Here is a 53344-nt window from a genome sequence, read left to right as displayed (position 1 = left end):
CGCAGCGGCGGACGGGGCTGGCGCAGGGCCGGGGAGTGCAGAGGACGCCAGGCCGCTGACGGCGAACGGAACCGGCTCTCAACCCGGAACCGGTGCCAGCCTCCGTGGCGAACGGAACCAGCCCCGGTGCAGCAGCACGCGTCCAGGGCAAAGGCTGCCACCGCCGCTGACGGCGAACTTACCGCCTCGCCTGCATCTCTGGCGCAAGCTGCTATGCTTGAAGATGGCAAAACATGGCTGAACCGATTACGCCGCCTCTCTCTCCGCCACGCCATAATCAGAGAAAACGCATTTTAATCAGCGGGCGTCTGTAGCACTGTGTGGAACCACTATCCCCAGCAAAGGGCGCAGACAAGGCGACGGTTGCCCGGCATTCTTTTGCCCACAATATTGCTAATCAAGGAGTTAAGCGATGAACCAGCTAGACGCACTAAAACAGTTCACCACCGTGGTGGCGGACAGTGGCGATATCGAATCCATTCGCCATTACAATCCGGAAGATGCCACTACCAACCCTTCTCTGATCCTGAAAGCTGCCGGTCTTGACGCTTATAAACACCTGATTGATGACGCCATCGACTATGCGAAAAAGCAGGGTGGCAGTAAAGAGACGCAGATTATCAACGCCAGCGACAAAGTGGCTGTCAATCTCGGCATGGAAATCCTGAAAAGCGTGCCGGGCCGCGTTTCAACTGAAGTTGACGCCCGCCTCTCTTTCGATCGCGGTATGTGCGTGACCAAAGCAGAAAAGCTGGTACGCCTGTATGAAGAGCACGGTATCGACCGCTCACGTATTCTTATCAAGCTCGCCTCAACCTGGGAAGGGATCAAAGCGGCTGAAGAGCTGGAGAAAAACGGCATTAAGTGCAACCTGACGCTGCTGTTCTCCTTTGCGCAGGCGCGCGCCTGTGCAGAAGCGGGCGTCTATCTGATCTCACCTTTTGTGGGCCGCATTTATGACTGGTACAACACGCGTAAGCCAATGGACCCCTATGTTGTGGATGAAGATCCGGGCGTGAAATCTGTGCGTCGCATCTATGACTACTACAAAAAGCATCGCTACAGCACGGTGATCATGGGCGCCAGCTTCCGCAAAGTTGAGCAGATTCTGGCTCTGGCGGGCTGCGATCGTCTGACTCTCTCCCCTAACCTGCTGGAAGAGCTGGCGAACAGCGATGCGCCGGTTGAGCGCAAGCTGGAACCTTCTACCGAAGGTTTCCATCAGCCTTCCTCGCTGTCAGAAGCGGAGTTCCGCTGGGAGCACAACCAGGATCCGATGGCGGTTGAAAAACTCTCTGAAGGTATCCGCCAGTTCGCCGTTGACCAGCAGAAACTGGAAGATGTGCTGTCAGCACGCCTCTGATTGCACCACCGTTGAGTGCGGGCGAGCCGAGGCGAACCCGCTGATGCTTTACTACAAGGGAGAACCCTATGTCTTCACGCAGAGAGTTGGCTAACGCGATTCGCGCGTTGAGTATGGATGCGGTACAGAAAGCAAATTCCGGTCACCCAGGTATGCCGATGGGCATGGCCGATATCGCGGAAGTGTTATGGCGCGACTTCCTGAAACATAACCCCACTAACCCGGCATGGGCCGATCGTGACCGCTTTATCCTTTCTAACGGCCACGGCTCAATGCTGCTCTATAGCCTGCTGCATCTCAGCGGTTACGATCTGCCGATGGAAGAGCTGAAAAACTTCCGTCAGCTGCATTCAAAAACGCCGGGACATCCGGAAATTGGCTATACGCCAGGCGTTGAAACCACCACCGGCCCGCTCGGCCAGGGTCTGGCGAATGCGGTGGGTCTGGCGATTGCTGAGCGTACGCTGGCCGCGCAGTTCAACCAGCCAGGACATGATATTGTCGACCACTTCACCTATGTGTTCATGGGTGACGGCTGCCTGATGGAAGGCATCTCACACGAAGTCTGTTCGCTGGCGGGTACGCTGGGCCTCGGCAAGCTGATCGGCTTTTACGATCACAACGGCATTTCTATCGATGGTGAAACCGAAGGCTGGTTTACCGATGATACGCATAAACGCTTTGAGTCCTATAACTGGCACGTGATCGGCAGCACTGAAGGCATCGATGGTCACGACGCCGACGCCGTGGCCGCCGCGATTAAAGAGGCGCAGAGCGTAACCGATAAGCCGTCGCTGATTATCTGCCGCACTACCATCGGCTTTGGTTCGCCAAACAAGGCGGGCAAAGAGGAGTCACATGGTGCTGCGCTGGGCGACGAAGAGATTGCGCTGACGCGTAAGCAGCTCGGCTGGAACTACGCGCCGTTTGAAATCCCGCAGGATATCTACCAGCAGTGGGATGCAAAAGAAGCGGGTTCCGCGCACGAAAAAGCCTGGGATGAGAAGTTTGCCGCTTACCAGCAGGCGCATCCGCAGCTGGCGCAGGAGTTTAGCCGTCGTCTTAACGGTGAAATGCCGGCGGAGTGGGAAAGCCAAACCGCTGACTTTATCCGCGGCCTGCAGGCGAATCCGCAGAAAATCGCCAGCCGCAAGGCGTCACAAAATACGCTGGAAGCCTTTGGCAAACTGCTGCCGGAATTCCTGGGCGGATCGGCTGACCTGGCACCGAGTAACCTCACCATCTGGTCAGGCTCAAAATCGATCAAAGAGGATGCGGCCGGGAACTATATTCACTACGGCGTGCGTGAGTTCGGGATGACCGCGATTGCAAACGGCATCGCGCACCATGGCGGCTTTGTTCCTTATACCGCAACCTTCCTGATGTTTGTTGAGTACGCGCGTAACGCCGCCCGTATGGCTGCGCTGATGAAAGCACGCCAGATCATGGTCTACACCCATGACTCTATCGGCCTGGGCGAAGATGGCCCGACGCACCAGCCGGTCGAGCAGCTGGCAAGCCTGCGTCTGACGCCTAACTTCAGCACCTGGCGTCCGTGCGATCAGGTTGAAACCGCGGTGGCATGGAAAGCAGCCGTTGAGCGTCATCACGGCCCGACCGCGCTGATCCTCTCCCGTCAGAACCTGCTGCAGCCCGAGCGCAGCCAGGCGCAGGTCGAAAACATTGCGCGCGGCGGCTATATCCTGAAGGATTGCGACGGCACGCCGGATGTGATTCTGATCGCCACCGGTTCAGAAGTGGAGATCACGCTGGGAGCGGAAGCGAAACTCAGCGCGGATGGCCACAAGGTCCGGGTCGTGTCACTGCCCAGCACCGATGTGTTCGATAAGCAGGATAGCGCCTACCGTGAATCCGTGCTGCCCACTACCGTACGCGCCCGCGTCGCGGTTGAGGCAGGTATTGCAGACTACTGGTACAAATATGTCGGCATCGACGGCAAAATCGTCGGCATGACCACCTTTGGTGAATCCGCGCCGGCCGGCAAGCTGTTCCCGGCCTTCGGCTTTACCGTTGAAAACGTGGTAAGCCAGGCGGAATCGCTGCTGAAACCGGCATAAGCCCCGCGGCCCTCACCCGATAACGGTGAGGGCCGTTTTTTTTAGCACTTTCTATACAAAAAAAATCGCGTTTTCCCCTTCCCGCTCTGCGCAAACTGATTACTATAGGTTTTCTTCCGATTCTGATAGCGGACGCACTCCCGTTGAAAAAACCGACTTCATTTTTACTGGCCCTGATGGTCTCCGTGCTGCCTGTCAGCGGTATGGCACAGGTCTCACCTAATCCTCTGCTGGCATCGCAGATTGTTGATCGCTATGCCGAACATATTTTTTACGCCAGCGGTGCAACCGGCATGGCGCTGGTCGCCATCGACGGCAATCAGCGCGTCTTTACCAGCTTTGGTGAAACCCGCCCCGGTAATAATGTCCGGCCGCAGCAGGACTCCGTTATCCGCATCGCGTCACTCAGCAAGCTGATGACCAGCGAAGTGATGGTGAAAATGGCCGAGCGCGGGCAGATCCGCCTGGATGACCCGCTCAGCCGCTACGCCCCGCCGGGGGCGCGCGTTCCGGCCTATAACGGCCAGACGATCCGCCTGATCAACCTCGCCACCCACACCGGCTCGCTGCCGCGCGAACAGCCCGGCGGTAAACCGCACCGTCCGGTGTTTGTCTGGCCAACTAAAAGCGATCGCTGGCAGTGGCTGGGCAACGCCACGCTGAAAGCCGCGCCCGGCACTCAGGCGGCCTACTCCAACCTCGGGTTTGACCTGCTGGCTGACGCGCTGGCGAAAGCGGGCGGCACGCCCTATCCGGCGCTGCTGCAGCGGTTAGTCACGCGCCCGCTGGGGATGAAGGACACCACCTTTACACCCTCACCGGACCAGTGCCAGCGCCTGATGGTGCCGGAAAAGGGGGCCAGCCCCTGTAATAATACTCTGGCGGCGATCGGCAGCGGCGGCGTCTACTCCACCCCTGATGATATGGCGCGCTGGATGCAGCAGTTCCTCGACTCAGCGGTAAGCCACCGCACGCCGCAGATCGATCGCCTGCAGACGCTGATCTATCGGCGCGATCAGCTGACCAAAGTTGAAGGGATGGATGTACCCGGACGTGCCGATGCGCTGGGTATGGGCTGGGTCTATATGGCCCCCAAAGCGGGCCGGCCCGGTATCATTCAGAAAACCGGCGGTGCCGGCGGCTTCATTACTTATATGGCGATGATTCCGCAGCATAACCTTGGCGTGTTTGTGGTCGTCACCCGCTCACCGCTCAGCCGCTTTACGCCCATGAGCGACGGCGTGAATAATCTGCTGACAGAGCTGGCGGGCAATAAGACGGGTTCGCCGATGATGATCGGCGCGATCCCCTGACACCCGGAAAGTCGCTCAGCGCGCCGGCTGGCTTACCCACAGCGTGGGCCAGTCGTCGCTGCTGTGCCAGGCGTCGCAGATCTGCTCTTCCGCATATTCCGCCAGAACAAACGCGCTGCCATCAAACTGCCAGCGTGTTGCCGTACCGCAGTCACCCAGCCCGCGATTTTTACTGAAGGTATAGAGCAGGCCATTACTGGCATCAAACTCTGCGTTCACCAGCTCCAGCTGCGTGTCGCTGCGCGCCGGAGGAACAAAAGGCAGATTCAGCGTCAGCCCGCGTGATACGTAGGGCTGGCTGCGCGTCACTTCAAACGCCAGATCGATAACGTTGTAGGCACCGGTTTCACAGCTGACCAGCAGCAGCGCTTTGCTGTCGGTCAGCGGCGCGACGCTCACCTCGCGCCGCAGCGGATCCAGCGAGCAGCTATCGGTGGTGATGCGCCAGGTTCCATAGTCGATCAATCCGCTGGTCTCCTCCTGCGTCAGCGGCGCGGGCGGCGGTGCTGATGACGGCAGCGATGGCAGCGACGGCGGTGGCGGGAGATCCCACTGCGCCCCACGCCTGACCCATGCGCTGGTCCCGTTTACGCGCCCCTGCACATCATCCATCAGCAGCAGCGCAGCTTTCAGGCCACGCAGCGGAACCACCGCTTTGGCCTGGTACGTCAGCTGCAGCGTGCTCGCGTCCAGCGTCTGTCCCAGAAACTCATCAATCGCAACAGCGTTGCTGGTAGCAAGATGGTGCGGCTCAACCGTCCAGTGTTTAAGGTCGGGCTTCAGGCGACGCTGATCCAGCAGCAGATTATCTTTCAGCGGGCCACCCGGCAGCGCGCCGGTATAGGCGCTGCCGTAGTCGATACGCAGCAGCGGACGATCGTCGACGCCGGCGTGGCGCGACAGCGTCATCACCAGACCATTGTCGCCGGGAAAGCTGCGCGCCACGCAAAAAGCCGCATTGTTACAGGTGAGCTGCCAGTCAGAAAAAGACTTCTGCAGAGGTTCAGCCTGCACGCTGGCGCTGGCTGCCAGAGAGCTCAAGAGCAGTGACTTTATCCAATACGACATTAACAACCCGGTCCCCGAATTTCTGGAAAGAAAATCATAGCGCACTGCGTGCGTTATCAGCAGGCTGGAAGTGTGAAGCGGCCTGAAAAGCAGAATTAACTGCTTATTAAATCAGCGATTCATCATCGTACGGACAGGTTGTACGCTGCGGTCCCATCATCCACTGCGCCTGACGGCGGCTCAATCAGATTCCCCTGACTATCAGGGCGCAGTCTGAAACGGTCAATCCCGCATAAACGGTCATAAACAGTCATGCTATGGTAGCTATGGATTAATAAGCTGGCGATCGGATCTGTTTTAACTGTGACGCTTCAGGGGTTAATTATGTGAGCCACATCAACATTACGTGCAAATAAGCGTTAAGCATTACATTAATAACTGAACTTATATCACTCAATAACGGGCCTCTTTTTTTACCACCGTGGACTCCTGCCCAGTCCACATTTTCCCGTGCCCGCTTCCAGTAATTTATAGCCATCGGAGGATAAGTATGTTGCCGATTGAGAGACAGCAAAGAATTATTAACGAACTTAATATAAATGGCCGCGTAATTGTCTCAGAGCTGGTCACGCTATGTCAGGTTTCGCAGGAAACCATACGGCGTGATTTAAGCCAGCTGGAAAAAAGAGGATTATTACAGCGCAGTCATGGTGGTGCTGTTCCGGTAAAAAAACAGAACGCCGGCATTCAGGGAAATAACAGAGCTGTCAGAGAAAACGAATTATCTTTTCGGCAGCGTATTAATGAGCATGTCGATGCAAAAATGAGCATTGCCAAGCGCGCGCTCGATTTTATCACGCCGGGTGACTGTATTTTGCTCGATAGCAGTACCACCTGCTGGTATCTGGCGCGGCAGCTGCCCGATATCGAGTTAACCGTGCTAACCAATTCGCTACGCATCGTGCAGACGCTGGCGGCGCGCGGCAGCATTCGCACTATCTGCCTCGGCGGAGAATATTCTGACCGCGATGAGGATTTTCACGGCGTGGTGGCTGAGCAGCCGCTGCGTGAATTTCAGATTAATAAGATCTTTTTTTCCTGTAGCAGTTTAGGTAATGACGGATATTTACGTGAAGGCAATGAGAATAACGCGCATTTAAAACAACAAATGTTACTGGCCGCTGAAAGAAAACATCTGTTACTGGATGGCAGTAAATTTATGCGCCCCTCTTTTGCCCGTGTTTGTCACTACCGTGATGTCGATTTTCTGATAACTGATCAATTAAAAGATAAAGAGCTGGAGCAGGAACTGGCGTGGAATGGCGTTAACGTCATTGTCTGTTCTCAGCGTCATCAGTCCATGCAGCTAATTAAAAATTAACCAGGAGTCTGTATGAAAAAACATCTTATCGCCTGTTCTCTGCTTGCCCTGTTTACCGCTACCGGCGCGCAGGCCGCTGATAAATTACGCATGGGTATCGTCGTTAAAATCGGGGGTATTCCCTGGTTTAACGCCATGGAAGCGGGCATTAAAAGCGAGGCGGCGAAGCGCGGCATTGATGCATGGATGGTCGGCCCTACCGCAGCCGATCCGGCACTGCAGGTGCGCGCCATAGAAGATTTGATTGCGCAGAAAGTCGACATCATCGGCGTGGTACCCAACGATCCGAAAGTGCTGGAGCCGGTACTGAAACGGGCGCGGGACGCCGGTATCGAAGTGATTACGCATGAGTCACCCGGCCAGCAGGGTGCCAACTGGGATTTTGAGCTGGTTGACGCTGCAACCCACGGAATCAATCACATGAAAGCGCTGGCGAAGTGCATGCACGACGAGGGCAAATACGCCATGTACGTGGGCAGCCTCACCGTACCGCTGCATCAGCAGTGGACCGATGCCGCGCTCAATTATCAGAAAGAGCACTATCCCAACATGCAGCTGGTCACCGACAAATTTGGCGTCGGCGAATCGCTGGATGACTCCATCCGTACCACCAACGAGCTGATGTCTAAATATCCCGATCTGAAAGGCATTATGGCGTTTGGTTCACAGGGGCCGATTGGTGCCGGGCGCGCCGTCATGAACCGCAAAAAAATTGACCAGGTTTGCGTCATTGGCTCCTTCAGTCCGGGTCAGGGCGCCTCGCTGGTGCAGCGTAACGCCATCAAAGGCGGCTACATCTGGAATCCGGAAACCGCAGGTGAAGTCTTTGTGCGTATCGCCGACATGATGCAGAAGAAAGAGCCGATCACCGACGGTATGACGATTGAAGGACTGGGCAAAGTCAAAGTGGATGAAGCGACGCATACCATTCTCGGCAACAACACAGAGAGTCTGGATAAAGACAACCTGCCAAAACTGGTAAAAATGGGGCTCTGATATGCAAGAGGTCATTCCACAGACGCTAATTGCGCTCGAGAATCTGTCGAAAACATTTGGTGGCAACCGCGCGCTGAGCGATATCTCCCTGACCTTACTGGCAGGCGAAGTGCACTGTCTCGCTGGCACCAACGGCTGTGGCAAGAGCACCCTGATCAAAGTCATTTCCGGGGTGCACGCCCCGGACAGCGGCAGCCATATTACGCTGGGCGATGGCCCGGCACTGCCGCGCCTGACCACGCAACAGGCGCGTGATTTCGGTATTCAGGTCATCTATCAGGACCTCTCGCTGTTCCCCAACCTGAGCGTGGCGGAGAACATCGCGTTTGAGCATAACCTCAATGGCCTGTTGCGCTGGCACCGCAGCGCGCGCCTGCGTGAAAGCGCCCGCAGCATTATAACCGAGCTGAAATTTGACCTCGATCTGGATGCGAAAGTCGCGGCGCTTTCGATTGCCCAGCGCCAGCAGGTCGCGATCTGCCGCGCGCTGGTCGCCGATGCGCGCCTGGTGATCATGGATGAGCCAACCGCCTCGCTGACCCGTACCGAGGTCAATCAGCTGCTGCGCACCGTGCGCTATCTGAAAGATAAAAATATCTGCGTGGTCTTTGTCAGCCACCGGCTTGATGAGGTGCTGGAGATCTCCGACCGCGTCACGGTGATCCGCGACGGCCGCAAAATGGGCTGCTGGCCCGCCCGGGAGATGACGCCGCATCATCTGACCGAGCTGATGACCGGCCTGAAGCTCGACTACCAGCTGAAAGCGCCGACGCGTAATAGCGAGCGCGTGATCCTGGAGATAGATAATCTTACCCGTGCCGGTCAGTACCGTGACGTCAGCTTTAAACTTTATGAGGGCGAAGTACTGGGGCTGTGCGGTCTGCTTGGCTCCGGACGTACCGAGCTGGCGCTGTCGCTGTTTGGCATGACGCGTCCCGACAGCGGCAAAATCTGGCTCGACAGCAAACCGGTCCGCTTTCGCGGTCATGAAGATGCGATCAAAGCCGGCATTGGCTATGTGTCAGAAGATCGCCTGACGCTGGGGCTGGTGCAGCAGCAGTCGGTGGCCGACAACATGGTGCTGCCGATCCTCGACAAATTGCAGAACCGCTTTCACCTGATCGATGAGTACCGTAAAAATAAACTGATCCTGCAATGGATCCAGCAGCTCGGCGTGCGCGTTGCCGACCCGAATCTTGCCATCTCTACCCTCTCCGGCGGCAATCAGCAAAAAATTGTGCTGGCAAAGTGGGTTCTGACGCAGCCGCGTATTCTGATCCTCGACTCGCCTACCGTTGGCGTAGACGTCGGTGCCAAAGCCAGCATCTATCAGCTGATCCATGAGCTGGCGAAAGAGGGCCTGTCGATCATCCTGATCTCTGATGAGGTGCCGGAGGTCTGGTACAACTGCGACCGTATCCTGCACTTCCGCGATGGCACCATTCATGCCGAATATCAACCCGATAGCGTCGAGCAGCAGCAGCTGGCGGAGGTGATCAATGCCTGATTTTTCCCGTTTACGTCCGCACTCCAGCCAGGGCTGGCTCGCCTGGGTGCTGCTGGCGTTCATTCTGTTTTTCTCTGTGACCAGCGATCAGTTTCTTACCGTACAGAACCTGCTGGATCTGGCGGAGAGCTACGCGGTCACCGGCATCTTTGCGCTGGGCCTGTTTGTAGTGCTGGTGACCGGCGGGATCGATATCTCTTTTGCCGCCGTTGCCTCAGTGGTGCAGTACCTGCTTGCGTCCCTGTTTGTGCAGTTTCAGTTTGATAACGCGCTGCTCAGCATTGTGCTGGCGATCGTGTGCGGCACGCTGTTTGGCGTGATCAATGCGCTGCTGATCACCACGCTGCGGGTGGTCTCCATCATCATCACTATCAGCATGCAGTCGCTGCTGTTCGGCCTGCTGATGTGGGTGACCGGCGGCCGCAGCCTCTATTCGCTGCCGGAGTGGTGGATCACCCTGCGTAACGTACTGCCATTCAGCTGGCAGGGCGAGAGCTTTCAGGTCGGCTTGCCGCTGGCCACCATGCTGATCATTGCCGCGGCGACGGCACTGCTGCTGAATAAAACCAACCTCGGGCGCCAGCTTTATGCGGTGGGTGGCGACGCAGAGTCTGCGCGACGTATCGGCATCCGCGTCGGCCTGATCCACGTTTTTGCCTACGGCTGGCTGGGCGCAATGGCGGCGGTTGGCGGCCTGGTACAGGTCTATCGCATGGGCGAAGTGGTGCCTAATGCACTGGTCGGCGGCGAGCTTGATGTGCTGGCGGCAACGGTGCTGGGCGGCGCCAGTCTGATGGGCGGTAAAGGCACGGTCAGCGGCACGCTAATGGGGGTCTTTCTGATCGCCATCCTGAAGAACGGCCTTAACCTGGTAGGCGTGTCGAACTACTTCATGAACATCGTGGTAGGCGGCGTCATCATGATTGCGATCGCCGTAACGCACTACAAAAAACGCAAAGAAACTGATGTCAGTTTCGTGTGACTGAGGGCATTGATGATGAAATCACTGACTGCACTGCGCCCTGACGGCACCAACCTTGGTCTGATGCTGCTGATCGCGCTGGCGCTGGCGACCTTTACGCTGATGCTGCCGGGTCGCTTCCTGACCGACTCCACCTTTATGAGCATGGCGTTTCAGCTGCCGGAACTGGGATTACTGACTCTGGCGATGTTTATCGCCATTCTCAGCGGCGGCCTGAATCTCGCCATTATTGCCACCGCCAACCTGACCGCGCTGTTTATCGCCTGGACGCTGATGAGCGCCCTGCCCGCCGGTGCCGGGATGGCGCTGCAGCTGCTGTGGCTGGTTATCGCCATTATCGGCGCCATGCTGATTGCCGCCGCCATCGGCGTCATCACCGGCCTGATGGTCACGCGCATCGGCGCGCATCCGATTCTGGTGACGCTGGCTACGATGATGACGCTGAACGGGATCGGTATCTGGCTGACCAAAGGCGCAGCCGTCAGCGGCATGCCGCCGGTGGTGCAGGCGCTGGGCGCTGATACGCTGCTGGGGATGCCGCTGCCGCTCTGGGTGTTCCTCATTGCCGCCGCGCTGCTGGCGCTGTTTCTCGGTAAAACCCGGGCCGGCAAATGTATCTATATGGGCGGCAGCAACATCAACGCAACCTGGTTTAGCGGCATTAACACCCACCGCATGGTGATGCTGGTTTACGTGATCTCCAGCCTGCTCTGCGTGCTCGCGGGCCTGATTATGATGGCGCGCTTTAACTCCGCGCGCATGGGCTACGGCGACGCCTACCTGCTGCTGACGGTACTGGCGATTATCCTCGGCGGCACCGATCCCAACGGCGGCTTTGGTCGCGTCACCGGCGTCGTGCTGGCGCTGATTGCGCTGCAGGTGCTCTCAACCGGCTTCAACCTGATGAATATCAGCCAGCACGTCAGTCTGGCGATGTGGGGCGCGGTGCTGATTGTGGTACTCGCCTTTAAACAACTCAAAACCCGACTCAACGAACACCGTGCGGTAAAGCTCAGCAAGCTGGCCGCGGTGCTTAATCCTCTGACTGAAAAGAAGGAAGTATGATGCGTATTCAAATCTCCCCGTCACTGATGTGTATGAACCTGATGGAGATCAAGCACCAGCTGCAGGTTCTCGATTCGCGCGCTGACTTTCTTCACGTGGATATCATGGATGGTCACTACGTTAAAAACATCACGCTCTCCCCTTTCTTTATTGAACAGATCCGGCCCTATACCCGCGTGGCCATTGATGTACATCTGATGGTGGAAGAGCCGACTGACTTTATCGAGGCGGTCGCCAGAGCGGGCGCTGATTACATCTGCCCGCATGCAGAAACCATTAACCGCGACGCCTTCCGCGTGATCAATCTGATCCGCAGCTTTGGTAAAAAAGTGGGTGTTGTGCTGAATCCCGCCACGCCGGTCTCCTTTATCCAGCACTATATTCACCTGCTGGATAAAATCACCGTGATGACGGTGGACCCTGGCTACGCCGGTCAGCCCTTTATTCCGGAGATGGTGGAGAAAGTGCGCGAGCTGAAAACGCTTAAACAGCAGCACGGTTATCATTATCTGGTTGAGATAGACGGCTCCTGCAACACCCGCACCTATAACCAGCTGATTGGGGCCGGTGCAGAAGTGCTGATTGTCGGCACATCCGGCCTGTTCAATATTCATGATGATTTGGCGACCGCGTGGGAGATGATGCGCGACAGCATTGATGAAGCCCAGGGGCTGACGCAGGTGTCCGCATGAAACCACGCTGGCTCGGTATCGACATCGGCGGCACCGGTACGCGGCTGCAGCTGATGGAAGAGGATGGCGTCTGGAGCAGCTTTCGCAAAGTCGCCACCGCCAGCTGGGCGCAGCAGCCCGACGCGCTGCTGGCGCTTGCTCAGCTCATCCGCGACACGCTGGAGCAGCAGCCGGTAAGCGGCATTATGCTGGGTCTGCCGGGTATTCTCAGCCGCGACCGGCAGCTGGTGATTTCGCTGCCCTTTATTCAGGCGCTGGATGGCCAGCCGGTCGCGTCGCGCCTCACCGCGCTGCTTGGCGTGCCGGTGGCGATGGACAAAGATGTGAACCATCTGATGCTGTGGGATCTGCTGCAGCTGGAGCAGCTGCCGGACAACGCCGTGGGTCTCTATCCCGGCACCGGCATGGGCAACAGCCTGTGGCTCAACGGTGGCTTTTATCACGGCGAGCATGGTGGTGCCGGCGAGCTGGGGCATATTCCGGTGGCGGGCAACACCCTGCCCTGCCCGTGCGGTAACCACGGCTGTGCAGAAACGCTGACGTCGGGCCACTGGCTGAGCCGCTGGGCCGCACAAAACGCCGCCGATACGCCGATGCCGGCGCTGTTTACCCGCCACGGCGAACAGCCGGAACTGCAGGCGTTTGTCCGGCGGCTGGCTGAACTTATCGCGACCGAAATGAATATTCTCGATCCGGAGTACCTGATCCTCGGGGGCGGCGTACTGGCGATGGCTGATTTTCCGCTGGCGCAGCTGCGCAGCCAGATCCAGCAGCATCTGCGGCCGCCGGTTACCCGTGAAAATCTGAAGATTATCTTCAGCCACTCAACCGACTACACGGGCTGCCGCGGTGCCTGTCTGGCCGCCGAACGCCTGTTCAGGAGCGCATGATGAAAGGAAAGGTGTGTGTTTTTGGTTCCTTTAATCTCGACATCGTGGCGGTGATGCGCCGCTTTCCGCTGCCGGGTGAGTCGCTGACGGCGCATCACAGTATGATGGGTGCAGGCGGCAAAGGGGCTAATCAGGCCACGGCGGCGCTGCGCGCAGGTGCGCGGGTGCACTACATCGGCAAAGTAGGCAATGACGATTTTGGCCTGTTTGCCCGCCGTCATCTGGAAAAAACCGGGTTCGATGCCATTACGCTGTTTACCTGTAAAGAGAAGCCAACCGGCAATGCGCTGATTTACGTCGCGGGCGACGACGCGGAGAATATGATTTCAGTCTATCCGGGCGCTAATACCACTGTGACCGCAGCCGAGGTGACGCGCTGCCAGCCTACGGTCGCCGCAGCCGACATTCTGCTGGTGCAGCTGGAGAATAATCTCAGCGCTATCCAGCGTATGATCGACAACGCCCGTGCCAGCGGCACCTTTGTCATCCTTAACCCGGCGCCGTGGCAGAAGATCGGCGATGCGCTGCTGGCAAAGGTCGATCTGCTGACGCCGAACAGCACCGAAGCGACCCAGCTCAGCGGCGTAACGGTAACCGATTTCGCCAGCGCGCGCCGTGCCGCCGGGGTGCTGCATCGTAAGGGCGCGCGCCAGGTCATTATTACGCTGGGCATGGCGGGAGCCCTGCTCTCCACGCCTGACCGGCAGCAGCGTATTCCGCTCTTTCCGGCGCAGCCGCGCGATACCACCGGCGCGGGTGACGCATTTAACGGTGCGCTTGCCGCGCGTCTCGCCTCAGGCGACGATCTGCCGCAGGCGGCGCGGTTTGCCGCAGCGTTTGCCTCGCTCTGCGTTGAGCGCGCTGGCGCAGCCGACTCAATGCCCTCCTATGCCGAGGCGCTGGCGCGACTGCAGGCGCATCCGGAGTGCGTGGTCGGGGAGATAGAGAACGCGGTGGCGTAACTGAGCTTCAGGCACAGATATTCAGCCATGCAGGCCCGCCGCGGGGGCGCATCACTGCGCCCCGGTTACGGCTTCAGCCATCCGGCAAGCTGCGCATGCTGCAGCAGCATAATGGTTTTACCGTCACAGATGCCCCCATCTTTTACCCTCGCCAGCGCCTGCGGGAACGACAGCTCCAGCACGGTTATCGCTTCATCTTCAACGCCACCGCCGCTGCTGGCACGCATCGCTTCACTATATTCTGCAGCAAAGAAGTGGATCAGTTCCGTAACGCCGCCGGGTGACATGTAGGCAGCAAAGAGTTTCTCAACCTTCCCTACCTGATAGCCCGTCTCCTCAATCGCCTCTTTACGGATGCAATCTTCGGGCGTGTCGTCGTCCAGCAGCCCGGCGCAGGCTTCAATCAGCTCACCGCTTTCGTTGCCGTTAACGTAAGTGGCGATGCGAAACTGCCGGGTCAGCACCACGCTGTTTTTTTCACGATTGTAGAGCAGGATGGTTGCGCCGTTACCGCGATCGTAGACTTCACGTTTGTGCCGCACCACCTCGCCATTGCTGCGCGTCAGCTCGTAGGTGTAATTGCGCAGCACAAACCAGTTTTCAGACAGGATCTTATTTTTAATGACGTTGATAGTGAATGCCATGAGCGCTCCGCTGCTTTGCTGAGAGAGGCTGAAATGATAGGCGGCAGCGGCGGGGAAAACTATCTGAATTACCTGCGCAGCGGCGGGTAAAAAAAACGGGAGCCAGGCTCCCGTTACGCTACAGAGAAAGGTTTAGCGTCCGCTTTCGTCCGCCAGCTGCGGTGACGCATCGCTGCTCTCATCCGCGTGCACCTCATGCTCTTTCATTGCCTCTGCCTGGACGCGCTTGCGTACGCCAAACCAGCCAAGCACCAGCAGTACGGCGATCAGAGGAATGGAAGCGATGGTATAGGTGCCGTTAGGGTAGTCGAACGCCATCAGCACCAGCACGCTGAGCAGGAACAGCAGCGTCAGCCAGGAGGTGAACGGCGCCCACGGCAGCTTAAAGCTGACATCCTCAGCCTTGCCCTCTTTGATCGCTTTGCGCAGACGCATCTGGCAGACCACGATAAAGCCCCAGGAAGAGATGATCCCCAGCGAGGCAACGTTCAGGACAATCTCAAACACCTGCGACGGCACGTAGTAGTTCAGCACCACGCCAACGATGTAAACCGCAACCGTGACCAGGATACCGGCATACGGCACCTGCTGCTTGCTCATCTTCGACATAAACTGCGGCGCTGAGCCGCCCATCGACATGGATCGCAGAATACGGCCGGTTGAATAGAGACCGGAGTTAAGGCTGGAGAGCGCCGCGCTCAGTACCACAATGTTCATAATACTGCCGACATAGGGAACGCCCAGCTTTGAGAAGAAAGTCACAAACGGACTCTGTCCCGCCTGGTAGGCGTTCCACGGCAGCAGCAGCACCAGCAGCACCACGGAACCCACATAGAACAGGCCAATACGCCAGATCACGCTGTTGATCGCTTTGGGCAGCATGGTTTTAGGATCTTTGCACTCGCCGGCCGCGGTTCCTACCAGCTCAATCGAGGCAAAGGCAAATACCACTCCCTGCACCAGCACCAGCGCGGCCATCAGGCCATGCGGGAAGAGACCGCCGTTATCGGTGATCAGATGGAAGCCGGTCGCGTTGCCGTCGAGCGGTTTGCCGGTACCGAGAAACACCACGCCAACAATCAGGAAGATCACAATTGCCAGCACTTTGACCAGCGCAAACCAGAACTCCATTTCGGCGAACCACTTAACGCCAATCATGTTCATGGTGCCGACAATGGCCAGCGCGCCGAGCGCAAATACCCACTGCGGTACGTCGCCAAACGCGCCCCAGTAATGCATATAAAGCGCCACGGCGGTGATATCGACAATCCCGGTCATCGCCCAGTTAACGAAATACATCCAGCCCGCTACATAAGACGCTTTTTCCCCGAGGAATTCACGCGCATAGGAGACAAAGCTGCCGCTTGAGGGGCGATGCAGTACCAGCTCGCCCAGCGCACGGAGAATAAAGAAAGAGAAGATGCCGCACACCAGATAGACCAGTGCCAGCGCCGGACCTGCCAGCTGCAGGCGTGCGCCTGCGCCGAGGAACAGACCAGTGCCGATAGCACCGCCAATGGCGATCATTTGTACCTGTCGGTTACCCATCGCTTTGTGGTAACCGGTATCGTGAGAGTTCAGCCAGCGCCTTCTCGCAGCACGCTGTTCGTCGGGCGTTTTTTTAGTATGTTTCATAGCTTTCCTGTTTGTCCTGACCATCAATCACCGGCTGACCAATCGTTTGCGCCTGCGGTGCGAAATGGAGTAAAAACCGGTGCCGGAGCAGTGGAACGATGCGCGTGGCGACCCGGGAAATTACGGCGATGAATCCTACCCGTTCTGCATGAACGAAGCAAAATATACTGGCTGGACGCACGATCTGATTTGTAAGAATCGGTCGTGACGCACAAAAAAAACCGGTCAGCAGCGTGACCGGTCAGGATGGCGTCAGAAAAGCAGAAAATCGGGCCGGGAAATGCCCGGTTGCGCAGCTCCCGGGTAACGCATCAGCGATAGATTTCAGCGCTGCCGTTCCAGAGGCTGGAGTCGCCAGGATTCTGCGCGCCAATGACGCGAAAGTGTGTGGCGCCCATCTCTTCCGCTTTTTGCGACAGCTGGCGGGTGGCGTCATCCAGCGTGCCGCGCACGCCGCTGACCGATATGGTGCCTGCAGGCTGCATGTTTTGGGCATCTGCCTCGCTCAGCGGCGTAGCAGCCAGCGTGGAAAAACTTGCGGTGGCAAGCAGGGCCGCACCAAAGAGGGTAGTAGCTCGTTTCATAAGGATCTCCTGAGTGGCAGAAAATAGCGGGTGACAGGAGAAGTATTGGCAAGCCTGTGCAAACCAGGCCAGGCGGTCGGTAAATCTGTTTAATGTTTAGCCAGATTAATGTCTGTATTGCCGGGAAAGGTAAAGCAGTACGGCACCGGTTGAGCCGTCCGGCCACGCAACATTTACATTTCTTCCATAATTACTCCACGTTTCTCTGATTTACACCGCGTAAAGTAAAGCGGGCAGGCGCCTGCAGAGTGTGCCCGCCTCGCCTGCCAGCGCGCCAGCCGTGCGCTGCTCATATAATAATGACAAGCTGCCGCTGAGGAGTAACAGAGTTATGTCGGACTTTTTTATCGACCGCCCGGTATTTGCCTGGGTTCTGGCGATTTTACTCTGTCTGTGCGGCACGCTGGCTATCACCTCGCTTCCGGTTGAACAGTATCCGGATCTTGCTCCGCCCAATGTCCGCATCACGGCCAATTATCCCGGCGCCTCTGCCCAGACGCTGGAGAATACCGTTACGCAGGTTATCGAACAGAATATGACCGGCATCGATAACCTGATGTATATGTCCTCCAACAGCAGCAATACCGGCCAGGTGCAGATTACGCTGACCTTTCTCGCCGGTACCGATCCCGATGAGGCGCGTCAGCAGGTGCAGAACCAGCTGCAGAGCGCACTGCGCAAACTTCCGGCCGCCGTTCAGGCGCAGGGGGTTAACGTTAATAAAACCGGCGACAGCAACATTCTGATGATTGCGTTTGTCTCCACCGATGGCAGCATGGATAAGCAGGATATTGCTGATTACGTTGCCAGTAACATCCAGGATCCGCTCAGCCGCATCGATGGCGTCGGTCAGGTGGATGCCTATGGGTCACAGTACGCTATGCGCATCTGGCTCGATCCCGTCAAACTGACGCGCTATGCGCTCACGACCGCCGATATCATTCAGGCGATTGAGTCACAAAATACCCAGGTCGCCGTCGGCCAGGTCGGCGGATTGCCGTCGGTAGAGAAGCAGGCGCTGAATGCCACGGTCAACGCGCAGTCCATGCTGCAGACGCCGGAGCAGTTTCGCGCCATTACCTTAAAAAGCAGCGGCAGCGGTGCAGTTGTCACGCTCGGTGATGTTGCCAGTATCGCCATGGGCGCAGAGAAATATGACTACCTGAGTCGCTATAACGGTCAGTCCGCATCAGGCCTGGGGGTTAAGCTGGCTTCCGGCGCGAATGAGATGAATACTGACCGGCTGGTTCGCGCCCGCGTCGCGGAGCTGGCACACTATTTTCCCCCCGGCCTTGAAGCGAAAATCGCATTTGAAACCACGCCTTTTGTTAAGGCCTCCATAAAAGATGTCGTCAAAACGCTGCTGGAAGCGATCCTGCTGGTGTTTCTGGTGATGTATCTCTTTCTGCAGAATTTTCGCGCCACGCTGATCCCCACTATCGCGGTGCCGGTGGTGCTGCTGGGTACGTTTACCGTGCTCTATATCTGCGGCTTCAGTATTAATACCCTGACCATGTTTGCCGTCGTGCTGGCCATTGGCCTGCTGGTTGATGATGCGATCGTGGTCGTGGAAAACGTTGAGCGCATCATGAGCGAGGAAGGGTTATCGCCACGGGCCGCCACGCGCAAATCGATGGGGCAGATACAGGGCGCGCTGGTGGGCATTGCGCTGGTTCTCTCCGCGGTCTTTGTCCCGATGGCCTTTTTTGGTGGCACGGTGGGTGCCATTTATCGCCAGTTCTCCATTACGATTGTCTCCGCTATGGTGCTGTCAGTACTGGTGGCGATGATCCTGACGCCCGCCCTCTGCGCCACGCTGCTTAAGCCGCTGAAACAGGGTGAACATCACGGTCAGCGCGGATTTTTCGGCTGGTTTAACCACGCGTTTAACGCCAGCACTCAGCGCTACGAACGGGGCGTTGCGCGACTGCTGCGCCAGAGTGGCCGCTGGATGCTGCTCTATGCCGCGCTGATCGGCCTGATGGCTTTTCTGTTTTTGCGTCTGCCGACCTCTTTTCTGCCGCTGGAAGATCGCGGCGTATTTATGACGCAGATTCAGCTGCCGCCGGGTTCAACGCTGCAGCAGACCTCCCGCGTGGTTGAGAAAGTTGAACGTTACTACCTTACGGCGGAAAAAGAGAACGTCACGTCCGTGTTTGCCACCATTGGATCCGGGCCTGGCGGCAACGGTCAGAACGTGGCGCGGCTGTTTGTCCGCCTCACGCCCTGGGATCAACGTCCCGGTGACGACCGCACCTCTTTTGCCATTATTGAGCGCGCTACCCGCGCATTTGCCGCGATTGCTGAAGCACGCGTGGTCGCCAGCAGCCCCCCGGCCATCAGCGGCATGGGCAGCTCCTCGGGCTTTGATCTGCAGCTGCAGGATCACAGCGGTATCGGGCACACGCAGATGATGGCGATGCGCGATAAGCTGCTGGCGCTGGCGTCAGCCGATCCGGCGCTGTCGCGCGTGCGGCATAATGGCCTGGACGATACGCCGCAGCTGCAGATCGATATCGACCAGCGCAAAGCGCAGGCGCTCGGCGTCTCGCTGGACACCATCAACCAGACCCTCTCTACCGCCTGGGGATCGACCTATGTGAATGATTTTCTCGATCGCGGCCGGGTTAAAAAGGTCTATGTGCAGTCGGCACCGGAGTTTCGTATGCTGCCCGGCGATATCAATAAATGGTACGTGCGCAACAGCAGCGGCGGCATGGTGCCCTTCTCTGCGTTTGCCACCAGCCGCTGGGAAACCGGCTCACCGCGCCTGGAGCGCTATAACGGCTACGCCTCGCTGGAAATTGTTGGCGAAGCGGCCAGCGGCGTCAGCAGCGGAACCGCCATGGATGAGATGGAGAAGCTGGTGGCGCAGCTGCCGCTCGGGGTAGGCTTCCAGTGGACCGGCGCATCTTATCAGGAACGATTATCCGGCGCGCAGGCCCCGGCGCTCTATGCTATTTCGCTGCTGGTGGTGTTTTTGTGTCTCGCTGCGCTCTATGAAAGCTGGTCTATTCCCTTTTCGGTGATGCTGGTTGTGCCGCTGGGTGTTGTCGGTGCTCTGCTGGCAACATGGCTGCGCGGACTGGAAAACGATGTCTATTTTCAGGTCGGGCTGCTGACGGTGATCGGGCTTTCGGCGAAAAACGCGATTCTGATCGTGGAGTTTGCGAATGAGATCAACAGCAAAGGCCGTGAGTTAAAGGAGGCCACTCTGGAAGCCTCGCGTCAGCGCCTGCGTCCGATATTAATGACTTCACTTGCCTTTATGTTTGGCGTCCTGCCAATGGCGATCAGCAGCGGCGCGGGTTCAGGCAGTCAGCACGCGGTAGGGACCGGCGTTCTGGGCGGTATGCTGACAGCCACGCTGCTGGCTATTTTCTTTGTACCCCTGTTCTTTGTGCTGGTCCGGCGTCGCTTTCCGCTGCGTGAGAAACCGCACGATTAGCCGGCATGAAAAAAGCCGCCGGGAGAAGCTCCCGGCGGCTCTATTGATGTGTGTGGTCAGAATTACAGCAAGGGGGGAAACGCCCTGCTTTCCTCGTCACGCGTTACTTACGTAACATCGCTTCGATAAATTCTTTCCAGTTCCCCAGTTCATGTTCAACCATAACAACCTCTCTTATTGTGATGGCAATTGTACGCCGCTTTTTTCTGCAGGTGAATACGTTTCCACCTCTTATCACTATCGGCAGAAGCGGGGAAAAGCTGCAGTTTTTCTTTTTTGTGCCGTAACGCACATTTCTGCAAGCTTCTGTTCAGAATGAAAAATAATGTTTTTTTCATTCTGTAGCACAATTCCGTGATTAAGATAATCCTTACCGGCCTGATAATAAGACAGCGGGCAGTTTGCGCTCAGAATGAAAGCGCTTACTGGTCCTGATTAGCGTTTTCGATTAAAGGCCGCAGATGATGAAAAATGCAGGCAATATCCACTGACGCTCACCGCGCGCACCCCGCTGTGGTAAACTCGCGCGCAGATTTTTTTGCAGAACGGGAAACAGCTATGACAGCGCAGTGGGTGATGTACGGAATCAAAAATTGCGACACCGTAAAAAAAGCGCGCAATGCACTAACCGCGTCCGGCATCGACTACCGGTTTCACGATTATCGCGCGGATGGACTGGATGCCGCGCTGCTGCAGCACTTTATCGATCGGCTTGGCTATGAAGCCCTGCTGAATACGCGCGGTACCACCTGGCGCAGGCTGCCGGAAGCAGAACGTGCCGCGATTAAGGATGCCGCCAGCGCCAGCGCCGTGATGCTGGCACAGCCTGCCATCATTAAACGTCCGCTGCTTGCCGCCCCCGATGGCAGCCTGCTGCCGGGCTACAGCGCCGATCTTTACCACGCTTTTATTCAGGAGAAGTCATAACATGTTCTGTCCGGTTATTGAGCTGGCTCAGCAGCTCATCCGTCGCCCTTCGCTAAGTCCGGATGATGCGGGCTGTCAGGCCTTGCTGATCGCCCGCCTGGAGGCGATCGGTTTTCAGATTGAGCAGATGCATATTAATGACACGCTGAACGTCTGGGCCACGCGCGGTCACGGTGAAACCTTAGCGTTTGCCGGACACACTGATGTCGTACCGCCCGGTGATGCAAACCGCTGGATCAACCCGCCGTTTGAGCCCACTATCCGCGACGGCATGCTGTTTGGGCGCGGTGCCGCCGATATGAAGGGCTCGCTGGCAGCGATGGTGGTCGCCGCTGAACGTTTTGTCGCTGCGCATCCGCAGCACAAGGGCCGCCTGGCGTTTCTGATCACCTCCGATGAAGAGGCCAGCGCGGTCAACGGCACGGTCAAAGTGGTGGAGCGCCTGATGGCGCGTCATGAACGGCTGGATTACTGCCTGGTGGGTGAGCCCTCCAGTACAGAGATCGTCGGGGATGTGGTGAAAAACGGCCGGCGCGGTTCAATGACCGCAAACCTGACGCTGCACGGCGTGCAGGGACATGTCGCCTACCCGCACCTGGCGGATAATCCGGTACACCGTGCCATGCCGGCGCTGAATGAGCTGGTGGCCACCGAGTGGGATCAGGGCAACGCATTCTTTCCGCCAACCAGCATGCAGATTGCGAATGTGCAGGCGGGTACCGGCAGCAATAACGTTATTCCCGGCGAATTTTTTGTGCAGTTTAACTTTCGCTTCAGCACCGAGCTGACCGATCAGATGATTAAAGATCGCGTGACGGAACTGCTGGACCGCCATCAGCTGCGCTATACGCTGGAGTGGACCGTTTCCGGACAGCCTTTCCTGACGTCACGCGGCAGGCTGGTTGACGCCGTGGTAAACGCCGTAACGCACTATAATGAAATTAAGCCGCAGCTGTTGACCACGGGCGGCACTTCCGACGGACGCTTTATTGCCCGTATGGGAGCGCAGGTGGTGGAGCTTGGCCCGGTTAACGCCACAATTCATAAAATCAATGAGTGCGTCAAAGCGTCAGATCTGCAGCTGCTGAGCCGCATGTATCAGCGCATTATGGAGCAGCTGATTGCCTGACCGCATAAACAAGGAGACGGGGCATGGAGTGGTTAAAAGAGTACTGGTGGATCCTGGTGATTGTGCTGATGGTGGGCGTACTGATGAACGTCTATAAAGATCTCAAGCGCATCGATCATAAGAAATATATGGATAACCGGCCGGATTTACCTCCGCATCGTGATTTCAACGATAAGTGGGATGATGAAGATGACTGGCCAAAGAAAAAATAGGCCAGGGGCGCGTAAATACGCCAGGGCGGCATTCATGCCGCCCTGGCCGCAAATGGGCGATGGACGCGTAAATACCCAGGAGCGCATGAATGCGCCCCCTACCGGCAATTGTAGGGGCGGCATTCATGCCGCCCGTCCCGGCGGATTGGTTGCAGGGGCGGCATTTATGCCGCCCGCCCCTACAGAAACATCACAACATCGTCGTCGTTTGGTTTGGCGCCGCTCAATGCTTCATCAAAATAGCGGCGCGGTATGGTATAGCGCAGATGATGCAGCGCCCGCGCCATGCTGCGTTCATCTATCGCATGCGGCAGATCGTTCACCACATCCAGCGTCACATCGCCGCCCAGCTCGGTCAGACGCTGGTTCGCCGCTTCAGCATGCTGTAGCGGTACCTGTTCGTCATCGTCGCCGTGAATGAGATGAATGGTATTACGCCTGCTGGCGCGTTCCGGCAGCGTGGTATAGCGCCCGCTAAACGCCACCACCCGTCCCGCCAGCTCCGGCTGCGCTTTTACGCCCTCCAGAACCATGGTGCTGCCCTGCGAGAACCCGACCAGCGCCGTCGCTTCGGGCCGGACGCCAGCAGTACGCTGCCAGTGCCGGACAGACTCGATAAATAGCGGCATGACCGCATCGACACACTGCTGCGGCGAGCGATCCTGAGCGGGATAGTCCATAAACCACTGGCGGCCCTGCGGCACACTACCGGTATAAGGCGCACCTACTGACACCACCTGCGCGTCCGGAAACGCCTCAGCAAACCAGGTGCCAATTTGTGCCATCGCATCAGGGTTATCATCAGCGCCGTGGTAAAGCAAAAAAAGCTGAGCAGCCTGCACCGGCTGTTGAACAACAACATATCGTAAAGCCATACTGACCTCCTGTATTCACTATACGCCGCAGCCAGCAGAGTGATACCGGGAAAATTTGAACAAGAGCGCTGATTTATTGCAACAACGTCAGCCGCTGTTGCCAGGCCTGCGCTGCCTGCGGATCGAGCCGTTCAAGCGCCTCAGCCGTCTCCTGACGCAGCCGCTGTACCACCGCCCTGCGGCCGCTGAGACCGGCGCTGCTGCCCGCCTCGCTCAGCGTCTGTTTCTGAAGCAGTATGGCCTGCATTAACGGCTGTGGCTGTATGCGTACCAGCCGCTGCAGCACCGCATAGCTCGCCTCGAACGGGCGCTGTGCCCAGGCAAAACCTGCCAGCAGCACCACATCCTCTTCATTAATATCCTGCGACAGCCCCGCTTCCTCTGGCAATGGCAAATCGATGAGATCGTTCAGCCAGACGGCATCGCGCGCCAGACGCTGCGCCGCCTGCGTCTGCAGCAGTTTCCCGGCCGGCGTCAGTGCGCAGATGGCCATTGCGGCGTAGCAGCCGCTGCTCGCTTCACGCTGCGATCCGACCCGCACCAGCGTAAAGCCGCAGGCGTGCCAGAAGCGCCACAGCGCCGCCGTGTAACCAAAGCTCACCGAGAGAAAATCACAGCCGGCGGCCTGCTGACGCGCCTGTGAAACCAGCGCCCGGCCAATGCCCTGCTGACGGCGGGCGGCCGTCACCGCAACGCGGCTGATACGCAGAGAGCGCAGCGTAGCCGCCGCGCTGAAACCGGCGTGTGCCGCCAGTGACTGCGCGACCAGATTACCGCGCGGGCGACGCGTGCCGGCCCAGACAGCCTGCGCCAGTTCTGCATCCAGTCCGCCCTCTTCAACCAGCCACAGGGCACCGGCCACGCTCTCTGCTGCGCCAGCCAGCCAGAGCTGCATCCCCGGCGCGTCCAGCAGGCGGCGCAGGTCGAGGGGCGAAGTGCGATAGTGCGCGCTCGCCAGCAGACGATAGCCCGCCTCCAGCGCAGCGGGGTGCGCATCCGGCGTCGCTCGGTATAACGTGATTTCAGATGCGGGTGCGGCGCGATCCGCTTCTTCAAACAGCAGCGCGCGGTTGAGCCACTGCTCCAGCGGATCCTGTGCGCACCAGCGCAGGGGTTCATCCAGCGTGAAATAGCGGACGTCAGGCAGGGTGGCGCAGAAGCGCAGCAGAAAGCCGCGTCCGGTGCCCTCGTACCCCTGCACCGTTGTGGTCAGCAGCACACGCGGAAAGCGTGCAACCAGCTGCTGCAGCAGCGGCGCCGGGATCGCGGCTGCCTCATCAACGATCAGCCATGCAGGCAGCGGATCGATCGGCTGCTGCAGGATCGCATCAGGGGCCATAAAGGAAAACTGCTCGCCGGCAAACTGCGCCAGCACCTCTGTTGACACCTTCGCCGGAGCGGTGACCAGCGCGTGCGTTGTATTACGTGCCAGCATGCCGGCCAGCGCCGACTTGCCGCGCCCGCGCGGTGCGGTAACCACCGCCACCCCGGAAGCGATCGCCTGCAGCTGAGCAAGAATAGCCGCCTGCTGCTGTGGCGCCTGGCATTGCCAGCGCGGCCAGACACCTGCGGCCGGCTGACGTACCGGCAGATGCTGGCGCTGCAGCAGCACCTCGTCATCTTTCAGCATCAGCTGCTGCAGGCGGCGTATAAAACGGGGCGTGGCGATGGGCTCTGCGACATCGGCCCAGCGCAGGCTGTCCGCATCGGCAGCTGTCGCCCAGCTCTCCCACGGCGGCGTCAGCAGCAGCAGCCAGCTGCCGGCGCGCAGCGTACCGGCCAGCGCGGCAAAAGCCTCAGCGTGAAAGCCGTGCCGCGCATCGAACAGCGCATGGGTAAATTCACGTCCCAGCAGCGTTCGCAGCGCTGTCGGGGCAACGTGCGGCGTCAGGTCGCAGGCGCTGCTGAGCGTGATCCAGTCACCCGGCAGCGCCTGCTGCCATAGACCGGCCTGCTCGCGCGCCCACTCTGCATCACCTGCTATAACCGCTAAGCGGCGGATGCCTGCCTGCTGCATCGCCGCCGTGATAACCGCACAGGACATCAGTTAGTGGCGAAGGTGTTGCACTGGCCCGGATCGCCGCCGTCATAACCACGTTTAAACCAGGTATAGCGCTGTTCAGATGTGCCGTGCGTAAAGCTGTCCGGCACTACGCGCCCCTGGCTCTGCTGCTGCAGGCGGTCGTCACCAATCGCTTCGGCCGCGTTAAGCGCTTCCTGCAGATCGCCCACTTCCAGAATGTTCTGCTGCTGCATATAGTGGCCCCAGACGCCGGCAAAGCAGTCCGCCTGCAGCTCCATTTTCACCGACAGCTGATTCACCTGTTTCTCACTGGCGCCCTGCTGCATTTCACGTACTTTCGGCTCAATACCCAGCAACTTCTGCACATGGTGACCCACCTCATGCGCAATGACGTAGCCCTGCGCAAAGTCGCCGCCTGCGCCCAGTTTGGTTTTCATCTCATCATAGAAAGAGAGGTCGATATAGACGCTCTGGTCAGCCGGACAGTAAAACGGCCCCATCGCCGCCTGGCCGGTTCCGCAGTGGGTGCGCGTCACGCCGCGATACATCACCAGTTTTGGTGGCACATACTGTTTGTTCATCTGCTTAAACAGCTTGTCCCAGGTATCTTCGGTTGTCGCGAGGATCACCGAGGTAAATTTCGCCGCCTCGTTATCCTGCGCGGAGTCCACCTGGCGCTGCTGCACCGGTGCGCTGCCACCGCCGCCCAGCAGTCCGGTAAGGTCATAGCCGTAATATCCGGCCACCGCCACAACGACCAGCAGGATAATGCCGCCTTTCCCGCGCGGCAGCCGGATCTGTCGCCCGCCACCGCCAAAACCTGATGATTCGCCGCGACGATCTTCCACATTGTCGCTTTCACGACGCCCTTGCCAGCGCATGGCCTGCTCCTGTTTATTTATCTTCAGATAGGCATGATTTTAGATGGCGCCAGGCATAATCACCAGCGTTGCAGGCAGGCAGATGACGGATATAAAAAAGGGCCGTCTGCAGAGACGACCCGATAGCACCTGCCGCGTAATGCGGTTTAGTCGAGTTTGACCCCGAGGCGGTGTGCTACAGCTTCATACGCTTCCACGACGCCGCCGAGGCTCTGACGGAAACGGTCTTTATCCATTTTGTCCATGGTCTCTTTGTCCCACAAACGCGCGCCATCGGGTGAGAACTCGTCGCCCAGCGTGACTTCGCCGTTAAACAGACCAAACTCCAGCTTGAAATCGACCAGGATAAGACCGGCATCATCAAACAGTTTGCTCAGCACCTCGTTGGCTTTATACGTCAGCTCCTGCATACGCGCCAGGTTCGCTTTACTGACCCAGCCAAAGGTTTCGCAGTAAGACTCGTTGACCATGGGATCATGTTTGGCGTCATCTTTCAGGAAGAGATCAAACAGCGGCGGACTGAGCAGCATGCCCTCTTCCACCCCAAGGCGTTTGACCAGCGATCCGGCCGCGCGGTTGCGGATCACGCACTCTACCGGCACCATCTCCAGCTTTTTCACCAGCGCTTCGTTATCAGACAGCAGCGCTTCCATCTGAGTAGGAATGCCCGCTTCCTGCAGTCTGGTCATAATAAAGTGGTTAAACTTGTTGTTCACCATGCCTTTACGATCAAACTGTTCGATTCGTGCCCCGTCTCCTGCTGATGTATCGTTGCGGAACTCAAGTACCAGCAAATCCGGATTGTCGGTACTGTATACGGTTTTCGCTTTACCGCGATACAACTCAGCTCGCTTTTGCATCTTGTTAACTCCAGACATGAAATAACCCGTGTTCAGCGGTGTTCCACCGCGCGACGACTGCGTGACGCAATCGTTTACCTCGCCGGGCGCCATTATGCCAAAATCAAAACAAAAAGGCCGGAGAATCTCCGGCCTTTACACAATTATTTATTCAGTGCGCCCTGCATGACGGCCACCAGCGCATCGTTCTGCGCCTGGGTCAGCACGTGACCCTTAGGATCGATAAACTGCAGACTACTGCGGTTATCAAGGTCGCCGACCTGCAGCTTATAGTCACCGTTTGGCAACTCCGGATCTTTGGCGCCAATCGCGTCAAACGCGCTGCTGCCCGGCTGCTTATAGGTCACTTTCAGACTGCCCTGCGAACGGTTGTCATCCGTCACTTCCATGCCAGCACGCTGCAGCGCCGCCGGCAGTCGCTGCCAGGTGACGTTAAACGGCGAGCGCAGGATCAGCAGCGGCAGGCCGGTTTCATCTGCACCGCTCTGGACGTCGATCTGTCCGGTCGCACGTCCGGCGGCAGCATCCTGACTGGCAGTATCGATCTTATCCAGACCGGTACTGAGATCGTTGAGCATCTGGCCGGTATAGCGCTGAACCTGTGCCGGTGACGTCACCGTCTCACCCTGCTGCTGCAGCTCAAGCAGACGCACCGTCAGGACCTGCTGATACCCCTGATTCTGCACGCTGATCTGATAGCGGCCGCGATACTGATTATCTTCATCTGCGCGGTTCCACTGCACCCAGTCGGTGGTGAGCTGCTGCCCGGCATCGTTACGCTGGGCAATCGGGAACTTGTAGGATTGCACCACGTTGACCACCTGTGACCAGATAGAACCGCGACTGCTTTCCAGCGCCAGTACGCCGGTATTACCGGTGAACTGCGCGCGCGTACCGTTCATCAGCGCCAGCGGCTGCGCCGGCGGACGAATATCGAGTGCTTTACCCAGCGCGCCATTAGCTACGCGATGCGGAACCTCATAGTCGCCGTTCTGTATCGGCAGTATTGCCCCTGCCGGCGCGTTCAGATCGCGCAGTTCAGGCGTCTGAAGATAGGACTCATCGCCGCTTACCTGGCGCTTGTAACGCTGATCGCTGGAACAGGCTGTCAGCAGCATCAGAGTGGAGAGACCTGCTACCGTTACCAGCGTCGAGCGCTTAACTGAAAAACTCATTGATTCTCCCTAAATTAACGCAGACCCGCTTTAATAAGTGCCTGCGCCGTTTTTTCCTGGCCCGCGCTGGTCAGCGGCGTCATTGGCAGGCGCAGCGTGTCATCCGCGATCAATCCCAGCTGTTTTGCGGCCCATTTTACCGGAATAGGATTGGGCTCACAGAAAAGCGTCTGGTGCAGATGCATCAGACGCTGATTCAGGTTACGCGCTTCGGCAAATTTGCCTTCCTGCGCCAGCGCACAGAGTTCAGCCATTTCACGCGCCGCAATGTTAGCGGTGACAGAAATGACGCCTTTGCCGCCCAGCTGCATGGAATCCAGCGCAGTGGCATCATCGCCGCTGACAATAATGAACTCGTCACCAACCAGCTGTTGGATCTGTGAAACCCGCGATAAGTTCCCGGTCGCTTCTTTAATACCGATAATATTTTTAATTTCAGCCAGGCGCGCCACGGTCTCCGGCAGCATATCGCAGCCGGTACGCGACGGAACGTTATAGAGCATCTGCGGCAGATCGGTGCTTTCCGCAATCGCTTTGAAGTGCTGGTAAAGCCCTTCCTGAGTCGGACGATTGTAATAAGGCGTCACGGTCAGGCAGCCGACCACGCCGGTGCCGGTAAAGCGTTTTGTCAGAGAGATCCCTTCGGCAGTGGCGTTAGCGCCCGTTCCGGCGATAACCGGAATACGGCCATCGGCCAGCTCCAGGGTTTGCATCACCACGTCACCATGCTCTTCATGGCTGAGCGTTGCAGATTCGCCGGTGGTGCCAACAGAAACGATCGCTGCGGTTCCGCTGGCGACATGATAATCAATCAGTTTTTTCAGACTCGGGCGGCAAACCTGGCCCTGGTCATTCATAGGCGTAATGAGTGCAACAATACTTCCGGTGAACATGGGCTATCCCCTCGACAAACAAGTGCCTCATGTTACGTTTTACCTTTAAAGAAAAGCAAGCGAGCCAGCCCATTCCCGCGCTTGTCAGCAGTTTTTTTTATGTTTACCTTATAGTTATTAGCGAACGTACAGGAAAACTCATTTTGTCGCAGCCACAGCCGCATCATCTGGTCATCACTGCTCTTGGCGTCGATCGTCCGGGTATCGTTAACGCCATCACCCGCCACGTCAGCAGTTGCGGCTGCAATATAGAAGATAGCCGTCTGGCGATGCTCGGCGATGAGTTCACCTTTATTATGCTGCTTTCCGGCAGCTGGAACGCCATTACGCTGATTGAATCCACGCTGCCGATGAAAGGCGCTGAGCTGGAGCTGCTGATCGTAATGAAGCGCACGAACGCGCGCGCGACGCCACCGATGCCGGTGACGGTCCGGATTCAGGTAGAAGTGCCGGATTCGCCACGCATTATTGAGCGCTTTACCGATCTGCTTGATAAACATCAGCTGAACATCGCTGAGCTGGTGTCGCGTATTAACCCGGCTCAGGACAATGAACAGCCGGTACTCTATATTCAGATGACAGCACACAGTCCGGCGAACCGGGTAAGCGCACCGATAGAGCAGGCGTTTAATCAGCTGTGTGAAGAACTGCATGCACAAGGCTCAATTCGCCTCTATAGTGTCACCGACGACAGCAGCAATGTCCTGTAATCAGGCTCCGGGTTATTTCGCCACACACTCTGTTGCAGCAGCATAACGTGTTGTGAAATAACCCTGAGGTAAACGTCCGGCCAGCCAGCAGGCACTGCCGGGTGTCATACCCGCAGCATGAACAAAAAACGGAGAGTTGTGATGAATCCACTGAAAGCCGGTGATACCGCACCGAAATTTAGCTTGCCCGATCAGGATGGCGAACAAGTAAATTTGGCCGACTTCCAGGGACAGCGTGTTCTGGTCTATTTCTACCCGAAAGCGATGACGCCAGGCTGTACTACTCAGGCCTGCGGCCTGCGTGACAACATGGACGAGCTGAAAAAAGCGGGCGTAGAGGTACTGGGTATCAGCACCGACAAGCCGGAAAAACTGTCCCGTTTTGTTGAGAAAGAGCTGCTGAATTTCACGCTGCTTTCTGATGAAGATCACCAGGTGTGCGAGCAGTTTGGCGTCTGGGGTGAGAAGTCATTTATGGGCAAAAGCTACGACGGCATCCACCGCATCAGTTTCCTGATTGGTCAGGATGGTAAAGTGGAAAAAGTGTTCGACAGCTTTAAAACCGCAGACCATCACGATATCGTGCTTGATTACGTGAAGTCTGCCTGATCAAAAGCGGTGCGCCTTTGCTGCGCACCGCTTCCCGCTATTTCTTACTCTGCGATCTGCCGTTCCGGCGTGGTTTCCGGCCAGGCGCGTACAACCGCTTTTACCAGCGTGGCCAGCGGAATAGCAAAAAATACGCCCCAGAAGCCCCACAGTCCGCCAAAAATGACCACGGAGAGAATAATCACCAGCGGATGCAGATTTACCGCTTCTGAAAACAGCACCGGCACCAGTACGTTGCCATCCAGCGCCTGGATCACCAGATACACCACCATCAGCGTCCAGAAATCGCTGCTAAGCCCCCACTGAAACAGCCCGACGCCAATGACCGGCAGCGTAACGGCCAGCGCGCCCACGTAAGGGATCAGCACCGAAACGCCCACCAGCACCGCCAGCAGCAGCGCGTAATTGAGCCCCAGCACTAAAAAGGCGATCCAGCTGACGACGCCTGTCACCGCCATCTCCAGCACTTTGCCGCGAATATAGTTGGTGATTTGCTGATTCATCTCTTTCCATACCGTGCCCGCCAGCCCGCGATTACGCGGCAGCACGCGCCGCACCGCATTCAGCATCTGCTCTTTATCTTTCAGCAGGAAAAACACCATCAGCGGGACCAGCACCAGATAGATCATCAGCGTCATCAGACCGACCAGCGAGGCCAGTGAATAGCGCACCAGGGATTCACCCAGGCCGGTCAGGCGGCTGCGCAGATTCTCTACGATGATATCGATAATGCCTGCATCTACCAGTGCCGGAAAACGCTGTGGCAGTGCAGCCGCTGAGACATAGAGTTTATTGAGCATGTTGGGCAGATCGCGCGTCAGGTTAATGCCCTGCTGCCAGGCAACCGGCGCCACTATCAGTACCATAACCAGCAGAATGCCGGCGAAGAGTATCAACACGATGCTGGTTGCCCAGCTGCGGCTGCAGCCGATACGCTGCAGCCGCACTACGGGCCACTCCAGCAGATAAGCCAGCACCAGCGCCACCAGCAGCGGCGCCAGCAGCCCGCTAAAGAAAAACAGAATGCAGAACGCCGCCAGCAGGATCACCAGCAGGCCAATCGCCTGCGGATCGCTGAAGCGACGCTTGTACCAATGAAACAACAGAGACAACATCAACCTTATCCTTTTACTGCCCCGGCACGGCACGCTGCCGCCCGCTTATCGATCCGCATATCAGCGTATAATGCTGCTGACCAGTGCGTTATGGCCGGCAATCATCACACAGTTTCGTCCGGCGTGCTTGGCCTGATAGAGCGCCGCATCCGCCTGCCGGAGACTCTCCTCCTGCGTGCCCTGCTGCGGCTGCCAGCAGGCGATGCCCACCGAGAGCGTGATATGGCCGGGCGGATCGATCCAGCTCTCCGCAATGCTGACGCGCACCCGCTCGGCGATAACCCGCGCCTCTTCGACCGTGGTAGCCGGCAGCAGCATCAGAAACTCTTCGCCGCCGTTACGGCAGACTACATCCGTCTGACGGGCGTTGCTGCGCAGCGTCTGCGCGACCTGCTTAATGACGTTATCACCCGCGCCGTGGCCAAAATTATCATTTACCCGTTTAAAGTGGTCGATATCCAGCGCCAGCACGGCAAATGGCTGCTGCATCGCCTCAAAATAGTCGAGCACGGCGTGCAATCCTCGCCGGTTGAGCAGCTGCGTCAGAGGATCGCTTTGTACTTCTGAGTTAAGCCGGCCGATTTTATCCTGTACCAGTCCGATACCGGTCAGCAGCGCCCGCTTTACCTGCGCCGCCTCAAAGTACCACGCACGGATGCCGCCGATCTCTGCCGACACCCCCTGCGTATCCATCTGGCTGGCTTTCCGCGACAGCTGCCAGAGCGGCAGCGCGATCAGCCGCGCCAGCACGATCGCTACCAGCAGCGTCAGCAGCGCAAACGGCACCGAGTTTTTCAGCACGTTCAGCAGCAGACCGGAAAGCGGCGCCAGCGTGAGTGCCGCAGGCTTAAGCGCCACGACCATCCAGCCGGTACCGGGCACCACAGCGTAGCCAATCAGCTTATTGCTGCTGTTCTCTGTGATCTGCGCGGTACCGCTGCTGCGCTCCGCCCGCTCGCGTTCGCTGATAATCGCCGGCACGCTTTTACCCACCAGCTGGCTGTTCTGGTGATAAAGCACCTGATTATTGCGGTCCAGAACAAAGACCTGCGTCCCGTCGCGATAATATTGCTCGCCCAGCAGCGCATTCAGGATGCTTTTTTTCTTCAGATAGAGCGTGCCGCCCACGTACCCCAGATAGCGCCCTTCGCTGTTCCAGATCGGCCATGAAACAAACACGATCAGGTTGTTTGCGGCTGAAATCACTGCCCGGCTGACCAGCGGCTGCCGCTGCAACAGCGCTTCCCGTGACGCCTGACTGGTGAGCTGCATGCCTTTCAGCGTCAGGGATTCCGGTGAAATCGCTTTAACGATGCCATTACTGTCCACCACCGCAACGGAGTTAAAACTGCTGGTCTGCTCGCGCAGGCGATTCACTTCCTGCTGCGCAAGTGCTTCATCATCAAACGCCTGACCCAGCAGATTAGCGCTGAAGTGCAGCTGCGACTGTGCCTGCTGAAAGAAAAGTTCCGTGGTGGTCGCCAGCTTGGTCGCATAGGCGCGATTGGCTTCCAGCGTGGTTTCAATCAGCACCATACGCTGCACGCGCCAGGTCGCATAAAGCGTGTTCGCCAGCGTAATGACAATACTGATTATTGCCAGCAGCGCGATCAGCGTTCGCAGGTCAGTTTTGGGCCGGATTCGCATCAGCATAACGCTGCCGCGCGGATAGGTTGCTTCATAAATTTCGTGCCTGACGCTGTGGTGATTGAGGGGGTCACTTGTTGTTATAAAAGAGAAGCAAGTGTACACCGCTCAGGTCGTTTCAGCACGGATCATCCTGCTGCTCTGGCAACAGAACTCTGTTTTACGCTGGATCGGTTTACGGAGGGAGGCAGAGAAGTGACAGCGGCCTGCACCGCTGTCAGCGCATGTTACAGCATCAAAAAGGCGTATCCTTCATTCTGCAGCGTAGCAACCGTCGTGCCGCTGGAGAGCGTATGGGTCACGCGGGTATCGATCCAGTCACGCTGCAGCTGGTGAAACGCCACGGACTGGTCGCAGATAGTGACTTTAACGCCCGCTTTTTTCAGCTCATCGATCAGTTTCAGGTTCGGGTTATCAAAACCGTACGCCTTATGAAACTGCTCGTTGTTCAGCGCAGCCGGTACGGCATCGCTGTTGATAGAGACCACAAAGTTTAGCTGATTAAGCGGCACGCCCGCAGCATAATAGAGGTTGGTCACGCGTGCCACGCGCTCCAGGCCCAGGTTAGCCTGGTGAATATCGCCTTCGCTGCGGTTGATCTGAAACACAATTTTATTGCTCAGCCCCGGCGTCGTTGCCGGGTTGTAGTCAGGCGTATTCACGAAGTGAATTTTGCCATAGCCGGCGATTGCCGGCGTGCTCCAGAAGTCAGCAGGCTCCGCTTTTTTATCGGCGAATTTACCGCTGACCTTATCCACCAGCTCAGGAAGCTGTAACACATTGCCGCCGACAAATCCTGCCAGCGCGGCGATAACAATATAAGACGCTACACGCATTCTGTTTCTCCTTAACCGAAACGATTACATCTGCAAAAGGGCATAGCCCTGATTTTCCAGCGTGGAGACCGTAGTCGGGCTGGAGAGCGCATGGATCACGGAACGATCGATCCAGGCGTTGGGATAGTGGTGAAAGGCAACAGACTGATCGCATACGGACACTTTTACGCCCAGCTTATTCAGCGCATTGATCAGCGGCAGATTAGGGTTATCGACGCCATAAAACTGTCTGAAGTGGCTGTCATCCAGCGTGGCAGGCGTCGCATCACCGGTCATGGAGACAACAAATTCCAGCTGATCAACAGGAACGCCGGAGGCAACGTAGAGGTTAACCACGCGCGCAACCCGCTCCAGCCCGAGGTTAGGACGTTTGATGTCACCCTCATTTTTGGTGAGCTGGAAAACCACCTTATTGCTCAGGCCGGCCGCCGGCTTAAATGCGGCATCCGCTTCATAATGAATTTTGCCATAGCCTTCAATGGCGGGCGTGCTCCAGAATCCTTCGGGATCGGCAGGCTCAGCGGTAAAATGTTTCGCTACACGCTGATAGAGGTCGTCTCCTTTAATTATTCCTGCTCCGACCACGCCTCCCAGAACAGCAATCAGGGCATAGCTTACTGCTGAACGCATACATACTCTCCGGCATACACGGCACGTGTATTAACAGTTCATAGGGAAAAAAAGTGCCTTATCTATACCACAGCGCATGCGGAACGGCGTGACTGACCGGCGCCGTGTAACCACGCTTTAGTTGCGCGCAACATAATTAGCGGTGCTGATTAAACAGGGAATTCGATGGTCATCGCGGCAGCGCTGCAGAATAAGATGGCCGGGAAATCGGTTTACTTATGCTTACTGCACGGGTTGACGAACGGATCAATCCTGACCATTAATTTCTGTTAAGGTCCGTTTTTATCCCGCGCTGATGATAAAAAAAGCTGATGGAACAAAGTGATAGTTAAGGCCGGGCCAGCCCTGTTTTTCAGAGAATACCTGGAAAAATCCATGCCAGATTCAATATTTTTGAGCAACTTTACGTAACTTTGAATTCATTGCAGCATAACCTTATATCTGTCGCTGCATTACTGTTCAGTTTTTTGCGGCAAATCAGCGACTCATCGCTCTGCACGCTCTGTTTTGCGCTTCTGCGACCGCTCTCTTTGCAACCCGGCGGCCTGCGGTTAAGATAGCGACAGAGCAGAAAACCCGATTCACATCGAACATTTACCCTCTCTTCTGTCCGGCGACAGATGAGCATCATCAGGATCGAGGCATGTTAAACCGACTGCGTATCTCCGTACTGGCCACCCTCATTCCTGCGCTGCTGCTGACGCCCGCCTTCAGCGCACGCGCCGACCTCAGTGATAATCTGCCCGACATCGGCACGACGGCGGGTTCCACGCTATCGATTAATCAGGAACTGCAGATGGGCGATTTTTACGTGCGCCAGCTGCGGGCCAGCGCGCCACTGATTCAGGATCCGCTGCTGAACCAGTACATTAATGAGCTGGGGCAGCGTCTGGTCGCGCACGCCGGTTCAGTGCGCACGCCGTTTCACTTTTTCCTGATCCAGAATGACGAGCTCAACGCCTTTGCCTTTTTTGGCGGCAACGTGGTGCTGCACGCCTCACTGTTCCGCTATACCGATAATGAGAGCCAGCTCGCCTCGGTGATGGCGCATGAGATTTCACACGTGACGCAGCGCCATCTGGCGCGCGCCATGGAGGAGCAGAAACGCAGTGCGCCGCTGACCTGGGTTGGCGCGCTGGGTTCTATTCTGCTGGCGATGGCAAATCCGCAGGCGGGAATGGCGGCGCTGACCGGTACGCTGGCAGGCACCCAGCAGGGCATCATCAGCTTCACGCAGGGCAATGAGCAGGAGGCGGATCGCATCGGTATTCAGGTGCTGCAGCGTGCCGGTTTTGATCCGCAGGCGATGCCCGCTTTCCTGGAAAAGCTTGCCGACCAGACGCGCTTCTCCTCCCGCCCGCCGGAAATTTTGCTGACGCACCCGCTGCCTGACAGCCGTCTCTCTGACGCGCGCAACCGCGCAAACCAGATGCGTCCGGTGGTGGTACAGTCGTCGCAGGATTTCTATATGGCGAAGGTGCGTGTGCTTGGCATGTATCCTACCGGCCGCAATCAGCTCACCGACGATCTGCTGAATGAGTATGCGAAAGGCAATCTGCGTGAACAGCAGGCCGCGCAGTATGGCAAAGCGGTGCAGTTTCTGCAGGCCAAAGATTTTGCGAATGCTAAACGTACGCTGGCGCCGCTGCTGGCAAAACAGCCGGACAACGTCTGGTTTCTTGATTTGATGACCGATATCGATTTGGGGCTCAACCAGCCGCAGCAGGCGATCGCCATGCTGAGCAGCGCCCGCGGCGGCGGCACTAATCCGGTGCTGCAGCTCAACCTGGCTAACGCTTATGTGGAAGCGAAACAGCCCGCCAGCGCCAGCCGCATTCTTAACCGCTATACCTTTGCCCATCCGGACGATCTTAACGCCTGGGATCTGCTGGCGCAGGCGTCGGCGGCACAGGGATTACGCGATGAAGAGCTGTCAGCGCGGGCGGAGAGCCTGGCGCTCAGCGGCCAGCTCGATCAAGCCATTACCGCACTGGGCAGCGCCAGCGCACAGGTGCCGCTTGGCAGCCTGAAGCAGGCGCGTTATGACGCCCGTATCGATCAGCTGCGTGAGCTGCAGCGGCGTTTCCGGCAGTATCAGAAAGGATAACGTCAGAGTCCGAGCGTCTCTTTAACAAACGGGATCGTCAGTTTGCGCTGGGCACTGATAGAGGCGCGATCGAGACGATCCAGCGTTTCAAACAGCGTGCGCATTTCACGATCGAGACGCTTCAGCAGAAAACGCCCGACATCTTCCGGCAGTTCAAAACCGCGCAGCCCGGCACGCAGCTGCAGCGCCTGTAATTTATCCTCATCTGAGAGCGGCTGCAGACGATAGATTTGTCCCCAGTCGAGACGGGAGGCCAGATCGGGCAGGCCAAGACTGAGCTGGCGCGGCGGCCGATCGCCGGTGATCAGCAGGCGGGTTTTACCGGTTTCAAGAATGCGGTTATAAAGGTCAAATATCGCCATTTCCCACTCCGCTTCCCCGGCAATACACTCAATATTGTCGATGCAGACCAGCGCCAGATTCTCCATGCCTTCCAGCACCTCCGGCACAAACCAGGTCCGCTTATCCAGCGGCACATAGCCTACCGCTTCATCGCGGGCAGACATTTCGGCGCACGCCGCGTGCAGCAGGTGACTGCGTCCACCGCCTTCGCGCGACCAGAAGTAGAGATAGCTGCCGTGTTGCTGCGCCAGTGCGCCGCGCAGTGCGGCAAGCAGCGACGGATTGTCCCCTGGCCAGAAGCTGGCAAAGGTTTCATCATCAGGTAAGTAGAGTGGCAGTGAGAGCTGTGCCGGCGTGTTCAGAAGTACCTCAGCAAGTGAGCGGGCAGAAAACGGCGCAAGTTTATCACGATCCTCTGCAGAGATGAACCAGGCGTCCCTGCCCGGCGGCCGCGCTTAGCGATCCTGCTGCTCCTGCGCCTCCAGCACCACCTCTTCCGGACGTAAAATATTGATAACCCGGAAAATCAGCGCCAGCGCAACGCCGACCAGCGTGGCCAGCGCCATGCCTTTCAGCTCTGCCGCACCGATATGGACTTTGGCACCGCTCACGCCGATGATCAGGATCACCGAGGTCAGGATCAGGTTCTGCGCTTTGTTGTAGTCCACTTTTGATTCAATCAGCACGCGAATACCGGAGGCGCCGATCACGCCATACAGCAGCAGCGATACGCCGCCCATCACCGGCACCGGGATCGCCTGAATCGCTGCCGCCAGCTTGCCCACGCAGGAGAGCAGAATGGCAAAAATCGCCGCCCCGCCAATAACCCAGGTGCTGTAAACGCGGGTGATCGCCATGACGCCGATGTTTTCGCCATAGGTGGTATTGGGCGTTGATCCAAAAAAGCCGGAGAACATGGTCGAGAGGCCGTTGGCGAACATAGAGCGGTGCAGCCCCGGATCGCGGATCAGATCTTTTTTCACAATATTTGCCGTCACGACCAGATGCCCGACGTGCTCGGCAATCACCACCAGCGCGGCAGGCAGAATGGTCAGCATGGCCGCCCACTCAAAGCGCGGCGTGTAGAAGGTTGGCAGCGCAAACCAGGGCGCGTTTTCCACGCTGCGCCAGTCAACAATGCCCAGCATTGAGGAGAGCGCATAGCCCACCAGCACACCAATCAGAATCGGGATGATGGCAAGAAAACCGCGAAACAGCACGGAGCCAAACACCGTAACCGCCAGCGTCACCATGGAGATCAGTACGGTGGTGCTGTCCGGTGCCGTACCTTCCGCCGGTAGCAGGCCCGCCATATTGGCCGCCACGCCTGCCAGCTCCAGCCCGATCACGGCGACAATAGCGCCCATCGCGGCGGGTGGAAACATCACGTCCAGCCAGCCGGTGCCCGCTTTTTTCACAATCAGCGCCACAATGCAGAACAGCAGACCGCAGAGGATAAAGCCGCCCAGCGCCACTTCGTAACCCAGCGGCAGCAGCAGCAGTACCGGTGAAATAAAGGCGAAGCTGGAGCCGAGATAGGCAGGAATTTTACCTTTGCAGATAAACAGATAGAGCAGCGTACCAGCGCCGTTGAACAGCAGCACGGTCGCCGGGTTAATATGAAACAGGATCGGCACCAGCACCGTGGCACCAAACATCGCAAACAGATGCTGCAGGCTGAGTGGAATGGTTTGCAGCAGCGGCGGGCGTTCGCTCACCCCAATGGCACGTCTCGTCATCGTATCCCCTTCCCTTCCTGTATGACAGGCGGTTAATTACTGTTTTTTTGTTAAAAAAAAGCCGACTCTCTGGTCGGCTGCTCAAATACTATGTCTTAAAAATGCTAATGCATATTCTGCCTGCAGCTGCAGGCCGGGCGTTGCCGGCGGCATTGGGCTCACGGCCAGCGCGGAGCGTACCAGCGCAGGCAGCGGTTTCGGGCACTGCCCGAAGGCAACGCGACCAGCAACATAGCCCGGAGTAAACATTATTTCGTTCCGAAGATCTTATCGCCGGCATCGCCGAGACCTGGAATGATATAGCCTTTCTCATTCAGCCCCTGATCGACTGACGCGGTATACAGCTCAACGTCCGGATGCGCTTTCTCCAGCGCGGCAATGCCTTCCGGTGCCGCCACCAGTACCAGCACCTTGATGCTGCTGCAGCCCGCTTTTTTCAGCAGGTCAATGGTGGCAATCATTGAGCCACCGGTCGCCAGCATCGGATCGACGACCAGCGCCATGCGCTCTTCGATGTTAGAGACCAGCTTCTGGAAATAGGGCACCGGCTCCAGCGTCTCTTCATCGCGGTAGACACCCACCACGCTGATACGCGCGCTCGGAACGTGCTCCAGTACCCCTTCCATCATGCCGAGACCGGCACGCAGAATAGGAACGACGGTAATTTTTTTACCTTTGATTTGATCAACATCAACCGGGCCGTTCCAGCCTTCAATCGTTACGCGTTCAGTTTCAAGATCGGCGGTGGCTTCATAGGTCAGCAGGCTGCCCACTTCCGAGGCCAGCTCGCGAAAGCGTTTGGTGCTGATATCATGCTCACGCATCAGGCCCAGTTTGTGTTTAACCAGCGGGTGTCTGACTTCCACGATTTTCATGATTATTCTCCCGGAATTGAGTTGAGCTAAAAAAAAATCGCCGGATTATACCGCCTTTTTGCTTTTGCGCCACAGCGGATTGCGCAGGGGGATGGCTGCCTGTCCTGAGAATAGCGGAATCGCGAAAATCTGACATAACGAATATCGGGCGTGAGATCAGACTCGCAAACGTTTGCCTGCGCTGTTAGAATTGCCGCGCTTAATTTTTGCCACCAATCGCAATCGCGTGGGGATTCCGCAGTGACCGACAAAACCTCTCTCAGCTACAAAGACGCCGGTGTTGATATTGATGCTGGTAACGATCTGGTTGACCGTATTAAAGGCGTAGTAAAGAAAACCCGCCGCCCGGAAGTGATGGGTGGACTGGGCGGCTTTGGCGCGCTGTGTGCGCTGCCGCAGAAATATCGCGAGCCGGTGCTGGTTTCGGGAACGGATGGCGTCGGTACTAAACTGCGCCTGGCGATGGATCTTAAGCGTCACGACAGCATCGGCATCGATCTGGTTGCGATGTGTGTGAACGATCTGGTGGTACAGGGCGCCGAGCCGCTGTTCTTCCTCGACTACTACGCTACCGGCAAACTGGACGTTGATACCGCCTCTGCGGTGATCACCGGTATTGCCGAAGGCTGCCTGCAGTCAGGCTGTGCGCTGGTAGGCGGAGAGACGGCGGAAATGCCGGGCATGTATCACGGCGAAGATTATGATGTCGCTGGCTTCTGTGTCGGCGTGGTGGAGAAATCGGAGATCATCGACGGCAGTAAAGTTCAGGATGGTGACGTCCTGATTGCCCTCGGGGCAAGCGGCCCGCACTCCAACGGCTATTCGCTGGTACGCAAGATTCTGGAAGTCAGCGCCACCGATCCGGAACGCGAGCAGCTGGAAGGTAAATCGCTGGCCGATCACCTGCTGGCCCCGACCCGCATCTATGTAAAAAATATCCTGAGCCTGATTGAGCAGGTTGATGTGCACGCCATTGCCCACCTTACCGGCGGCGGCTTCTGGGAAAACATCCCACGCGTGCTGCCTGACAATACGCAGGCGGTACTGGATGAGCAGAGCTGGCAGTGGCCGGCGGTGTTCAGCTGGCTGCAGCAGGCGGGGAACGTCAGCCGCCATGAGATGTATCGCACCTTTAACTGCGGCGTCGGCATGGTGATTGCCCTCAGCCCGGATGAAGCAGACAAAGCGGTACAGCTGATGCAGGATGCCGGTGAGCAGGCGTGGAAAATCGGCGTTATTAAGGCGTCTGATTCCGCAGAGCGTGTGGTTATCAATTCATGAAAAAACTGGTTGTACTGATCTCCGGCAACGGCAGCAATCTTCAGTCCATCCTTGACGCCTGCGCCAGCGGGCGGATCAACGGCAGCGTTGCTGCCGTTTTCAGTAATAAAGAGAGCGCTTACGGCCTGACGCGCGCGCAGCAGGCGAGCGTGCCGGGCCTGGCGTTGTCGCCCGGCGACTTCCCCGATCGCGAAGCTTTTGATCGCCAGCTGATGCAGGAGATAGACGCCTTTGAGCCCGATCTGGTGGTGCTGGCAGGGTATATGCGCATCCTCAGCAGCGCCTTTGTTGCGCACTATCACGATCGCCTGCTGAATATCCACCCTTCCCTGCTGCCAAAGTATCCTGGCCTGCATACCCATCGCCAGGCGCTGGAGAACGGTGATAAAGAGCACGGCACGTCGGTGCATTTTGTCACCGATGAGCTGGATGGTGGCCCGGTCGTTCTGCAGGCGCGGGTACCGATTTTTCCCGGTGATGATGAAGCAGAAATAACGGCACGCGTGCAGCATCAGGAGCATGCCATCTATCCGCTGGCCATTAGCTGGTTTATGGATGGCCGGCTGGTGATGCGCGAAGGCAAAGCATGGCTGGATGGTCAGCCTCTGCCCGCAGAAGGGTACGCCCCGTAGGTATGTCAGGGGCGCATGAATGCGCCCATCCCCTGGCCCCCGTAGGGGGCGCATTTATGCGCCCCTGGGTTAGAACGCAATAACGCCCCGGTAACCGGCGTTAACCAAACCGGCCGGTGATGTACTCTTCGGTGCGGCGCACGCCGGGTGCGGTGAAAATCCGATCGGTTTCGCCGAACTCAATCAGCTGTCCCTGATGCATAAACGCGGTGTAATCAGACACGCGGGCCGCCTGCTGCATATTATGCGTCACCAGTACCAGCGTGAAATGCGCCTTCAGCGTGGTCATCAGCTCCTCAATCACCAGCGTAGAGATAGGGTCGAGCGCGGAGGTGGGCTCATCCAGCAGCAGCACTTCTGGCTCAATGGCAATTGCCCGGGCGATTACCAGCCGCTGCTGCTGGCCGCTGGAGAGCGTCAGCGCGTTCTGCGCCAGATGATCTTTCACCTCCCCCCAGAGCGCCGCCGCGCGCAGTGCGCGTTCGCACGCTTCGTTTAGAACGCGGCGGTCGCGCACCCCCTGCAGACGCAGGCCATACACCACGTTCTCATAGATCGATTTGGGAAACGGATTCGGACGCTGAAACACCATGCCGATGCGCCGCCGCAGGGCAGGCAGATCCTGCCCTGCCTGCATTACCGGCAGCTGGTCCAGCAGAATTTCTCCTTCGGTTCGGCAGCCGCTAATCATGTCATTCATACGGTTAAAACAGCGCAGCAGCGTGGATTTTCCGCAGCCGGATGGTCCAATCAGCGCCGTAATGCGGTTTTTCGGGATCTGCAGATCGATAGCGTTCAGCGCCTGGCGCTCGCCGTACCAGAGCGATAGCTTGTTTACGCTTAGCGCAATGTTCTCAGTGGACGTCATATTTCAACCTTGTTAGTGCGTCATCAGCCGGTAGCGTTCGCGCAGCCGGTGGCGCAGCACCATCGCCAGCAGATTCAGCGACAGAATAATCATGACCAGCAGCAGCGCAGTGGCATAAACCAGTGGCCTGTCGGCGTCGATGTTCGGGCTCTGAAAGGCCAGATCGTAAATCTGAAAGCCGAGGTGCATAAATTTGCGGTCGAGATGCAGATAAGGAAACACGGCGTCTACCGGCAGCTCCGGTACCATCTTAACCACGCCGACCAGCATCAGCGGCGCCGTCTCTCCCGCCGCGCGCGCCACCGCCAGAATCAGTCCGGTGAGCATCGCCGGCACCGCCAGCGGCAGTACCACCCGCCACAGGGTTTCCGCCTGCGTTGCCCCCAGCGCCAGCGATCCCTGACGCAGCGTATCGGGTATACGTGACAACCCCTCTTCTGTCGCCACAATCACCACCGGCAGCGTCAGCAGTGCCAGCGTCAGCGACGCCCACAGCAGGCCTGGCGTACCAAAGGTTGGGTTCGGCAGCGCACGGGAAAAGAAGAGCTGATCGAGCGTGCCGCCAATCAGCCAGACAAAAAAACCGAGACCAAATACGCCATAAACGATAGAGGGGACGCCGGCGAGATTCACCACGGCGATACGCACCAGCCGCGTCAGGGCGTGACGTCCGGCATACTCATGCAGCCAGACGGCAGCCACCACGCCGAGCGGCATAACGATGACCGACATCAGCACCACCATCAGCACCGTGCCAAAGATAGCCGGAAACGCGCCGCTCTCGCTGCCGCCTGCCGCCGGTGAGTCGCTGACAAACTGCCACACCTGCCGCAAAAAGTGCTGCGCTTTTTGCGACACGCTCATGTTATTGGGGTACCAGGCCGCGACGATCTGCGCCAGCGGGATAGTATGTTCTGCGCCCTGCGCGTCGCGCAGGATCAGCGTATCGCGCTGGCTCGCCTGCTGCAGATGCGTCAGCTGCTCAGCCAGCGCGCTGAAGCGACGATGCAGCGCCGCGCTGTTGGCGTCGAACTCTGACTGCTGCTGCAGGCCAAAACGCTGCTCGCGCTGCTGCTCATCCGCCTGCTGCTGCAGATTTTCCAGCTGCGCATTGAGCCGCGCCATATCGATACGGCGGATATCCTCTGCCTGACGCAGCTGCTCCTGTACCTGCTGCAGACGCTGCTGCAGCAGCGCATCACGGTTGTGTGCGGTGAGCGTCTCATTGTCTTCCCGCAGCGCCACCAGCCAGCCGTAAGCGTTACCGCCGTTGCGCCGTTGCAGCACCAGCACGTCACGCGGCTGTTCCGCGCGCGCGGGCCCGGCGCTGTAAATGACGCGGAAATCGGGGGCGGCAAAATCGCGGTTACCGGTTTTTACCAGGTAGCGCCATCCGGTACTCTGCCGCTCTGCCTGCAGCGTCTCGCCCAGCAGCGTAACCGGCGACGCGCCGGGAGCCTGAAACTGATAGCGATCCACCGGCTGCGGCCAGAAGGCGCGCACGCCCTGCCAGCCAAGCAGGCCGATCAGCAGCGTAAACGCCAGTAAACAGACGGCCACCGCACCCGCCGTCAGCCAGCGCCAGCGATCGTTCTGACGATGTGCGTTTTTCATCCCTGTCCCTCATGCTGGCCATAACGCCGGCGCAGCCGCTGGCGGATCACTTCTGCGACCGTGTTGATAACCAGCGTAAACAGCAGCAGCAGCAGCGCGCTGAGAAACAGGATGCGGTAGTGCGCGCTGCCCGCTGCCGCCTCCGGCATCTCTATCGCAATATTCGCTGATAGCGCGCGCAGCCCGGCAAACAGCCCGCCTTCGCTCACCGGCGTGTTGCCGGTGGCCATTAGCACAATCATCGTCTCGCCCACCGCCCGGCCAAAACCGATCATCAGTGCGGCAAAAATCCCGGCAGAAGCGCCGGGCAGTACGACCCGCGTCAGGGTCTGCCACGGCGTAGCACCCAGCGCCAGCGATCCCTGTCCGAGCGCCCCCGGCACGCTGAACAGCGCATCTTCCGCCAGGGTAAATATCAGCGGCACCAGCGCAAACCCCATTGCTACGGCGGCAACCAGCAGATTACGCTGTTCGTAGTGGATAAGCTGTTCACCGGCGTCCGGCCAGAGCCGGGCTGCCAGCCATAGCGTCAGCAGCGTGACCAGCAGCAGCAGCGGCAGAAGTAACAGCACCTCGACGCCCGGACGACGCCAGCGCGCCGGCAGACGCGGGCTCAGCACGCCGCACAGCAGCAGCGTAGCGGCCAGTATCACCGGCAGCAGCAGCACGCCCGCCAGCGCATGGCTGATATGCGGCGCCATCCAGATACCGGCAATCAGGCCGATCACCACGCTCGGCAGCGCGCCCATCATCTCAATGCCGGGTTTAACCCAGCGCCGCAGTCCCGGCGACATAAACCAGGCGGTATAGATAGCGGCAGCCAGCGCCAGCGGCGTGGCAAACAGCAGTGCCAGCGCGGCGGCCTTGAGGGTACCGATAACCAGCGGAACCAGGCTGAACTTCGCCTGATAGCTGTCACCGGCCGCGGTGGATTGCCACACCCAGTCGGCGTGCGGATAATTTTCATACCAGATTTTCTGCCACAGGCTACGCCAGGTAACATCAGGCCACGGGTTAACAATGCCGAACTGCTGCCAGCGCCCGGCGTGTTCGACGATCACGCCGTCGCCGCGCGGCGAAAAGGCGACCGCCTGAATGCCCGGCGCCAGCTGACGCGTGAGGATCGGGCCTGACTGTTTGCTGGCAAACAGGCTGAGTACGCCCTGCGCATCCCAGCTGGCAAATACCCGGCGCTGTGACTCGGTTGCCACACCCTGCGCCCCCTGCGAGCCGTGCCAGGTTTTAATTTTTTGCAGGCGCGGACCGTGCTCGCCGGTAATGGCAAACCACTGGCTGACACCGCGATCGTCTCTGATCAGCAGCGTCCGGCCACCCGCCAGCATATGCAGGCTCGCAACCGGCTGCGTCAGCGCCTGCGTTTCGCGCAGCTGTGCGCCCTCAGCGCTAATCTGCCACACCTGCAGCTGGCGCTCACGGCTGGTAAAGAGCTGCGTGCCGTCAGGCGACAGCAGCAGCTGGTCGGCATGCTGCTGCGGCAGCATAACCTGACTGACAGGCTGCTGACTGGCCAGCGTCAGCACGCTGATTCCCGACGGCGTCTGTGCAGCAATACGCCACTGCCCGTCGTCGATGTGCGCCAGCGCCATCTGGCTGACGGCACCCTGCGGCAGGCGCAGCGGCCGATCGCCCAGCGGAAAATACCACTCGCCGCGATCGTGCTCTATTCGCGGCTGCATCAATAGCAGTGCGCCCTGCACGTTGAGTAACACGGCATCAGCCGCGCTGCTGGTCACGGCGGCCTGCGGCGCGTCCGAAAGTGCCAGCGCCGGTCCGGCGGGGTCGCCGTTAAGCGGAATAAAACGCGCTTCATGACGACTGATGCGCCAGCCCAGCGTGTCGCTGCTGCCCAGCGCCAGCGCCGGCGTTTTATCCCACAGCTGCTGGCTGAGCGCAGGCTGAAGCTGTGGCGCGCTGAACAGGGGCAGGACCACCCAGATAAGCCAGAAGAACAGCAGCAGCATCAGCAGCAATATTCCTGCGCCGCACGCCGTTACCATGCGCCGCACAAAGCGATCGATGGCGCGCCGGCGACGGTCATTAGATTCAACAGGAATATGGTTTATGCTCATGCCGGTCAGGGATTCAGATTAGAGAGTCGCTATGTTGCCCGTAGCGGATTGATAAGACAACTGTTGCGGTTGGACAAGCCTGCCATACTCTAGCAATAATGGTGAAGGAGACTGAGCGGAGCCGCACCACTGCGCGCCTTGCGCCGGACATATCGTCCCGCCACAGCATCACGGAGTCAGAATGGGTCAGGAAAAGCTGTATATAGAAAAAGAAATAAGCTGGTTATCCTTTAATGAACGTGTGCTGCAGGAAGCGGCGGATAAAAGTAACCCGCTGATTGAGCGCATGCGGTTTTTAGGGATCTATTCCAACAACCTTGAAGAGTTCTACAAGGTGCGCTTTGCCGATCTGAAGCGGCGCATTCTGATCAGCGAAGAGCAGGGTAAGCCCACTCCCCTGCGGCATCTGCTGAAGAAAATCCAGCAGCGGGTACTGAAGTCCGATCAGGAGTTTGACGCGCTCTACAATGAGCTGCTGCTGGAGATGGCGCGTAACCAGATCTTCCTGATCAACGAACGCCAGCTCTCACCCAATCAGCAGGAGTGGCTGCGCCACTATTTCAAACACCAGCTGCGCCAGCACGTTACGCCGATTCTGATCAACCATGACACCGATCTGATTGAGTTTCTCAAGGATGACTACACCTATCTGGCGGTGGAGATCATTCGCGGCGAGGATATCCGCTATGCGCTGCTGGAGATCCCGTCAGACAAAGTGCCGCGCTTTATCAACCTGCCGGCCGAGTCGCCACGCCGCCGCAAGCCGATGATCCTGCTGGATAACATTCTGCGCTACTGCCTGGATGAGATTTTTAAAGGCTTCTTTGACTACGATGCGCTGAACGCCTACTCCATGAAAATGACGCGCGATGCTGAATATGATCTGGTTACAGAGATGGAGTCGAGCCTGCTGGAGCTGATGTCCTCCAGCCTGAAGCAGCGCCTTACTGCCGAACCGGTGCGCTTTGTCTATCAGCGCGATATGCCCGATGCCATGGTGGAGATGCTGCGCCACAAGCTCTCTATCTCTAACTATGACTCCATTGTGCCGGGTGGCCGCTACCATAACTTCAAAGATTTTATCGGCTTTCCCAACGTCGGCAAAAGTAACCTGGTCAACCGGCCGCTGCCGCAGATCCGCCATATCGGCTTTGATGGCTTCCGCAATGGCTTTGACGCCATCCGCGATCGCGATGTACTGCTCTACTACCCCTATCACACCTTTGAGCATGTGCTGGAGCTGCTGCGTCAGGCGTCGTTCGATCCCAGCGTACTGGCGATCAAAATCAATATCTATCGCGTAGCCAAACACTCCCGCATTATGGATGCGATGATCCACGCGGCGCACAACGGCAAAAAAGTGACGGTGGTGGTTGAGCTGCAGGCGCGCTTTGATGAAGAGGCGAATATCCACTGGGCCAAGCGGCTGACTGAAGCGGGCGTGCACGTTATTTTCTCTGCGCCTGGTCTGAAAATTCACGCCAAACTGTTTCTGATTTCCCGTCGCGAAGGTGAAGAGGTGGTGCGCTATGCGCATATCGGCACCGGCAACTTTAATGAGAAGACTGCGCGCCTTTATACCGACTACTCTCTGCTGACCGCTGACGCACGCATCACGAACGAAGTCCGCCGCGTATTTAACTTCATTGAGAACCCCTATCGCCCGGTTACCTTTGAACATCTGATGGTGTCACCGCAAAATTCGCGGGCCGTACTCTATCAGCTGATTGACACGGAGATTGCCAATGCGCAGCAGAGTAAGCCGTGCGGAATTACGCTTAAAATCAATAACCTGGTGGATAATGGCCTGGTCGACAGGCTCTATGCAGCCTCGGCAGCCGGGGTAAAAATCAACCTGCTGGTGCGCGGTATGTGCTCGCTGATCCCGGACCTGCCTGGCATTAGCGAAAATATTCGCATCACCAGCATTGTTGATCGTTATCTTGAGCACGACCGGGTGTATATTTTTGAAAATGGCGGTGAGAAAAAGGTGTTTCTCTCTTCGGCTGACTGGATGACGCGCAACATCGATTACCGCATTGAGGTCGCCGTGGCGGTGCTCGATCCGCGTCTTAAACAGCGGATCCTGGATATTATCGCCATTCTGTTAAGTGATACGGTTAAAGCACGTATCGTAGACAAAGAGCTGAGTAACCGTTATGTTCCGCGCGGCAATCGCAGGAAAGTGCGCTCGCAGCTGGCGATTTACGATTACATCAAGAGACTGGAACAACCCGAATAACGCCTATGCCAATTACTCCGAAGAGTACGCCGAAGCCGCAGGAATTTGCGGCCATCGATCTCGGCTCAAACAGTTTTCATATGGTGATCGCCCGCGTGGTGGATGGCGCCATGCAGGTTCTGGGACGCCTCAAGCAGCGGGTGCATCTGGCTGACGGGCTTGACGCGCAAAACCGGCTGAGCGAAGAGGCGATAGTGCGCGGCCTGAGCTGCCTGGCCCTGTTCGCTGAGCGACTGCAGGGCTTTAGCGCCGCCAACGTGACCATTGTCGGCACGCACACGCTGCGCATTGCGACCAATGCCGAAGAGTTTTTGCAGCGCGCCGCGGAAGTGATCCCCTATCCGATTGAGGTCATCTCCGGTAACGAAGAGGCGCGCCTGATCTTCATGGGCGTTGAGCACACTCAGCCAGAAAAAGGGCGCAAGCTGGTTATCGATATCGGCGGCGGGTCAACCGAGCTGGTAATCGGTGAGGATTTTGAGCCGCAGCTGGTTGAGAGCCGCCGCATGGGCTGCGTCAGCTTCGCTAATCTCTATTTCCCGAAAGGCGAAATCAGCCAGGATAATTTCCGTCGCGCCCGCCTCGCCGCTACGCACAAGCTGGAGACGCTGGCGTGGCAGTATCGCCTGCACGGCTGGCAATATGCACTGGGCGCCTCCGGCAGTATTAAAGCCGCCTGTGAAGTGCTGCTGGCAATGGGCGAGAAAGAGAAGCGCGTAACGCCTGACAGTCTCGATATGCTGGTCGGTGAAGTGCTGAAGCACAAATCCTTTGATGCGCTGAGCCTGCCGGGCTTATCTGAAGAGCGCAAAGCGGTGTTTGTGCCTGGCCTTGCGATCCTGTGCGGCGTCTTTGACGCACTGGCGATCCGTGAACTGCGTCTCTCTGACGGCGCGCTGCGCGAAGGGGTGCTCTATGAGATGGAGGGCCGTTTCCGCCATCAGGATATCCGCAGCCGCACCGCACAGAGTCTGGCGAACCACTATGTGATCGACAGCGATCAGGCGCGCCGCGTGCTGGAGACGACAGAGCAGCTCTATCTGCAGTGGCAGGAGCAGAATCCAAAACAGGCGAACCCGCAGCTGACCGCTCTGCTGAAATGGGCGGCGCTGCTGCATGAGGTCGGGCTGACCATTAATCACAGCGGTATGCAGCGGCACTCCGCCTATATTCTGCAGCACTCCAATATGCCTGGCTTTAATCAGGATCAACAGATGCTGCTGGCCACGCTGGTACGCTTCCATCGTAAAGCGGTGAAGCAGGATGAGATCCCGCGCTTTACCCTGTTTAAGAAAAAGCAGGTGCTGCCGATGATTTTTCTGCTGCGCCTCGGCACGCTGCTGAATAACCAGCGTCAGGCGACCACGCGCCCCGATGCACTGAAGCTCTCAACGGACGATGGTCACTGGACGCTCACTTTCCCGGCCGGTTTTCTCAGCCAGAATACGCTGGTGCAGCTCGATCTGGAGCGCGAGCAGGCGTACTGGAGCGATGTGACCGGCTGGAAACTGCTGCTGGAAGAGGAGTAACGCGGGCCGTCCGCCCGCTGTCTGACAATGACGATACGCCCTGATAACTGGTTTACAGAAAAGTATGATTTATCGCCGCCGCACTCTGAAGTGCGCGCGGCGCTGCCGAAGCTGACGCCGGGCAACGCGCTGGATCTCGGCTGCGGTAAAGGCCGCAACAGCCTTTATCTCAGCCAGCACGGCTTTAACGTCACCGCCTGGGACGCTAATCCGGCAAGCCTTGACTATCTGAATACGATTATTGCTACCGAACAGCTGCCGAATATTCAGACAGCGCTGTGCGATCTCAACCAGCTGCGCTTCAACGGCAGCTATCAGTTTGTGCTCTCAACGGTGGTGATGATGTTTCTGCAGCCGGAGACGATCCCGCAGCTGATTGCCGATATGCAGGCCAGTACGCAGAAGTATGGCTACAACCTGATTGTGGCGGCGATGAGCACCGCTGATTACCCCAATACGCAGGCGTTTCCGTTTACCTTTAAGTCGGGCGAGCTGAGCCACTACTACCGCAACTGGCACATCGTAAAATATAACGAGGATGTCGGCGAGCTGCACCGTCGTGACGCTGACGGCAACCGTATTAAATGTCAGTTTGCCACCCTGCTGGCACAAAAGGCGAGTTACTGAAGCAGGGCCGCGGTCTGCGGCCCCTGTCGCACGCATTCAATGCTTATTTTTCATACAGCGATTGACCCCATCCGGTAACTGTGACTAAATATTGTTATCGCCCTGAGGGGTATCAACAGGAACACCCGCGTGAACAGCGCCCTATCACCACGAAGACGTCCCAAAACCGGCACCATGACCCGCATCGTTTTGCTGATCAGCTTTTTTATTCTGGCTGGTCGCCTGATCTTTATCATTCCCGGTGCCATTGAGCATCATCAGCAGAAAAAGACCCTGCCGGAACCGGCAACGCTGAGCAGCAGCGAGACACGCTGACGCTGCGACTGGCGCCTTTGTTCTGCCCGTTCTGGCGGTAACACGCTACACTTTGTGCTGACTTTACAGACACAAAGGACGCGTTATGTCTGCCTCGCACGCACAAAAACTAACCGAATCCCGCCAGCGTATTCTTTCACTGCTGCTGAGCAAACAGGACTTAGTGGATGTCCTGCTGGATAAATCCGTCGATCTCAACGCCGCAGAGCTACGCGAAGTGGCCGCCTGGCGCCAGCAGCTGGAGCAGGAGCTGGCGCCGCTGCACGCCGCCGACCTCGCTGATATCCTGGAAGCATTGCCGGAAGAGGAGCGCCGGGCGCTCTGGCAGCTGGTCCCCTCCGAACAGCGTGGCCGCGTGCTGGTTGAAGCCTCAGAGACCGTCTGGGAGAGCCTCACCGAAGGCATGAGCGACCGCGAGATCCTGCGCGCGATTGAACCGCTGGATATCGACGATCAGGTCTATCTGGCGCGCTATCTGTCGCGCGATCTCACCGGCCGCCTGCTGACCACGCTGGAGCCGCAGCTGCGCGCGCGCCTGCTTGATGTGATTGAGCTGGATCGCGACCGCGTAGGCCGCATCATGGATTTCAATATTCTCACCGTGCGCGCCGACGTCACCCTTGCCACGGTGCAGCGCTTTCTGCGCAAGCGCAGCAGTATGCCCAACGGCACCGATAAAATCTTTATCACCAATGCGCAAAACCAGCTGCTCGGCGAGCTGCCGCTGACCGATATTCTGCTCAATAAGCCCAAAACGCTGGTCGCAGATGTGATGAATCCCCGCCCCACTACGTTTCAGCTCAATGACAACGCCGAGGATGCCGCCAGCGCTTTTGAGCGTTATAACCTCATCTCTGCTGCCGTTACCGACGCCAAAGGCAAACTGATTGGCCGTATTACCGTTGAGGATGTGATCGATCTGGTTAACCAGGAGAATGAGAGCAACATCCGTAAAATGGGCGGGATCAGCCAGGAGGAGGATGTGTTTGCGCCGGTGCGTAAAGCGGTGAGCAAGCGCTGGACGTGGCTGGCCATTAACCTCTGCACCGCATTTATCGCCTCGCGCGTCATCGGCCTGTTTGAAGCCACAATTTCACAGCTGGTGGCGCTCGCGACCCTGATGCCGATTGTGGCGGGCATTGGCGGCAATACCGGCAACCAGACCATTACCATGATTGTACGCGCGCTGGCGCTGCATCAGGTGGAGCCTGGTAACTTCTCCTTCCTGATCGGTCGTGAGCTGGGCGTGGCGCTGATCAACGGCCTGTTCTGGGGCGGCATTATGGGCGGCATCACCTGGCTGATGTATGACAATATTCAGCTTGGCGGCGTGATGATGCTGGCGATGGTGCTGAACCTGCTGCTTGCGGCGCTGATGGGCGTGCTTATTCCGCTGATCATGACCAAAATGAAGCGCGATCCGGCGGTGGGGTCCAGCGTGCTGATCACCGCGCTCACCGACACCGGCGGCTTCTTTATCTTTCTCGGTCTGGCCACGCTGTTTTTACTGCCGCACTGAGTCACGGCAGCTGCGCCTTTATGCTGGCGCAGCTACACTCATTCATACCCTTATCTGATGGAGACACAGCATGTTTAACGCAGGCGATTTTGTGCAGTCGAAAACCGGTGGTCCTAAAATGCAGGTGCTGCGTGCAGAGGGCGATATGCTCTGGTGCGCCCGTATCGACGACCCGCTGAAAAAAGAGATTGAGATTAGAGCAGACAGCGTCAATCTCTATCATGAAGATGGCGACTTCGGCGTCTGCTGAGTGCCCGGCGCGCCGCAATCCGCGGCGCCCCGTCAGGGATTATCCTTCTGCACGTTATCCCGGCCGATACCGCCAATAAACGGCAGCCGCAGCCGCAGCGGCGTGAAATCGACGCCCAGATTAAGCCCCAGCAGGTTCATCTCTACCCCCTCTTCCGCACCGACCGTCACGCCCAGTACGCCCAGCAGCGACAGCTGCAGACCGCGCCCCGAGGGCGGCAGCCCTATCGGGTGCAGCAGCGAGC

Annotated in this window: 47 protein-coding genes (1 of these 47 running past the window's edge); 26 read left to right on the top strand and 21 right to left on the bottom strand. The window is 58.0% G+C overall.

The features are described from left to right. Window positions 1–412 precede the first annotated feature (412 nt). The 3 genes from tal to ampH all read left to right on the top strand — a co-directional run bounded on the left by tal (window position 413) and on the right by ampH (window position 4754). Window positions 413–1363 carry a transaldolase gene (gene tal / locus DBY66_RS12350; protein WP_039379481.1) on the top strand — a complete coding sequence of 317 codons (951 nt, stop codon included), beginning with the start codon at window positions 413–415 and terminating at the stop codon, window positions 1361–1363. A 68-nt stretch (window positions 1364–1431) separates the two neighbouring features. Further along, the gene (gene tkt, locus DBY66_RS12345; RefSeq protein ID WP_108569461.1) at window positions 1432–3441 is read left to right on the top strand and encodes a transketolase; all 2010 of its coding nucleotides are present in this window, start codon (window positions 1432–1434) and stop codon (window positions 3439–3441) included. A 143-nt stretch (window positions 3442–3584) separates the two neighbouring features. Next, a complete protein-coding gene (gene ampH / locus DBY66_RS12340; protein WP_039379485.1) occupies window positions 3585–4754 on the top strand; it encodes a D-alanyl-D-alanine-carboxypeptidase/endopeptidase AmpH in 1170 nt (389 codons plus the stop codon). Window positions 4755–4769: 15 nt separating this feature from the next. On the opposite strand, the gene DBY66_RS12335 is transcribed toward ampH, so the two are convergent. Further along, window positions 4770–5822 carry a DUF1176 domain-containing protein gene (locus DBY66_RS12335; protein ID WP_108569460.1) on the bottom strand — a complete coding sequence of 351 codons (1053 nt, stop codon included), beginning with the start codon at window positions 5820–5822 and terminating at the stop codon, window positions 4770–4772. A gap of 490 nt (window positions 5823–6312) precedes the next feature. Between DBY66_RS12335 and DBY66_RS12330 the strand changes: the two genes are divergently transcribed. Genes DBY66_RS12330 through DBY66_RS12295 form a run of 8 tightly spaced genes read left to right on the top strand, consistent with a single transcriptional unit; the run spans window position 6313 to window position 14237 of the window. After that, window positions 6313–7143, top strand: coding sequence for a DeoR/GlpR family DNA-binding transcription regulator (locus DBY66_RS12330; RefSeq protein WP_071667920.1), 831 nt, complete (start codon window positions 6313–6315; stop codon window positions 7141–7143). A gap of 12 nt (window positions 7144–7155) precedes the next feature. Next, window positions 7156–8139: a substrate-binding domain-containing protein gene (locus DBY66_RS12325; protein WP_108569459.1), complete on the top strand. Its 984-nt coding sequence runs from the start codon at window positions 7156–7158 to the stop codon at window positions 8137–8139. A gap of 1 nt (window position 8140) precedes the next feature. Beyond that, the gene (locus DBY66_RS12320; protein WP_039379496.1) at window positions 8141–9646 is read left to right on the top strand and encodes a sugar ABC transporter ATP-binding protein; all 1506 of its coding nucleotides are present in this window, start codon (window positions 8141–8143) and stop codon (window positions 9644–9646) included. After that, window positions 9639–10628, top strand: coding sequence for an ABC transporter permease (locus tag DBY66_RS12315; protein WP_039379498.1), 990 nt, complete (start codon window positions 9639–9641; stop codon window positions 10626–10628). The genes DBY66_RS12320 and DBY66_RS12315 overlap by 8 nt, the downstream gene beginning before the upstream one ends. A gap of 15 nt (window positions 10629–10643) precedes the next feature. Continuing rightward, entirely contained in the window at window positions 10644–11693 is a 1050-nt protein-coding gene (locus DBY66_RS12310) for an ABC transporter permease (RefSeq protein WP_039385603.1), read from the top strand. Then, window positions 11693–12385 carry a D-allulose 6-phosphate 3-epimerase gene (gene alsE, locus DBY66_RS12305; RefSeq protein WP_065648729.1) on the top strand — a complete coding sequence of 231 codons (693 nt, stop codon included), beginning with the start codon at window positions 11693–11695 and terminating at the stop codon, window positions 12383–12385. Before DBY66_RS12310 ends, alsE begins: the two co-directional genes overlap by 1 nt. Beyond that, window positions 12382–13275, top strand: coding sequence for an allose kinase (alsK, locus tag DBY66_RS12300; RefSeq protein ID WP_108569458.1), 894 nt, complete (start codon window positions 12382–12384; stop codon window positions 13273–13275). The genes alsE and alsK overlap by 4 nt, the downstream gene beginning before the upstream one ends. After that, window positions 13275–14237 (top strand): ribokinase, encoded by a 963-nt coding sequence (locus tag DBY66_RS12295; protein ID WP_071667918.1) that lies wholly within the window; start codon window positions 13275–13277, stop codon window positions 14235–14237. The genes alsK and DBY66_RS12295 overlap by 1 nt, the downstream gene beginning before the upstream one ends. Before the next feature lie 65 nt (window positions 14238–14302). On the opposite strand, the gene nudK is transcribed toward DBY66_RS12295, so the two are convergent. From nudK to DBY66_RS12280, 3 genes are all read right to left on the bottom strand, one after another. Next, the gene (gene nudK / locus DBY66_RS12290) at window positions 14303–14881 is read right to left on the bottom strand and encodes a GDP-mannose pyrophosphatase NudK (protein ID WP_104085270.1); all 579 of its coding nucleotides are present in this window, start codon (window positions 14879–14881) and stop codon (window positions 14303–14305) included. Between the two features lie 132 nt (window positions 14882–15013). After that, on the bottom strand, window positions 15014–16516 hold the full coding sequence (gene ansP / locus DBY66_RS12285) for an L-asparagine permease (RefSeq protein WP_039379509.1): 1503 nt from the start codon (window positions 16514–16516) through the stop codon (window positions 15014–15016). 311 nt (window positions 16517–16827) lie between these two features. Beyond that, complete coding sequence (locus DBY66_RS12280) at window positions 16828–17100, bottom strand: DUF1471 domain-containing protein (protein WP_071667916.1); 273 nt, start codon at window positions 17098–17100, stop codon at window positions 16828–16830. Window positions 17101–17431: 331 nt separating this feature from the next. Here DBY66_RS12280 and acrD point away from each other — a divergent pair, with 331 nt between their 5' ends. The 4 genes from acrD (at window position 17432) to DBY66_RS12255 (ending at window position 22816) form a co-directional block, all read left to right on the top strand. Further along, on the top strand, window positions 17432–20548 hold the full coding sequence (acrD, locus tag DBY66_RS12275; protein ID WP_108569457.1) for a multidrug efflux RND transporter permease AcrD: 3117 nt from the start codon (window positions 17432–17434) through the stop codon (window positions 20546–20548). A gap of 558 nt (window positions 20549–21106) precedes the next feature. Next, window positions 21107–21475: an ArsC family reductase gene (locus tag DBY66_RS12265; RefSeq protein WP_071667924.1), complete on the top strand. Its 369-nt coding sequence runs from the start codon at window positions 21107–21109 to the stop codon at window positions 21473–21475. A 1-nt stretch (window position 21476) separates the two neighbouring features. Continuing rightward, window positions 21477–22604, top strand: coding sequence for a succinyl-diaminopimelate desuccinylase (gene dapE, locus DBY66_RS12260; protein ID WP_039379515.1), 1128 nt, complete (start codon window positions 21477–21479; stop codon window positions 22602–22604). Window positions 22605–22627: 23 nt separating this feature from the next. After that, a complete protein-coding gene (locus tag DBY66_RS12255; RefSeq protein ID WP_039379517.1) occupies window positions 22628–22816 on the top strand; it encodes a YpfN family protein in 189 nt (62 codons plus the stop codon). A gap of 179 nt (window positions 22817–22995) precedes the next feature. On the opposite strand, the gene ypfH is transcribed toward DBY66_RS12255, so the two are convergent. The 6 genes from ypfH to dapA all read right to left on the bottom strand — a co-directional run bounded on the left by ypfH (window position 22996) and on the right by dapA (window position 29523). Beyond that, window positions 22996–23691 carry an esterase gene (ypfH, locus tag DBY66_RS12250; RefSeq protein ID WP_039379519.1) on the bottom strand — a complete coding sequence of 232 codons (696 nt, stop codon included), beginning with the start codon at window positions 23689–23691 and terminating at the stop codon, window positions 22996–22998. A 73-nt stretch (window positions 23692–23764) separates the two neighbouring features. Then, window positions 23765–25735 (bottom strand): GNAT family N-acetyltransferase, encoded by a 1971-nt coding sequence (locus DBY66_RS12245; protein ID WP_108569456.1) that lies wholly within the window; start codon window positions 25733–25735, stop codon window positions 23765–23767. Further along, the gene (locus DBY66_RS12240; protein WP_039379523.1) at window positions 25735–26595 is read right to left on the bottom strand and encodes a neutral zinc metallopeptidase; all 861 of its coding nucleotides are present in this window, start codon (window positions 26593–26595) and stop codon (window positions 25735–25737) included. The genes DBY66_RS12245 and DBY66_RS12240 overlap by 1 nt, the downstream gene beginning before the upstream one ends. A 146-nt stretch (window positions 26596–26741) precedes the next feature. Then, complete coding sequence (purC, locus tag DBY66_RS12235; protein ID WP_039385608.1) at window positions 26742–27455, bottom strand: phosphoribosylaminoimidazolesuccinocarboxamide synthase; 714 nt, start codon at window positions 27453–27455, stop codon at window positions 26742–26744. Between the two features lie 143 nt (window positions 27456–27598). After that, window positions 27599–28630, bottom strand: coding sequence for an outer membrane protein assembly factor BamC (gene bamC / locus DBY66_RS12230; protein WP_071667912.1), 1032 nt, complete (start codon window positions 28628–28630; stop codon window positions 27599–27601). Window positions 28631–28644: 14 nt separating this feature from the next. Further along, complete coding sequence (gene dapA / locus DBY66_RS12225) at window positions 28645–29523, bottom strand: 4-hydroxy-tetrahydrodipicolinate synthase (RefSeq protein WP_104085274.1); 879 nt, start codon at window positions 29521–29523, stop codon at window positions 28645–28647. A gap of 143 nt (window positions 29524–29666) precedes the next feature. Here dapA and DBY66_RS12220 point away from each other — a divergent pair, with 143 nt between their 5' ends. Both DBY66_RS12220 and bcp read left to right on the top strand, forming a co-directional pair. Beyond that, window positions 29667–30233 carry a glycine cleavage system transcriptional repressor gene (locus DBY66_RS12220; protein ID WP_039379528.1) on the top strand — a complete coding sequence of 189 codons (567 nt, stop codon included), beginning with the start codon at window positions 29667–29669 and terminating at the stop codon, window positions 30231–30233. 141 nt (window positions 30234–30374) lie between these two features. Beyond that, window positions 30375–30842 (top strand): thioredoxin-dependent thiol peroxidase, encoded by a 468-nt coding sequence (gene bcp / locus DBY66_RS12215; protein ID WP_071667909.1) that lies wholly within the window; start codon window positions 30375–30377, stop codon window positions 30840–30842. Window positions 30843–30886: 44 nt separating this feature from the next. On the opposite strand, the gene DBY66_RS12210 is transcribed toward bcp, so the two are convergent. From DBY66_RS12210 to DBY66_RS12195, 4 genes are all read right to left on the bottom strand, one after another. Then, a complete protein-coding gene (locus DBY66_RS12210; protein ID WP_108569455.1) occupies window positions 30887–31957 on the bottom strand; it encodes an AI-2E family transporter in 1071 nt (356 codons plus the stop codon). Between the two features lie 60 nt (window positions 31958–32017). After that, complete coding sequence (locus tag DBY66_RS12205; protein WP_108569454.1) at window positions 32018–33610, bottom strand: sensor domain-containing diguanylate cyclase; 1593 nt, start codon at window positions 33608–33610, stop codon at window positions 32018–32020. Between the two features lie 221 nt (window positions 33611–33831). Beyond that, window positions 33832–34440 (bottom strand): DsrE family protein, encoded by a 609-nt coding sequence (locus tag DBY66_RS12200; RefSeq protein ID WP_094111938.1) that lies wholly within the window; start codon window positions 34438–34440, stop codon window positions 33832–33834. A 24-nt stretch (window positions 34441–34464) separates the two neighbouring features. After that, the gene (locus DBY66_RS12195; protein WP_094111937.1) at window positions 34465–35070 is read right to left on the bottom strand and encodes a DsrE family protein; all 606 of its coding nucleotides are present in this window, start codon (window positions 35068–35070) and stop codon (window positions 34465–34467) included. Window positions 35071–35713: 643 nt separating this feature from the next. Here DBY66_RS12195 and DBY66_RS12190 point away from each other — a divergent pair. After that, window positions 35714–37177 carry a M48 family metallopeptidase gene (locus DBY66_RS12190; RefSeq protein WP_094111936.1) on the top strand — a complete coding sequence of 488 codons (1464 nt, stop codon included), beginning with the start codon at window positions 35714–35716 and terminating at the stop codon, window positions 37175–37177. A 2-nt stretch (window positions 37178–37179) separates the two neighbouring features. Here the strand turns inward: DBY66_RS12190 and hda are convergent, their stop codons facing one another. The 3 genes from hda to upp form a co-directional block, all read right to left on the bottom strand. Next, entirely contained in the window at window positions 37180–37881 is a 702-nt protein-coding gene (hda, locus tag DBY66_RS12185) for a DnaA inactivator Hda (RefSeq protein ID WP_211049497.1), read from the bottom strand. 93 nt (window positions 37882–37974) lie between these two features. After that, window positions 37975–39258 carry a uracil permease gene (gene uraA, locus DBY66_RS12180; RefSeq protein WP_104085278.1) on the bottom strand — a complete coding sequence of 428 codons (1284 nt, stop codon included), beginning with the start codon at window positions 39256–39258 and terminating at the stop codon, window positions 37975–37977. A 248-nt stretch (window positions 39259–39506) separates the two neighbouring features. Beyond that, window positions 39507–40133, bottom strand: coding sequence for a uracil phosphoribosyltransferase (gene upp, locus DBY66_RS12175; RefSeq protein WP_039379551.1), 627 nt, complete (start codon window positions 40131–40133; stop codon window positions 39507–39509). Window positions 40134–40373: 240 nt separating this feature from the next. On the opposite strand from upp, the gene purM reads away from it, so the two are divergent. Next, window positions 40374–41414 carry a phosphoribosylformylglycinamidine cyclo-ligase gene (gene purM, locus DBY66_RS12170; protein ID WP_039379553.1) on the top strand — a complete coding sequence of 347 codons (1041 nt, stop codon included), beginning with the start codon at window positions 40374–40376 and terminating at the stop codon, window positions 41412–41414. Continuing rightward, entirely contained in the window at window positions 41411–42046 is a 636-nt protein-coding gene (purN, locus tag DBY66_RS12165; RefSeq protein WP_104085279.1) for a phosphoribosylglycinamide formyltransferase, read from the top strand. Before purM ends, purN begins: the two co-directional genes overlap by 4 nt. A 100-nt stretch (window positions 42047–42146) precedes the next feature. Here purN and pstB read toward each other — a convergent pair whose 3' ends face one another. From pstB to DBY66_RS12150, 3 genes are read right to left on the bottom strand one after another with little or no spacing between them, the layout of a single operon-like run. Continuing rightward, window positions 42147–42914: a phosphate ABC transporter ATP-binding protein PstB gene (gene pstB / locus DBY66_RS12160; protein WP_094112267.1), complete on the bottom strand. Its 768-nt coding sequence runs from the start codon at window positions 42912–42914 to the stop codon at window positions 42147–42149. A gap of 12 nt (window positions 42915–42926) precedes the next feature. Then, on the bottom strand, window positions 42927–44528 hold the full coding sequence (pstA, locus tag DBY66_RS12155; protein WP_108569453.1) for a phosphate ABC transporter permease PstA: 1602 nt from the start codon (window positions 44526–44528) through the stop codon (window positions 42927–42929). Further along, on the bottom strand, window positions 44525–46618 hold the full coding sequence (locus DBY66_RS12150; protein WP_108569452.1) for an ABC transporter permease subunit: 2094 nt from the start codon (window positions 46616–46618) through the stop codon (window positions 44525–44527). Before DBY66_RS12150 ends, pstA begins: the two co-directional genes overlap by 4 nt. Window positions 46619–46799: 181 nt before the next feature. On the opposite strand from DBY66_RS12150, the gene ppk1 reads away from it, so the two are divergent. From ppk1 to DBY66_RS12120, 6 genes are all read left to right on the top strand, one after another. Continuing rightward, complete coding sequence (gene ppk1, locus DBY66_RS12145; protein WP_104085282.1) at window positions 46800–48860, top strand: polyphosphate kinase 1; 2061 nt, start codon at window positions 46800–46802, stop codon at window positions 48858–48860. Window positions 48861–48865: 5 nt separating this feature from the next. Next, a complete protein-coding gene (gene ppx / locus DBY66_RS12140) occupies window positions 48866–50389 on the top strand; it encodes an exopolyphosphatase (protein ID WP_039379568.1) in 1524 nt (507 codons plus the stop codon). A 27-nt stretch (window positions 50390–50416) separates the two neighbouring features. After that, a complete protein-coding gene (gene tehB, locus DBY66_RS12135; RefSeq protein ID WP_071667903.1) occupies window positions 50417–51016 on the top strand; it encodes a tellurite resistance methyltransferase TehB in 600 nt (199 codons plus the stop codon). A gap of 129 nt (window positions 51017–51145) precedes the next feature. Next, entirely contained in the window at window positions 51146–51331 is a 186-nt protein-coding gene (locus DBY66_RS12130) for a YfgG family protein (RefSeq protein ID WP_039379573.1), read from the top strand. A gap of 85 nt (window positions 51332–51416) precedes the next feature. Further along, on the top strand, window positions 51417–52850 hold the full coding sequence (mgtE, locus tag DBY66_RS12125) for a magnesium transporter (RefSeq protein WP_108569451.1): 1434 nt from the start codon (window positions 51417–51419) through the stop codon (window positions 52848–52850). Window positions 52851–52920: 70 nt separating this feature from the next. Continuing rightward, window positions 52921–53100: a DUF2158 domain-containing protein gene (locus DBY66_RS12120; RefSeq protein ID WP_108569450.1), complete on the top strand. Its 180-nt coding sequence runs from the start codon at window positions 52921–52923 to the stop codon at window positions 53098–53100. Between the two features lie 32 nt (window positions 53101–53132). Here the strand turns inward: DBY66_RS12120 and DBY66_RS12115 are convergent, their stop codons facing one another. Next, window positions 53133–53344 carry the 3' portion of a DUF3750 domain-containing protein gene (locus tag DBY66_RS12115; protein WP_039379583.1) on the bottom strand. The gene runs 565 nt beyond the window's last position, so 212 of the gene's 777 nt are visible here — the last part of the coding sequence; its start codon lies off the right edge, out of view; the stop codon is at window positions 53133–53135.

The sequence above is a fragment of the Pantoea sp. RIT413 genome, assembly GCF_003057675.2.
Taxonomy (GTDB): Bacteria; Pseudomonadota; Gammaproteobacteria; order Enterobacterales; family Enterobacteriaceae; genus Pantoea; species Pantoea eucrina.
The sequence above is the reverse complement of the archived record's forward strand: the minus strand, read 5'-3'. Positions and strand labels throughout refer to the sequence as shown.

Bases quoted from the DNA above. Each gene is read 5' to 3' on its own strand.
- tal (WP_039379481.1), top strand. From the start codon at position 413: ATGAACCAGCTAGACGCACTAAAACAGTTCACCACCGTGGTGGCGGAC.
- tkt (WP_108569461.1), top strand. From the start codon at position 1,432: ATGTCTTCACGCAGAGAGTTGGCTAACGCGATTCGCGCGTTGAGTATG.
- DBY66_RS12335 (WP_108569460.1), bottom strand. From the start codon at position 5,822: ATGTCGTATTGGATAAAGTCACTGCTCTTGAGCTCTCTGGCAGCCAGC.
- DBY66_RS12330 (WP_071667920.1), top strand. From the start codon at position 6,313: ATGTTGCCGATTGAGAGACAGCAAAGAATTATTAACGAACTTAATATA.
- DBY66_RS12325 (WP_108569459.1), top strand. From the start codon at position 7,156: ATGAAAAAACATCTTATCGCCTGTTCTCTGCTTGCCCTGTTTACCGCT.
- DBY66_RS12320 (WP_039379496.1), top strand. From the start codon at position 8,141: ATGCAAGAGGTCATTCCACAGACGCTAATTGCGCTCGAGAATCTGTCG.
- DBY66_RS12315 (WP_039379498.1), top strand. From the start codon at position 9,639: ATGCCTGATTTTTCCCGTTTACGTCCGCACTCCAGCCAGGGCTGGCTC.
- DBY66_RS12310 (WP_039385603.1), top strand. From the start codon at position 10,644: ATGAAATCACTGACTGCACTGCGCCCTGACGGCACCAACCTTGGTCTG.
- alsE (WP_065648729.1), top strand. From the start codon at position 11,693: ATGCGTATTCAAATCTCCCCGTCACTGATGTGTATGAACCTGATGGAG.
- alsK (WP_108569458.1), top strand. From the start codon at position 12,382: ATGAAACCACGCTGGCTCGGTATCGACATCGGCGGCACCGGTACGCGG.
- DBY66_RS12295 (WP_071667918.1), top strand. From the start codon at position 13,275: ATGAAAGGAAAGGTGTGTGTTTTTGGTTCCTTTAATCTCGACATCGTG.
- nudK (WP_104085270.1), bottom strand. From the start codon at position 14,881: ATGGCATTCACTATCAACGTCATTAAAAATAAGATCCTGTCTGAAAAC.
- ansP (WP_039379509.1), bottom strand. From the start codon at position 16,516: ATGAAACATACTAAAAAAACGCCCGACGAACAGCGTGCTGCGAGAAGG.
- DBY66_RS12280 (WP_071667916.1), bottom strand. From the start codon at position 17,100: ATGAAACGAGCTACTACCCTCTTTGGTGCGGCCCTGCTTGCCACCGCA.
- acrD (WP_108569457.1), top strand. From the start codon at position 17,432: ATGTCGGACTTTTTTATCGACCGCCCGGTATTTGCCTGGGTTCTGGCG.
- DBY66_RS12265 (WP_071667924.1), top strand. From the start codon at position 21,107: ATGACAGCGCAGTGGGTGATGTACGGAATCAAAAATTGCGACACCGTA.
- dapE (WP_039379515.1), top strand. From the start codon at position 21,477: ATGTTCTGTCCGGTTATTGAGCTGGCTCAGCAGCTCATCCGTCGCCCT.
- DBY66_RS12255 (WP_039379517.1), top strand. From the start codon at position 22,628: ATGGAGTGGTTAAAAGAGTACTGGTGGATCCTGGTGATTGTGCTGATG.
- ypfH (WP_039379519.1), bottom strand. From the start codon at position 23,691: ATGGCTTTACGATATGTTGTTGTTCAACAGCCGGTGCAGGCTGCTCAG.
- DBY66_RS12245 (WP_108569456.1), bottom strand. From the start codon at position 25,735: ATGTCCTGTGCGGTTATCACGGCGGCGATGCAGCAGGCAGGCATCCGC.
- DBY66_RS12240 (WP_039379523.1), bottom strand. From the start codon at position 26,595: ATGCGCTGGCAAGGGCGTCGTGAAAGCGACAATGTGGAAGATCGTCGC.
- purC (WP_039385608.1), bottom strand. From the start codon at position 27,455: ATGCAAAAGCGAGCTGAGTTGTATCGCGGTAAAGCGAAAACCGTATAC.
- bamC (WP_071667912.1), bottom strand. From the start codon at position 28,630: ATGAGTTTTTCAGTTAAGCGCTCGACGCTGGTAACGGTAGCAGGTCTC.
- dapA (WP_104085274.1), bottom strand. From the start codon at position 29,523: ATGTTCACCGGAAGTATTGTTGCACTCATTACGCCTATGAATGACCAG.
- bcp (WP_071667909.1), top strand. From the start codon at position 30,375: ATGAATCCACTGAAAGCCGGTGATACCGCACCGAAATTTAGCTTGCCC.
- DBY66_RS12210 (WP_108569455.1), bottom strand. From the start codon at position 31,957: ATGTTGTCTCTGTTGTTTCATTGGTACAAGCGTCGCTTCAGCGATCCG.
- DBY66_RS12205 (WP_108569454.1), bottom strand. From the start codon at position 33,610: ATGCTGATGCGAATCCGGCCCAAAACTGACCTGCGAACGCTGATCGCG.
- DBY66_RS12200 (WP_094111938.1), bottom strand. From the start codon at position 34,440: ATGCGTGTAGCGTCTTATATTGTTATCGCCGCGCTGGCAGGATTTGTC.
- DBY66_RS12195 (WP_094111937.1), bottom strand. From the start codon at position 35,070: ATGCGTTCAGCAGTAAGCTATGCCCTGATTGCTGTTCTGGGAGGCGTG.
- DBY66_RS12190 (WP_094111936.1), top strand. From the start codon at position 35,714: ATGTTAAACCGACTGCGTATCTCCGTACTGGCCACCCTCATTCCTGCG.
- uraA (WP_104085278.1), bottom strand. From the start codon at position 39,258: ATGACGAGACGTGCCATTGGGGTGAGCGAACGCCCGCCGCTGCTGCAA.
- upp (WP_039379551.1), bottom strand. From the start codon at position 40,133: ATGAAAATCGTGGAAGTCAGACACCCGCTGGTTAAACACAAACTGGGC.
- purN (WP_104085279.1), top strand. From the start codon at position 41,411: ATGAAAAAACTGGTTGTACTGATCTCCGGCAACGGCAGCAATCTTCAG.
- pstB (WP_094112267.1), bottom strand. From the start codon at position 42,914: ATGACGTCCACTGAGAACATTGCGCTAAGCGTAAACAAGCTATCGCTC.
- pstA (WP_108569453.1), bottom strand. From the start codon at position 44,528: ATGAAAAACGCACATCGTCAGAACGATCGCTGGCGCTGGCTGACGGCG.
- DBY66_RS12150 (WP_108569452.1), bottom strand. From the start codon at position 46,618: ATGAGCATAAACCATATTCCTGTTGAATCTAATGACCGTCGCCGGCGC.
- ppk1 (WP_104085282.1), top strand. From the start codon at position 46,800: ATGGGTCAGGAAAAGCTGTATATAGAAAAAGAAATAAGCTGGTTATCC.
- ppx (WP_039379568.1), top strand. From the start codon at position 48,866: ATGCCAATTACTCCGAAGAGTACGCCGAAGCCGCAGGAATTTGCGGCC.
- tehB (WP_071667903.1), top strand. From the start codon at position 50,417: ATGACGATACGCCCTGATAACTGGTTTACAGAAAAGTATGATTTATCG.
- mgtE (WP_108569451.1), top strand. From the start codon at position 51,417: ATGTCTGCCTCGCACGCACAAAAACTAACCGAATCCCGCCAGCGTATT.
- DBY66_RS12120 (WP_108569450.1), top strand. From the start codon at position 52,921: ATGTTTAACGCAGGCGATTTTGTGCAGTCGAAAACCGGTGGTCCTAAA.